Annotated in this window: 53 protein-coding genes and 1 riboswitch (1 of these 54 running past the window's edge); of the genes, 22 read left to right on the forward strand and 31 right to left on the reverse strand. The window is 69.7% G+C overall.

The window, feature by feature from the left end:
• Positions 1–4: 4 nt before the first annotated feature.
• Complete coding sequence (locus ACSMFO_RS33110) at positions 5–3673, forward strand: SDR family NAD(P)-dependent oxidoreductase (RefSeq protein ID WP_436461798.1); 3669 nt, start codon at positions 5–7, stop codon at positions 3671–3673.
• A gap of 167 nt (positions 3674–3840) precedes the next feature.
• Here the strand turns inward: ACSMFO_RS33110 and ACSMFO_RS33115 are convergent, their stop codons facing one another.
• The 6 genes from ACSMFO_RS33115 to ACSMFO_RS33140 all read right to left on the reverse strand — a co-directional run bounded on the left by ACSMFO_RS33115 (position 3841) and on the right by ACSMFO_RS33140 (position 8765).
• Complete coding sequence (locus tag ACSMFO_RS33115) at positions 3841–4764, reverse strand: ACP S-malonyltransferase (RefSeq protein ID WP_436461716.1); 924 nt, start codon at positions 4762–4764, stop codon at positions 3841–3843.
• 5 nt (positions 4765–4769) lie between these two features.
• The gene (locus ACSMFO_RS33120; protein ID WP_436461717.1) at positions 4770–6200 is read right to left on the reverse strand and encodes a class I adenylate-forming enzyme family protein; all 1431 of its coding nucleotides are present in this window, start codon (positions 6198–6200) and stop codon (positions 4770–4772) included.
• A 16-nt stretch (positions 6201–6216) separates the two neighbouring features.
• Positions 6217–6426, reverse strand: a complete 210-nt coding sequence (locus ACSMFO_RS33125; RefSeq protein ID WP_037345129.1) for a DUF5988 family protein — start codon at positions 6424–6426, stop codon at positions 6217–6219.
• Between the two features lie 13 nt (positions 6427–6439).
• Complete coding sequence (locus tag ACSMFO_RS33130; RefSeq protein ID WP_378417067.1) at positions 6440–7204, reverse strand: thioesterase II family protein; 765 nt, start codon at positions 7202–7204, stop codon at positions 6440–6442.
• A gap of 128 nt (positions 7205–7332) precedes the next feature.
• The gene (locus ACSMFO_RS33135; RefSeq protein ID WP_436461718.1) at positions 7333–7929 is read right to left on the reverse strand and encodes an NADPH-dependent F420 reductase; all 597 of its coding nucleotides are present in this window, start codon (positions 7927–7929) and stop codon (positions 7333–7335) included.
• A 26-nt stretch (positions 7930–7955) separates the two neighbouring features.
• On the reverse strand, positions 7956–8765 hold the full coding sequence (locus ACSMFO_RS33140; RefSeq protein ID WP_436461719.1) for an inositol monophosphatase family protein: 810 nt from the start codon (positions 8763–8765) through the stop codon (positions 7956–7958).
• Positions 8766–8871: 106 nt separating this feature from the next.
• On the opposite strand from ACSMFO_RS33140, the gene ACSMFO_RS33145 reads away from it, so the two are divergent.
• On the forward strand, positions 8872–9777 hold the full coding sequence (locus ACSMFO_RS33145; protein WP_436461720.1) for a LysR family transcriptional regulator: 906 nt from the start codon (positions 8872–8874) through the stop codon (positions 9775–9777).
• Positions 9778–9782: 5 nt separating this feature from the next.
• Here ACSMFO_RS33145 and ACSMFO_RS33150 read toward each other — a convergent pair whose 3' ends face one another.
• The 4 genes from ACSMFO_RS33150 to ACSMFO_RS33165 all read right to left on the reverse strand — a co-directional run bounded on the left by ACSMFO_RS33150 (position 9783) and on the right by ACSMFO_RS33165 (position 12813).
• Entirely contained in the window at positions 9783–10364 is a 582-nt protein-coding gene (locus tag ACSMFO_RS33150) for a dihydrofolate reductase family protein (RefSeq protein WP_436461721.1), read from the reverse strand.
• Positions 10365–10428: 64 nt separating this feature from the next.
• On the reverse strand, positions 10429–11250 hold the full coding sequence (locus ACSMFO_RS33155) for a helix-turn-helix domain-containing protein (protein WP_436461722.1): 822 nt from the start codon (positions 11248–11250) through the stop codon (positions 10429–10431).
• A gap of 58 nt (positions 11251–11308) precedes the next feature.
• Entirely contained in the window at positions 11309–12127 is an 819-nt protein-coding gene (locus tag ACSMFO_RS33160; protein ID WP_436461723.1) for a hydrolase, read from the reverse strand.
• Positions 12128–12174: 47 nt separating this feature from the next.
• On the reverse strand, positions 12175–12813 hold the full coding sequence (locus tag ACSMFO_RS33165; protein ID WP_436461724.1) for a LysE family translocator: 639 nt from the start codon (positions 12811–12813) through the stop codon (positions 12175–12177).
• A 116-nt stretch (positions 12814–12929) separates the two neighbouring features.
• Here ACSMFO_RS33165 and ACSMFO_RS33170 point away from each other — a divergent pair, with 116 nt between their 5' ends.
• Positions 12930–13331 (forward strand): hypothetical protein, encoded by a 402-nt coding sequence (locus ACSMFO_RS33170; protein ID WP_436461725.1) that lies wholly within the window; start codon positions 12930–12932, stop codon positions 13329–13331.
• 21 nt (positions 13332–13352) lie between these two features.
• Here ACSMFO_RS33170 and ACSMFO_RS33175 read toward each other — a convergent pair whose 3' ends face one another.
• Entirely contained in the window at positions 13353–14168 is an 816-nt protein-coding gene (locus ACSMFO_RS33175) for a class I SAM-dependent methyltransferase (RefSeq protein ID WP_436461726.1), read from the reverse strand.
• A gap of 1121 nt (positions 14169–15289) precedes the next feature.
• Here ACSMFO_RS33175 and ACSMFO_RS33180 point away from each other — a divergent pair.
• Positions 15290–15946, forward strand: coding sequence for a hypothetical protein (locus ACSMFO_RS33180; protein ID WP_436461727.1), 657 nt, complete (start codon positions 15290–15292; stop codon positions 15944–15946).
• Positions 15947–15987: 41 nt separating this feature from the next.
• On the opposite strand, the gene ACSMFO_RS33185 is transcribed toward ACSMFO_RS33180, so the two are convergent.
• On the reverse strand, positions 15988–16959 hold the full coding sequence (locus tag ACSMFO_RS33185) for a nuclear transport factor 2 family protein (protein ID WP_436461728.1): 972 nt from the start codon (positions 16957–16959) through the stop codon (positions 15988–15990).
• A gap of 74 nt (positions 16960–17033) precedes the next feature.
• Between ACSMFO_RS33185 and ACSMFO_RS33190 the strand changes: the two genes are divergently transcribed.
• A complete protein-coding gene (locus ACSMFO_RS33190) occupies positions 17034–18026 on the forward strand; it encodes a GlxA family transcriptional regulator (protein WP_436461729.1) in 993 nt (330 codons plus the stop codon).
• An 18-nt stretch (positions 18027–18044) separates the two neighbouring features.
• Entirely contained in the window at positions 18045–18788 is a 744-nt protein-coding gene (locus ACSMFO_RS33195; RefSeq protein ID WP_436461730.1) for a DJ-1/PfpI family protein, read from the forward strand.
• On the opposite strand, the gene ACSMFO_RS33200 is transcribed toward ACSMFO_RS33195, so the two are convergent.
• Positions 18785–19990, reverse strand: a complete 1206-nt coding sequence (locus ACSMFO_RS33200; protein WP_436461731.1) for an FAD-dependent monooxygenase — start codon at positions 19988–19990, stop codon at positions 18785–18787. The two genes, ACSMFO_RS33195 and ACSMFO_RS33200, sit on opposite strands and share 4 nt — an antisense overlap.
• A 31-nt stretch (positions 19991–20021) precedes the next feature.
• Positions 20022–23009: an ATP-binding protein gene (locus ACSMFO_RS33205; RefSeq protein WP_436461732.1), complete on the reverse strand. Its 2988-nt coding sequence runs from the start codon at positions 23007–23009 to the stop codon at positions 20022–20024.
• 618 nt (positions 23010–23627) lie between these two features.
• Here ACSMFO_RS33205 and ACSMFO_RS33210 point away from each other — a divergent pair.
• Complete coding sequence (locus tag ACSMFO_RS33210) at positions 23628–25259, forward strand: purine-cytosine permease family protein (RefSeq protein WP_436461733.1); 1632 nt, start codon at positions 23628–23630, stop codon at positions 25257–25259.
• Between the two features lie 8 nt (positions 25260–25267).
• Here ACSMFO_RS33210 and ACSMFO_RS33215 read toward each other — a convergent pair whose 3' ends face one another.
• The 4 genes from ACSMFO_RS33215 to ACSMFO_RS33230 are packed head-to-tail and all read right to left on the reverse strand — an operon-like array spanning position 25268 to position 29835.
• Positions 25268–26608: an ABC transporter ATP-binding protein gene (locus ACSMFO_RS33215; protein ID WP_436461734.1), complete on the reverse strand. Its 1341-nt coding sequence runs from the start codon at positions 26606–26608 to the stop codon at positions 25268–25270.
• Positions 26605–27390 (reverse strand): ABC transporter permease, encoded by a 786-nt coding sequence (locus ACSMFO_RS33220; RefSeq protein WP_436461735.1) that lies wholly within the window; start codon positions 27388–27390, stop codon positions 26605–26607. Before ACSMFO_RS33220 ends, ACSMFO_RS33215 begins: the two co-directional genes overlap by 4 nt.
• Positions 27384–28325, reverse strand: coding sequence for an ABC transporter permease (locus ACSMFO_RS33225; RefSeq protein WP_436461736.1), 942 nt, complete (start codon positions 28323–28325; stop codon positions 27384–27386). Before ACSMFO_RS33225 ends, ACSMFO_RS33220 begins: the two co-directional genes overlap by 7 nt.
• Before the next feature lies 1 nt (position 28326).
• Positions 28327–29835, reverse strand: coding sequence for an ABC transporter substrate-binding protein (locus ACSMFO_RS33230; RefSeq protein WP_436461737.1), 1509 nt, complete (start codon positions 29833–29835; stop codon positions 28327–28329).
• Positions 29836–29915: 80 nt separating this feature from the next.
• Positions 29916–30070, reverse strand: a riboswitch (cobalamin riboswitch).
• 23 nt (positions 30071–30093) lie between these two features.
• Here ACSMFO_RS33230 and ACSMFO_RS33235 point away from each other — a divergent pair.
• The gene (locus tag ACSMFO_RS33235; RefSeq protein ID WP_436461738.1) at positions 30094–30837 is read left to right on the forward strand and encodes a class I SAM-dependent methyltransferase; all 744 of its coding nucleotides are present in this window, start codon (positions 30094–30096) and stop codon (positions 30835–30837) included.
• Between the two features lie 349 nt (positions 30838–31186).
• Positions 31187–32920 carry a cation:proton antiporter gene (locus ACSMFO_RS33240; RefSeq protein WP_436461739.1) on the forward strand — a complete coding sequence of 578 codons (1734 nt, stop codon included), beginning with the start codon at positions 31187–31189 and terminating at the stop codon, positions 32918–32920.
• A gap of 212 nt (positions 32921–33132) precedes the next feature.
• On the opposite strand, the gene ACSMFO_RS33245 is transcribed toward ACSMFO_RS33240, so the two are convergent.
• Both ACSMFO_RS33245 and ACSMFO_RS33250 read right to left on the reverse strand, forming a co-directional pair.
• Positions 33133–33339 (reverse strand): Prokaryotic metallothionein, encoded by a 207-nt coding sequence (locus ACSMFO_RS33245; RefSeq protein WP_436461799.1) that lies wholly within the window; start codon positions 33337–33339, stop codon positions 33133–33135.
• Positions 33340–33465: 126 nt separating this feature from the next.
• Positions 33466–34461, reverse strand: coding sequence for a DMT family transporter (locus ACSMFO_RS33250; protein ID WP_436461740.1), 996 nt, complete (start codon positions 34459–34461; stop codon positions 33466–33468).
• A gap of 73 nt (positions 34462–34534) precedes the next feature.
• Between ACSMFO_RS33250 and ACSMFO_RS33255 the strand changes: the two genes are divergently transcribed.
• Both ACSMFO_RS33255 and ACSMFO_RS33260 read left to right on the forward strand, forming a co-directional pair.
• Positions 34535–35458, forward strand: a complete 924-nt coding sequence (locus ACSMFO_RS33255; RefSeq protein WP_436461741.1) for a LysR substrate-binding domain-containing protein — start codon at positions 34535–34537, stop codon at positions 35456–35458.
• Between the two features lie 15 nt (positions 35459–35473).
• Entirely contained in the window at positions 35474–35836 is a 363-nt protein-coding gene (locus ACSMFO_RS33260) for a DUF5313 family protein (RefSeq protein ID WP_436461742.1), read from the forward strand.
• On the opposite strand, the gene ACSMFO_RS33265 is transcribed toward ACSMFO_RS33260, so the two are convergent.
• Together ACSMFO_RS33265 and ACSMFO_RS33270 are read right to left on the reverse strand one after the other, a co-directional pair.
• Positions 35819–36496: a response regulator gene (locus ACSMFO_RS33265; RefSeq protein ID WP_436461743.1), complete on the reverse strand. Its 678-nt coding sequence runs from the start codon at positions 36494–36496 to the stop codon at positions 35819–35821. The genes ACSMFO_RS33260 and ACSMFO_RS33265 overlap by 18 nt on opposite strands.
• The gene (locus ACSMFO_RS33270; RefSeq protein ID WP_436461744.1) at positions 36493–37590 is read right to left on the reverse strand and encodes a sensor histidine kinase; all 1098 of its coding nucleotides are present in this window, start codon (positions 37588–37590) and stop codon (positions 36493–36495) included. The genes ACSMFO_RS33265 and ACSMFO_RS33270 overlap by 4 nt, the downstream gene beginning before the upstream one ends.
• Before the next feature lie 193 nt (positions 37591–37783).
• Between ACSMFO_RS33270 and ACSMFO_RS33275 the strand changes: the two genes are divergently transcribed.
• A complete protein-coding gene (locus tag ACSMFO_RS33275; protein ID WP_436461745.1) occupies positions 37784–38128 on the forward strand; it encodes a DUF6223 family protein in 345 nt (114 codons plus the stop codon).
• Positions 38129–38222: 94 nt separating this feature from the next.
• On the opposite strand, the gene ACSMFO_RS33280 is transcribed toward ACSMFO_RS33275, so the two are convergent.
• Complete coding sequence (locus tag ACSMFO_RS33280; protein ID WP_038510875.1) at positions 38223–38444, reverse strand: three-helix bundle dimerization domain-containing protein; 222 nt, start codon at positions 38442–38444, stop codon at positions 38223–38225.
• A gap of 99 nt (positions 38445–38543) precedes the next feature.
• Here ACSMFO_RS33280 and ACSMFO_RS33285 point away from each other — a divergent pair, with 99 nt between their 5' ends.
• Genes ACSMFO_RS33285 through chrA form a run of 3 tightly spaced genes read left to right on the forward strand, consistent with a single transcriptional unit; the run spans position 38544 to position 40848 of the window.
• Positions 38544–39305: an ArsR family transcriptional regulator gene (locus ACSMFO_RS33285; protein WP_436461746.1), complete on the forward strand. Its 762-nt coding sequence runs from the start codon at positions 38544–38546 to the stop codon at positions 39303–39305.
• Positions 39302–39685: a VOC family protein gene (locus tag ACSMFO_RS33290; protein WP_436461747.1), complete on the forward strand. Its 384-nt coding sequence runs from the start codon at positions 39302–39304 to the stop codon at positions 39683–39685. The genes ACSMFO_RS33285 and ACSMFO_RS33290 overlap by 4 nt, the downstream gene beginning before the upstream one ends.
• Positions 39682–40848 (forward strand): chromate efflux transporter, encoded by a 1167-nt coding sequence (chrA, locus tag ACSMFO_RS33295; protein WP_436461748.1) that lies wholly within the window; start codon positions 39682–39684, stop codon positions 40846–40848. Before ACSMFO_RS33290 ends, chrA begins: the two co-directional genes overlap by 4 nt.
• Positions 40849–40851: 3 nt before the next feature.
• On the opposite strand, the gene ACSMFO_RS33300 is transcribed toward chrA, so the two are convergent.
• Together ACSMFO_RS33300 and ACSMFO_RS33305 are read right to left on the reverse strand one after the other, a co-directional pair.
• Positions 40852–41466, reverse strand: coding sequence for a carbonic anhydrase (locus ACSMFO_RS33300; protein WP_360133033.1), 615 nt, complete (start codon positions 41464–41466; stop codon positions 40852–40854).
• Positions 41467–41512: 46 nt separating this feature from the next.
• Positions 41513–41962: a MarR family winged helix-turn-helix transcriptional regulator gene (locus ACSMFO_RS33305; RefSeq protein WP_350574675.1), complete on the reverse strand. Its 450-nt coding sequence runs from the start codon at positions 41960–41962 to the stop codon at positions 41513–41515.
• Between the two features lie 79 nt (positions 41963–42041).
• Between ACSMFO_RS33305 and ACSMFO_RS33310 the strand changes: the two genes are divergently transcribed.
• Positions 42042–42518, forward strand: a complete 477-nt coding sequence (locus tag ACSMFO_RS33310) for a cupin domain-containing protein (protein WP_436461749.1) — start codon at positions 42042–42044, stop codon at positions 42516–42518.
• Here the strand turns inward: ACSMFO_RS33310 and ACSMFO_RS33315 are convergent.
• On the reverse strand, positions 42503–42883 hold the full coding sequence (locus ACSMFO_RS33315; RefSeq protein WP_436461750.1) for a hypothetical protein: 381 nt from the start codon (positions 42881–42883) through the stop codon (positions 42503–42505). The two genes, ACSMFO_RS33310 and ACSMFO_RS33315, sit on opposite strands and share 16 nt — an antisense overlap.
• Positions 42884–42982: 99 nt before the next feature.
• Here ACSMFO_RS33315 and ACSMFO_RS33320 point away from each other — a divergent pair, with 99 nt between their 5' ends.
• Positions 42983–45259 carry an ATP-binding protein gene (locus ACSMFO_RS33320; protein ID WP_436461751.1) on the forward strand — a complete coding sequence of 759 codons (2277 nt, stop codon included), beginning with the start codon at positions 42983–42985 and terminating at the stop codon, positions 45257–45259.
• A 34-nt stretch (positions 45260–45293) separates the two neighbouring features.
• Here the strand turns inward: ACSMFO_RS33320 and ACSMFO_RS33325 are convergent, their stop codons facing one another.
• From ACSMFO_RS33325 to ACSMFO_RS33335, 3 genes are all read right to left on the reverse strand, one after another.
• Positions 45294–46154 carry a poly(ethylene terephthalate) hydrolase family protein gene (locus ACSMFO_RS33325; RefSeq protein ID WP_038510894.1) on the reverse strand — a complete coding sequence of 287 codons (861 nt, stop codon included), beginning with the start codon at positions 46152–46154 and terminating at the stop codon, positions 45294–45296.
• A 702-nt stretch (positions 46155–46856) separates the two neighbouring features.
• Positions 46857–48047, reverse strand: coding sequence for an oxygenase MpaB family protein (locus ACSMFO_RS33330; protein WP_436461752.1), 1191 nt, complete (start codon positions 48045–48047; stop codon positions 46857–46859).
• A gap of 39 nt (positions 48048–48086) precedes the next feature.
• Positions 48087–49646, reverse strand: a complete 1560-nt coding sequence (locus tag ACSMFO_RS33335) for a long-chain-fatty-acid--CoA ligase (protein ID WP_436461753.1) — start codon at positions 49644–49646, stop codon at positions 48087–48089.
• Between the two features lie 159 nt (positions 49647–49805).
• On the opposite strand from ACSMFO_RS33335, the gene ACSMFO_RS33340 reads away from it, so the two are divergent.
• Together ACSMFO_RS33340 and ACSMFO_RS33345 are read left to right on the forward strand one after the other, a co-directional pair.
• On the forward strand, positions 49806–50969 hold the full coding sequence (locus tag ACSMFO_RS33340; RefSeq protein ID WP_038510900.1) for a TetR/AcrR family transcriptional regulator: 1164 nt from the start codon (positions 49806–49808) through the stop codon (positions 50967–50969).
• A gap of 66 nt (positions 50970–51035) precedes the next feature.
• The gene (locus ACSMFO_RS33345) at positions 51036–52139 is read left to right on the forward strand and encodes an acyl-CoA dehydrogenase family protein (protein ID WP_038510902.1); all 1104 of its coding nucleotides are present in this window, start codon (positions 51036–51038) and stop codon (positions 52137–52139) included.
• An 11-nt stretch (positions 52140–52150) separates the two neighbouring features.
• Here ACSMFO_RS33345 and ACSMFO_RS33350 read toward each other — a convergent pair whose 3' ends face one another.
• Positions 52151–53371: an oxygenase MpaB family protein gene (locus ACSMFO_RS33350; RefSeq protein ID WP_436461754.1), complete on the reverse strand. Its 1221-nt coding sequence runs from the start codon at positions 53369–53371 to the stop codon at positions 52151–52153.
• A 157-nt stretch (positions 53372–53528) separates the two neighbouring features.
• Here ACSMFO_RS33350 and ACSMFO_RS33355 point away from each other — a divergent pair, with 157 nt between their 5' ends.
• Positions 53529–54173 (forward strand): TetR/AcrR family transcriptional regulator, encoded by a 645-nt coding sequence (locus ACSMFO_RS33355; RefSeq protein WP_038510906.1) that lies wholly within the window; start codon positions 53529–53531, stop codon positions 54171–54173.
• Positions 54174–54175: 2 nt separating this feature from the next.
• On the opposite strand, the gene ACSMFO_RS33360 is transcribed toward ACSMFO_RS33355, so the two are convergent.
• A complete protein-coding gene (locus ACSMFO_RS33360) occupies positions 54176–54937 on the reverse strand; it encodes an IclR family transcriptional regulator (protein WP_378414587.1) in 762 nt (253 codons plus the stop codon).
• A gap of 55 nt (positions 54938–54992) precedes the next feature.
• Between ACSMFO_RS33360 and ACSMFO_RS33365 the strand changes: the two genes are divergently transcribed.
• Both ACSMFO_RS33365 and ACSMFO_RS33370 read left to right on the forward strand, forming a co-directional pair.
• Positions 54993–55973: a 2-dehydro-3-deoxygalactonokinase gene (locus tag ACSMFO_RS33365; protein WP_436461755.1), complete on the forward strand. Its 981-nt coding sequence runs from the start codon at positions 54993–54995 to the stop codon at positions 55971–55973.
• Positions 55970–56303 carry the 5' portion of a 2-dehydro-3-deoxy-6-phosphogalactonate aldolase gene (locus tag ACSMFO_RS33370; RefSeq protein WP_436461756.1) on the forward strand. 263 nt of this gene lie beyond the right edge of the window, so only the first 334 of its 597 coding nucleotides appear in the window; the start codon lies at positions 55970–55972; its stop codon lies beyond the right edge, outside the window. The genes ACSMFO_RS33365 and ACSMFO_RS33370 overlap by 4 nt, the downstream gene beginning before the upstream one ends.

The raw sequence follows: 56303 nt of genomic DNA on the forward strand, positions 1-56303 counted from the left end.
GGCGGTGAACGGCCCAGCGTCGGTGGTGGTGTCTGGTGACGTCGCGGGGTTGGATGCGTTGGTCAAGCGGTGTGAGCTGCTGGATGTGCGGGCGAAGCGGATCCCGGTGGACTATGCGTCGCATTCGGCGCATGTGGATGTGATCGAGCAGGACGTGGTGTCTGCGTTGGCGGGTATCTCGCCGCAGGAGCCGGTGATTCCGTTTTATTCGACGGTGACCGATGAGCCTCTGGAATTGGATGCTGGGTATTGGTTCCGGAATCTGCGGGGGACGGTGCGGTTCGCTGCGACGGTGGATCGGTTGCTGGAGGACGGGTTCCGGTTCTTCGTGGAGACGAGTCCGCATCCGGTGCTGGTTCCGGGAATCAGCGAAGACGCTGTCGCGTTGGGGAGTTTGCGGCGGGGCGAGGGTGGTGCGGAGCGGTTCGTCGCGTCGCTCGCCGAAGCCCACGTGCACGGCTTGAGCCCGGAGTGGTCTTCGATCCTGCCGACGGCGGACTGGGTCGATTTGCCGACGTATCCGTTCCAGCGCAAGCGGTTCTGGCTGGAAGCCGGGACCGTCGCCGGGGACGCGTCGGCGTTCGGGCAGACGGTCGTGGACCACCCGCTGCTCGGCGCCGTCGTCGCCGTCCCCGGGACCGGCGGGCTGCTGTACACCGGCCGGATCTCGCTGGAAACGCATCCCTGGCTCGCCGATCACGCCGTGTCCGGAACCGTGCTCGTGCCCGGCACGGTGTTCGTGGAGCTCACGCTGGCCGCCGGCAGCCAGGTGGACTGCACGATGCTCGACGAACTGACCCTCGAAGCCCCGCTCGTGCTCGAAGAAGGCACCGACGTCCGGCTCTCGGTCGAACTCGGCGACGAGGACGTCGACGGCCGTCGCGAGGTCGGCGTGTACTCCCGCCGCGGCGACGAACCCTGGACCCGGCACGCCAACGGCGTCCTGCTGCCGGAAACGGACGGCGTGCCTACCTCGCTCGCGGAGTGGCCGCCTGCCGGGGCGGAACGCGTCGGCGTCGAGGCGCTGTACGACGAACTCGCGGACGCGGGCCTCGAATACGGTCCGGCGTTCCAAGGACTTCGCGCCGCTTGGCGTCGCGAGAACGAGGTCTTCGCCGAAATCGACCTGCCCGAAGCCCAGACCGGCGATGCTCCGGCCTTCGGCCTGCATCCCGCGTTGCTGGACGGCGCGCTCCACGGGATCGCGCTGGGTGTGCTTCCCGACGATGCCGAGGGGCTTCGGCTCCCGTTCGCGTTCTCCGGGGTCCGGCTGTGGTCGCGGGGCGCGACGGCACTGCGGGTGCGGCTGCGGCCGGCGGCGGACGGGGTCGCGCTGACCGTCGCCGACGCTGAAGGCCTGCCGGTCGCCGACGTGGACGGCCTGCTGCTGCGGCCGGTGTCGGTGTCCGGCCTCGGTGGATATCGAGAGTCCCTGTTCGGCCTGGACTGGGTGCCCGCGGGCGCGACCGAACCGCACGACGCGACGGTGTGGCACGGCGAATCCGGGGATCTCCGCACCGTGCTGGGTGCGGCACTCGAACGCGTCCGGACGTGGCTCGACGAACCGGGGGACGGCCCGCTCGTGGTGGCCACGCGAGGCGGGATCGCGACCGAACGCCCGGATCCGGTGGCGGCCGCGGTGTGGGGGCTCGTGCGCTCGGCGCAGTCGGAGCACCCCGGGCGGTTCGTGCTCGTGGACGGCGACGTCCCGGCCGCGCTGCCCGCCGGGGAATCTCAGGTCGTGGTCCGTGACGGGGTCAGCTTCGTCCCGAGGCTCGTCCGGGTCCCCGAGCCCGGACCGGCGCGGCCGTGGAGCGACGGCGACGTCGTGCTGATCACCGGCGGCACCGGCCTCCTCGGCGCGGCCGTCGCGAAACATCTGGTGGTGACGCACGGCGTCCGTTCGCTGGTGCTGCTGAGCCGTTCCGGCGCGTCCGCGCCCGGTGCGGCGGCACTGGCGGACGAACTCACCGGGCTGGGTGCCGAGGTCCGGATCCTGGCGTGCGACGCGGCCGACCGGGAGGCGTTGCGCCAGGTGCTCGCCGCGCATCCGGTGACCGGTGTCGTGCACGCCGCCGGCGTCCTCGACGACGGGCTGATCACCGCGCAGACCCCCGAACGGCTCGACCGGGTGCTCGCGCCGAAGGTGGACGCCGCGGTGAACCTGCACGAACTCTTGCCCGACGCCGCACCGTTCGTGATGTTCTCCTCGGCGGCCGGTGTCTTCGGCAATCCCGGGCAGTCCGGTTACGCCGCGGCCAACGCGTTCGTGGACGCGCTGGTGGAACGCCGCCGGGCGGAAGGCGCCGCAGCGACGTCACTGGCGTGGGGCCTGTGGGCGACCACCAGTGCCATGACCGATTCCGCCGACGTCGAGCGGATGGCGAGGGCCGGGCTCGGCGGACTGTCCACAGAGGAGGGTCTGGAGCTGTTCGACGCCGCGCTCGCCACCGGGCGGACGCTGACCGTCCCGATGCGGCTCGACCTCACCGCGCTCCGCGCCGAGGAGAGCCCGCCGTTGCTGAGCGGACTCGTCCGCACCCGTGCCCGGCGGGCGCCCGACGGCGGCGGCGCGTTCCGCGCGCGGCTCGCCGGACTCGACGCGGACGGCCGCGACGCGGCGATCCTGGAACTGGTGCGCGGCCAGGTCGCGGCCGTCCTCGGGCACGACGGGGCCGGCGCCATCGACGCCGACGTCGCCTTCCTCGAACTCGGCTTCGACTCGCTCACCGCCGTCGACCTGCGCAACCGGCTGGCGGCGTCGACCGGTCTGCGGCTCCCGCCGTCGCTGGTCTTCGACCACCCGACGCCGCTCGCCGTCGCGGAACGGATCTCCGGTGACTTCTCGGCCTCCGACAAGCAGCCCGAGACACCGCCCGCGGCCGCGAGCTTCTTCGGCGCGATGTTCGCGCGCGCGGTCGAACTCGGCGAGGTCGCGCAGTTCGTCGCGCTGGCCGCGCAGGCGTCGCGCTACCGGCCGTCGTTCACCGCCGAAACCGCGCGGGAACAGAACCTGCAACCGGTCCGCCTCGCGAAAGGCCCGTCCGGCCCCGAACTCGTCTGCGTCCCCTCCCTCCTGGTCGGCTCGGGCGCCCACGAATACGCGCGGTTCGCGGCGTCGTTCCGGGACGTGCAGGACGTTTCCGTCGTTCCGGTGCCCGGTTTCGGGCACGGGCAGCCGTTGCCGGACTCGATCGAGGCGGTCCTCCACGCACAGGCGGATGCCATCCTCCGCGAAGGTGGCGACCCGGTGGTCCTGGTGGCCCACTCGTCGGGTGGCCCGCTCGCGCACGCGCTGGCGAGGCATCTGGAGGAAGCGGGCGCCGCGCCCCGCGCGCTCGTGCTGATCGACGTCTACCCGCAGGACGAACACGCGCTGGACGGCATCCGCGACCGGCTCGCCGACGGCCTCGGGGACGACACGCGGCTCACCGCGATGGGTGCCTACCTGCGCCTGTTCGCCGACCACGTGCCCGCGGCGACCGGTGTGCCGACCTTGCTGGTGCGGGCCTCGGAGCCGCTGGAAGCGTGGCGCGACCGGGCCGGATGGCAGTCCGGCTGGGCCTTGCCGCATGACACGGTGGACGTCGAGGGGGATCACTTCACGATGCTGGAGCGGCATGCGGGGACGACCGCCGAGGCCGTCCGGGAGTGGCTGGGGCGGCTGGCGTAGCGACTGCGCGTGAAGGCCCCTTTCCCTCGGCTCAGCCGAGGGAAAGGGGCCTTCACGCGCTTGTGTCGCTCACCCGCACCTGAGGTACATGATGGCCCCCTTCCTTGCGCCAGGCGCAAGGAAGGGGGCCATCATGTACTGAGGACCTGCCGCGCCCATGCCCGCCCTTAAGCGCGGCTCCGCGGCTTCAAAGCCATCGCCGGCGTCACTGTCCGCACCTCGAAGTTCGCCACCGTGCTGTCCACCCGGTGGAAGAGATTGTCCGGACCGGAGAAGCACAACGACGTCACGCCCTGCTCCCGCAAGGTCGCGACCATCGACGGCCAGTCGATCGGCCGGTCGAAGGTGTCGAGCAGCATCCGGCGCACCCCCGCCGCCGAGTCCAGGAGCGCGCCGTCCTGGTCCGCGACGACCGGCAGTTCGGGGTCGCGGAGAGTGAAGCCGGACAGCACCTCCTCTTCGGCACGACGGCGCAAACCGCCGAAGTAGGTGGAGTGCACGGGCGGGCGCATGGTGTGCATCGAGTAGCCGCCGATCGCTCGGACGCGCGCCTTCACCCGCTCCAAGTCCTTCTCCCGTACCGAAAGCAGGTAGAAGCCCTTGTCGATGACGCCCGAAACGTCGTGGAACTCGTCCTTCAGCTCGGCCAGGACCTCGGCGAAACCTTCTTCCGGAGTCCGGACGAAACAGTGGGTCACGACGTCCGAGTAGTCGTTTTCGAAGTAGGACACCTCGCACCGCGAAAGCTCCGCGGTGAGCCGGACGGTCTCCTCGAACGACAGCACACCCGTGTACGAGGTCAGTGCCTTCTGGCCGAAACTGGGACCGGCGCAGATCTCGGGTTTCACGCCGAGGACGTCTTCGGCCCACTCCGCGAGGGAAAGACACGTCAGCATGAAGACGACCTGCGCGGCCTCGTCGTACACATCGCCGTCTTCGCGGGCGGGGCCGAGCAGGCGGCGGCCGAGGACGTCCTCGGCCGTGGCGAGCCGTTCCCGCGCCTTCCGGTTGATCATCAGGAACCGGCTCACGTCCCCGGTTTTCGTCGGGGCCATTCCCGGGAAGATCAGGGCGGTGCGTTCGTCGGTCACGTCGCTCAGCCGGCCTTCGGTGAACTGGCCGATTCGGCGAGCGCCAGCTCCGTCATCCGCTTCTTGTCGGGTTTTCCGTTGCGGTTCAGCGGAAACCGGTCGACGACCCGGATGCGGTCCGGTCGCTCGAACTCCGGCAGTACTTCGGCGATACGCGTACGCCAGTGCCTGCCGTCGTGGCCGAGCGGGTCTTCGACGAAGAACGCCAGCTGACAGCCGCGTCGTTCGTCCGGCAGCGCGATGATCTTGACCGGGCACAGCGCTTCGGTGACCTTGTGCTCGATGATCTCCGGATAGAGTGTGTGTCCCTTGCGGTGCACGGCGAACTTGCGGCCCACCACGAACAGATTGTCGTTCTCGTCCAGGTAACCGAAGTCGCCGGTGTGCCGCCAACCCTGCTCCGCCGGCTCCAGCGAGCCGTCCGCGGCGAGGTAGCCCGCCATCATGTCGGGGCAGTGCATCACGATCTCGCCGGTCTGCCCGGCGGGCAGCGAGTTGCCTTCGTCGTCGAGGATCCGCAATTCGTGCCCGGGGAGCGCGCGGCCGCAGCCGACCGGGTTCTCCGGCGTCGCGAACGCGAGGTTGCCCAGTTCGGTGCTGCCGTAGCTGTCCAGCAATGGCAGGCCGAACCAGGCGACGTAGTCTTCGCTGAGCGTCGAGCCCAGGGGAGCGGCGCCGCTGCAGAACATCCGCACGCCCGCAAGATCGAGGCCATAGCGGGGATTGCGCTTCACGATGTTGAGAATGCTCTGGTACGTCGACGGCGTGCCGTCGGTCACGGTCACCCCGCACTGGCCCGCCATCCGCAGCGCACGGTCGATCCGCCGGTACGGCGCCACCACGAGCGAGCAGCGCACCAGCCACGCGATCAGCACCATCGACAGGCCGTACTGGTGGGAAAAGGGCAGCATCGGCATCAGCACGTCACCCGAGTGGTGGCCGACCTGGTCGGCGTTGCGCTGGAGGTTCTTCAGGAACCGTCCGCCGTTCTTGACCACGCCCTTGGGCACTCCGGTCGACCCGGAGGAGTACATGATCAGCCCGTCCGGCAGCTCGCACCACGGGTCCACCCGCAGCTCCGGATCGCGGGTGGCCTGCGAAGCCCCGGCGACGAGCAATTCGTAGAGCAGGGTGTGCGGGCCGTCGGTGACCAACGGCGCGTCCTCGTCGACCAGGCTGATCTTGACCCCGGCCTGGTTGCAGACCCGCTGGGTTTCGGCGGCGTTCTCCTGCTGGTCGACGAGCACGATGCTCGCGCCGACATGCATCAGGGCCAGCAGGGTCGTCACGTAGGCGGCCGAATTGCCGGCCTTCAGCATCACCCTGGTCGCGGGTGTCACGCCACGCTCCCGGAGGGACTCCGCCACCCCCAGCGCGCTGTGTTCGAGCTCGTCGAACGTCTGCAAGGAATCGAGGGCGAAGAGTCTCGCGGACATGGGATTCCCCTTTCTCTCACTCGGCGATCTTGGTGCGGCCAGACCACCGGAAGACGGCGACGACCTCATGACCGTCCTTTTGGAATTCCCCGTCATGGGAAAAGTGCTCGTAGCCTCCGTCGACGCAGATCTTCAAGTCCTGGTCCAGGTCCTCGACCTTCTGGTAGGACTCCAAATCCGCCGAACGCGCGCGGGATCCGGTGGGATCGATTCTGATGTGCACCACGGAAGGGCTCCTTTCACTGGGTGACGCGGAGATCGGAAGGGCGCAAGGCGTCCGAGATGGCCCCGATCACGGCCGGGGCGTGGGTGTTCAGATAGAAATGCCCGCCGGGATACGTGGTCAGGGTGAACCGCCCGGACGTGTGGGTTGCCCAGTCGCGGACTTCGTCGACGGTCGCCTTCGGGTCGTTTTCACCGACGTGGGCGTGAATCGGGGTCCGCAGTAGGGGCCCCGGCGTGTATCGGTAGGTCTCGGCGGCGGTGTAGTCCGTACGGATCGAGGGCAGCACCATTTCCAGGATCGCTTCGTCCTCGAAGATCTGGGCGTCGGTACCGCCGAGTTCCTTCACAGCCGCGATGAGGCCCGCGTCGTCGCGCCGGTGAACCGTCTCGTCGCGAGCGCGGCTGGGCGCCACGCGGCCGGAGACGAACAACGCGTGCGGCCGCACGTCACCGGCTTCGAGCCTGCGGGCGACCTCGAAGCCGAGTGAAGCGCCCATGCTGTGACCGAAAAGGACGGTCGGCCGGTCCAGCCACGGCAGGAGCGCCTCGGTGACACCGTCGGCCAGTTCGGCGATGGTGGCTAGCCCCGGTTCGCGACGCCGGTCCTGGCGTCCGGGGTACTGGATCGCGAGTACGTCGGCGGCGGGGCTCAACGCCCTTGAGACCGGGAAGAAATAGCTCGCGGAACCTCCCGCGTGCGGGAAACAGACGAGACGGAAGGGCGCGTCGTCCGCGGGATGGAACCTGCGTACCCAGAGTCCTTCGTCGTTGCCTGCCACCCGGCCACCTCCTGCGTCGGCGACGGGCGGATCGCCCGTCCCATCGAGCGTGCGGGCGGCCGGTCCGGCCGGACAACCCCTACCGACCCGGCGTGGCCCCTATCGCGCCTCCTGAACGAACAGGCCGATCAACGGGCGATGGAGACGGCGAAGGGGGTGAAACCGTTGCGGCGCAGGACATGGGGGACGATGAGGACCATGGCTTCGGTCGCGCGGGCGGTGCTGATGTCACCGAGGTCCTCGATCCAGCCGGGATCCCAGCCCAGGTCGCCGAGGAGTCCCGCGACGGTTTTCTTGGCCTGTTCGTCGTTTCCGGACAGATAGGCGGTGGGCGGCGTGGTCAGCGTGCCGGGGTCGGTCATGACCGTGAACAGCATGGTGTTGAGGGTCTTGACGACCTGGGTGCCGGGCAGGGCCGCCTGGAGCTGCTCGGCGAGACTGCCGCCGGGGTAGCACAGATCGCCGGGCAGGCCGTCGGCCGCGTCGTGGGTGGCGTTGGTGACGTCGACGAGGATCTTGCCCGCGAGTTCGGCTCGCAGCGCGGTGAGCCGCTCCAGTGTGGTGTCGCCGGGGGTCGCGTTGATGACGATGTCCGCGCCACTGGCGACGGTGGCGTGATCGCCGTTCCCGCGGCGGCCGAGAGTGACCTGGTGGCCCGACGCGGCCAGCGCGCGGGCGAGGTTGGTGCCGACGCGGCCGGCGCCCAGGATGCCGATGGTGGTCATGGCGTGGTGCTCCCTTGTGGGACCGGTCAGAGCGGGGAAAGGACGTCGAGCGCGGCGGCGTGGACGCGGGGAGCGGCGGCGAGGAAGTCGCGGCCGCTCGCGGTCCACGGCTTGCCGTCCAGGTCGGTGACGGTGCCTCCGGCTTCGGCGACCAGGAGGGCGCCGGCGACGAGACCGGAACGGACGTCGGAGAACTGCCAGAAGGCGTCCATGCGTCCGGCGGCGACGTGGATGAGTTGCAGGGTCGCCGGAACGGACACGCGCACGACGAGGCCGGCGGTGAGCATGGCGGTCACAGATTCGCCGATCCGGCGGAAGGTGTCTGTGCTCTCGCCGGGCCGGGCCTGTCCGGTGCCGATCAGCGCGGCATCCAGGTCGGTTTTGGCGGAGACGGCCAGGGGGCGGCCGTCGAGATGGGCGCCGCCACCGGCGGTGGCCGTGTACGTGTCGCCACTCAGCGGAAGGTGCACGACGGTGAGGATGGGCTGGTTGTCACGCACCAGGGTGGCGGTGACGGCCCAGTCCGGCATGCCGTGGACGTGATTGATGTTGCCCTCGGCCGGATCGACGACCCACCACTCACCGGGCGGGAGCGCACCGCCCGCGAGTTCGTCCTCCACCCACTGGGAACCGGGCCTCGCCGCCAGCAGCGGTTCACGCATGACGGCGAGGACCGCTTCGTCATTCGAGTAGATCTCGCCGACGACCTCCGTCAGGGTCACGCCCCGGGCGTGGGTCGTGTAGCGCTCCCGCAAGGTCTTTCCCGCGTCCTTCACGATGGCGGTCACCGCGGGCAGCAAGGTCGTCCGGAGGTCGGTGGGCATGGCTGTACTCATGGCGCACTCCTTGGGATTCGGGCTTTTTTCCGGCCCCGTGATTCCCAAGGTAGAGAGCGCGACCATTAACGACAAGTGCATGTTCCGCACTTATATAGTTACCGCCATGCAACTGGATTTGAATCTGCTCACCGCGCTCGACGCCCTGCTGGAAGAGGGGAGCGTGGCCGGGGCCGCGGCTCGGCTTCACGTCACCGCACCGGCGATGAGCCGTTCCCTGGGCCGCATCCGCAAAGCGACCGGCGACGAGATCCTGGTCCGCACCGGACGCCACATGACCCCCACCATCCGCGCGGTGGCCATGCGCACCGAGGTCCACGCCCTGGTGCGGCAGGCGCATCAGTTGCTGTCGGCTCAGGCGGAACTCGACCTGGCGACGCTGGAGCGGGTGTTCACCGTCCGCTGGCACGACGCCCTCACCGCCGCCTGCGGAACCGCCCTGATCGCCGCGGTGCACCGCCAGGCCCCCGGCGTCCGGCTGCGTCTCACCGCCGAACCCGGCGACGACACCCCGGAGTTGCGTCGCGGCGAGGTCGACCTCGCCTCCGGCACCGGCCCGCCGTCCCTGTCCGACATCCGCCACCACCTCATCGGCCACGACCGGCTCGCCGTCGCCGTCCGGCCGGGTCACCCGCTCGCCGGACGATCCGTGACCGCCGAGGCCTACGCGGCGGCCGAACACCTCACCGTCTCCCGGCGTGGTCGCCTGCGCGACCGGATCGACGACGTCCTCGCCACCCTCGGCCACGAGCGCCGTGTGATCGCCTCCGCCCCCACCACGGCCACCGCGCTGCAGCTCGCCCGCGACACCGACCTCGTGGTCACCCTGCCCGACGCGGTCACCCGGGCCGCCCGTGAGCAACTCGGCTTGGTCACCCTGCCGCTACCGCTGCGAATGCCCGACGTGCCTCTGCACCTGCTCTGGCATCAGCGGCACCACAACGACCCCGCCCACGTCTGGCTACGCGAAACGGCCACTGAGACCCTTCAAGACCTGCTTGCGCCGGGCTGATTCCGTCAGCGGCGCACCCGGTAGCGCAGGTGAAGCACTCGGTTGCCCTGAAGCACCACCTCGGGATCCTCCAGCAGGTGCTGCGCGTGGACCGATCCGAAGAAGCGCCTCCCGGACCCGAACACGACGGGTACGACGTCCATGCGCACCTCGTCGACCAGACCCGCGGCGAGCGCCTGGCCGCCGACGTCGCCGGCCGCGACCTCGACGACGCGGTCACCCGCGAGCTCCTGCGCCTTGGCAACGGCTGCCTCGACGCCGTCGACGAAATGGAACGGCGCGCCGGGATCCCAGCCCTCGGGCGCGGGCCGATGCGTCACGACGACCACGTGGTCGATCCCGCTCGGCGGCTTCCCGTCCCAGCCGTCGGTCAGGTCGAAGACGCGGCGGCCGGCGATCGTCACCCCGATCTCGTCCCAGTACCGCCGGGTGTAGTCGTAGGACGCTCGCGACACCTTGAGCACGCCGCTCTCGTCCAACGGGACGTCACCGCCGGTCAACCAGTCGAACAGCGGTCCGGGCTGGTCGTTCTCGTCCGCGACGAAACCGTCCACCGACACCGAGCCGTACATGACCACCTTGCCCACGGGCTCTCCTTTGCTTCGAGGGCCCCGAAACTAGCGTGCCGTGAGCCGCCGCGCTTGTAAGAAATCAATCGGCGGGCAGAGGCCAGCTGTCGAGCACGTGGCCGGGATGTTCGCGGAGGAACCGTCGCCGGACATCGAGGTACCGGGTCGGCGTGAGCCCGGTGAACGCCCGGAACTCGTGGCCGAAGTGGGCCTGGTCGAAGTAGCCGGCGCCATGGGCGAGTTCGCCCCAGTCGATCGGTTCGGCGACGTCGATCCCGAACACGGTGGCGGTGAAACGGTAGGTGCGGGCGAGCCGCTTCGGCGTGACCCCGATGAGTTCCTTGAACCGCTGTGCCAGATGAGTGCCGCTGACCCCGGCCGCCGTGCTCAAGTCGCCGATCGCCACCGCCCCGCCGGTCGCCGCGATGGCACCGCTCATCCGGCGGACCAGCTCCAGGCCGGAGGGCTCGCGCAGCCGTCGCATCAGCTCCTCTTCGAGCAGCGTCAGCATCTCGTGCGGTCCGGGCGCCGAGGCCAGCCGGTCCCGCAGCTCGGCGACGGGGGACCGTCCCCAAACCTGCTCCAGCGTCACCGGCCGGTCGCACAGTTCGGCCGCGGGCATCGGGAGGAACGACGCCGGTCCCCACGGCTTGAAGTGCACGCCGACGGACCGGCTGCGGCGTGGGTAGCCGAACTCGTACGCGCGGGTGGGCATGGTGATCACGCAGCCGTCGGCGTACCCGGCCGTCTCGATGTCGGCGCCGGCGCGGATGCGGAACGGCGCCCCGAGGTTGACGATGAGCAACGCCGAGGGCGACGGCGGCAACGTCAGCCGGGCGTAGGGCGGCGTGCCCTCCAGGTAGTAGAGGTCGTCGATCAGCCCGTCCAGGGGCGGACGCGGCACTCTGGACACGTACTCCACGCGTCAAGCATCGCCGACGTCCGCCGGTATCGCCTTCGTTTCAGCCGAGATGGTCGTTCGCGCCACTGACCCAAGCGACGTAACGCTCGGCCGAGCGCCGCACCGCGGCTTTTGCGTCAGCTTGCAGAGTGGCGCCCGTCAGCGCGTAGAGCCGGTCGAACTCGTAGGGCTCCAGCCGGTCCAGGAGCCGCTCGACCAGACCGGCCGAGAGCGGGATCTGGTTGGGATAGCTGCGCATGAAGGTCACCCAGCCCGCCGCGGCCACCGGCACGATGGTGTCGCCCACCAGCAACGAGCCGCTGTTCGCGGCGACGTGGGCGACCGCGGCGCCGGGGAAGTGGCCGCCCGCTTCGACGAGCGTGACGCCGGGCAGGATCTCTTCGGTACCACGCCATTCGCGGATCACCGGATCTTCCCGCCGCACCCACCGCCGGTCGGCGGCGTGCACGAGGACCGGCACGTTCCCGAGGTGATGGCTCAGGCTCACCTGCGAGCCGTACATATGCGGATGGCTCGCCACGATCGCGGCCGCCCCGCCGAGTTCGGCGATCTTGTCGAGCAGTGGCTCGTCGAGAGCGTTCGGCGGATCCCACAGCAGGTTGCCCTGATCGGTCTGGACGACGTAAGTCCATTGGCCGATCGAGAACTCCGGCTCGCGGTGCAGGCGATGGATGCCCGGCTCCGGCTGCTCGTGGATCAGCTTGTGCGGATCCGCGGCGAGCTCGTCCGCGGTGGTCCAGGATTGGCCGGAAGCGCGGACGTACTGGCGTTCGTCCGCGCAGATCCGGCAGATCCCGGCCGGAGGCGCGGCGGTGTCGGGGTGCTCGACGCCGCAGGTCGCACAGATCCAGATCGTCATGAGTCCAGCATGGAATCTCCAGTTCGCTGGAGGTCAAGACGTCCGGTCTACTCCTTGCGGCCGCTGACGGCCAAGCCGACGCCGAGCCCGACCATCGTGAGCCCGGCCGCGCCGCCGACCAGGTCCAGGCGTCGCGCCGAGCGGGCGAACCAGGACCGGACCGCTCCCGCCGCCACACCCCAGACGGAATCCATCGCCAGGGCGATCGTGGCGAACACCGCGCCGAGGACCACCATCTGAAGGCCGGCCTGTCCGGCGGAGGGGTCGACGAACTGGGGCAGGATCGCCGCGAAGAACACCACGGTCTTGGGATTGGTGACGCCGACGATGAATCCCTGCAGCAGCGTGCGTCCGCCGCTGATCGGGGCCGCTTGCGCCTCGAAGGCCTCCCGCAGCGCCCGGCGGTGCCGGATCGGCTGGACGCCGAGGTAGATCAGGTACGCGGCACCGGCGAATTTGATCACGGTGTAGATCACGGCGGAGGCCTGGATGATGGCGCCTACCCCGATGGCGACGGCCGTGGCGGCGACGAAGCTGCCGAGCGCCCCGCCGACCACGGTCATCAGCGCGGTCCGACGGCCGTACGCCAGGGCGCGGCTGATCGCGAACAGCACGGCGGGGCCGGGGATGAGGATCAGGACGAACGACGCGAGCGCGAAAGCGGCGAGGCGATCAGGCGACGGCATAGGGCCACGCTAGCCGATTCGGTCACGATCTCTGGCAAGCTCGGATTCACGGGTGGGCTTCGGTAACCGCACTCAGACCCCTGAAGTGCTGGCCGCTGGGCGGCTACGCTCGACTGGTGACGGCGGAGAAGATCGACTGGGGCGGACAGCGCGAAGGTGAGGCGACGAAGGCGGAACACGCCTTCGCGATGTCGTTGGACACGCTGGTTCCCGGCTTGGATTACTGGCTGCATGCCGACGACGACGGCACCCCTTGGCTCCTGGTTTCCCAGGACATCGTCGAAGGCGATGCTGTGCGCGACACTTTACGGTTGGACTTCGACGCGCGTGGGATCCGCGGCGGCTGGAGCCCCGCCTGTCTCAATTGGGACGATGGGGTGCGGGCCGAGGAAGCCTTGATCGACCTGTCGGGGCCCGACGGTTTGCTCTACCTTGCGGACGGGGCGCCGGTCGAGGACCTAGCTCGCCGTGCCGCGGCGTGGTTCACCGCGCCGAAGAGGGGGCGTTGGGCCGACTGACGCCACCGCCGCGGTGTCACTTCAGGTCGGCGTCCGGTTGATCGCGATCAAATGACTGCTCAGCCCGAGCAATGAGGGTTCGTTCTCGACGGCTTTGGTGAAGTGGAGGACAACGTCTCGGTTCGCCGACTCCTCCCAACGGCCGGTGAGCTGTGGCAGCCAGCCCGCGAATCCTTCGACACCCACCACGTCGAGCAGGCCGAGGCCCGCATCGAGGCATTCTTGACGCAATTCGTCGGGGTGATGGAAGTAGCCGGTGGTGAACCAATGGGGATGGTCGCTGTCGTTGCGGTGCTGACCGGAAGCCAGGTCGGCGCTCACTATCCGCTGGAATTCCGGATCGAAAAGGAAGCCACGGGCCAGGCCGTCGAACAGCGATGCGAAGCGTGAGATCGCCGCCACGAATACCCATCCGCCAGGGCGGACCACGCGACCGGCTTCGCGCAATGCCGCAAGACGGTCGTCGCGATCGGTCAAGTGATAGAGGGGGCCGAGCAGGAGTGCGGCGTCGAAGGTCCCGTCCGGCACCGGCAACCGCCGGGCGTCGGCCACTGCCACTGTCATTCCCGATGTCCTGTCGGCAAGTTGCCGAGCAGCGGCGACATGCTCCGGGACGATGTCGAGCAACGTCACCTGATGGCCGTCCGCGGCGAGCCAGGCGGCGTGTATTCCGGTGGCTCCGCCGATATCGAGTACGCGCAGGGCGCCGGCCGGCAGATGCCGTCGTACGATCTCCTGGGTCCGTACGAACTCGAGACGGCCGGACGGCTCGGTGAGTCGTGCTCCCTCGTCGGTCGATCGGTAATGTTGGACGATCTCGTGCGGTAGTTCCGTCACCGCGAGAATTCTACGGCCGGTTCTCCGGTGGCGCACCGGAATATCCGGCCGCGACAATGGCCGCATGGCGGATTTTCGGTGGGGTGCGGCAAGAGCTTCTTCGACCCTGATCTGATGGGTGCGCTTCCCGATGTGTTCGTCCCAGGCGCCTCCGCGGAGGCTGGCAGAGGCTGTTCGATCTGGTCGAGGCGCGCGGTTGGCAGCGGGAGTTCCGGCGAGGCGACATGCATCTGCCTTTGTCCTCGGCGGCCGAAGTGCTCCTTCGCGAGCCCGATGCTGGTGGAGCTGCGGGTCTGTCCGGTTCCACGGGTGCTCGCGATCTTTCCGTCTCATGGCGGCCGAGGGATCGAGCGGAAGAACTCGGGGGTTCTTGAGCAGGCTTGCTTGCCCGGTCTGTTGTCGGGCAGTGGTGACGTGGCTCGGGTTTCGCGAGGTGCTTTCCGGCCGGTTGCCGGAAAGCGGCGACGGGGTCAGTCGTGCGGCAAAGTTGTCGGGCGGCGCGTGACGTGTTGCCGGGAAGTGGCGACCGTTCGGGCGGCGGTGGTTGTGTGTGGTCGGTTCTGTGTTTCGGTCTGGCCGGTCCGTTGTCGGAAAATGGCGACGTGGCTCGGTGTCGCGAGGTGATTTCCCGGCCGGTTGCCGGGAAGTGGCGACGGGATCAGGCAGCCGGTTGGGTTGTTGGGGCGGATCGCGACGTGGCTGGCTGTGCGTTGCCGGGAAACGGCAACGGGATCAGGCAAGCGGCAAAGCTATCGGGCGGTCCGCGCGGCGTGTTGCCGGGAAGTGGCGGCGGTGGTTGTGCGTGGTCAGCTCAGCGGTTCGGTCCGGCCGGCCGGTTGCCGAAAAACGGCGACGCGATCAGGCTGCCGGTTGTGCTCCCGAGGCGGTTCGCAACGCGGCTGGCTCCGCGTTGCCGGAAAACGGCGACTTCGACCGGAGTCGACATCCCTCGTGCGTTCCCCACCGAAATCGGCCGAGAGCTAGGAAAGCCGGTGCTCATGACGCCGGAAGGCGGAACCCAGGCCCATCCGGTCCTCGGGTTCGATCCGGAGCACGACCGGGTCGCGCTGTAAGCGGGCAACAGGCGTCTTCCCGAGACACTGATCGGCTATCTTGCGGGCGTGGATATTCAGGTGCACGAGGGTGCGTTGGTCGAGGTACCGACGGACACCGCGACGGGGATGGACCGGCGTGCGTTCGGTGAGTTCGTCGGGCCGCGGGGCGAGTTGGCCTCGTACGCGTTCGGCTGGACCACCGGCGCGGATCCGCACGCCGCTCGCCTGTCGATCGGGATCGGCGCGGGCGACCCCGGCGGCGGAACCTTCCACGCCGTCATCTTCCAGCACGAGGACGGACACGCGTTCTCGTTGACCAGTGACCCGTTCGAACGGGTACCGCAGGGCGGGCCGGACCTGACCGCGGACGAGGCACGTGCCCATGAGGACCTGCCGTTCGTCTGGGCGGTCGCCGACGAGGTCATGCGGCGCGATCGGCGGGCTTGGTGGATGCGGCACTGGCTTCTGGGCACCCTGTGCGTCCAGACCCTTGAGGTGTTCGAGCGCCGCGAGCCGATTCTGCTTGTGCGGCACGACGCCGACGACGGGATGTGGCAACTCGTCGGTGCTTCCGACGCGGATGGCGGCACCGGCAAGGTCGGGCACCTGCACCACGCCATCGACGAAGACCCGACCCTGATCGACATCCTCGACCTGCAGCCGGGCGGCAGCGCGACACGAACGGGCGCCGGAAGTGCTTGGACGGCCGAGCCGACGCGGTGAAGTCCTCATGCATGGACCGCGCCGGCCGACCACTCTGACGGCTAGCCGAAGATCCGGGCCCGCAGTTCTTTCACCGTCTGGACCGAAGCGATCAGGTCCAAAGTGTCGAAATGCAGCGACCAGGCCGTGCCGGTCGCGGTCTTCACCGTCCGTTCGACCAGGCTGAAGGAGATCGGGCGCGGGTCGGCGCCGCCCAGCGCCACCGCGGTGCCGACCCACTCCCGGTATTCGGTGCCGTCCGCGGACACGGTGGCGCGCGGCTCGAGCGCGACGTCACGGACCGCGCCGAACAACCGGTCCAGGTATGCGGTCATGGCCCGGCGCCCGGAGATCGGCTCGGTCAGGCCGGGGCCCAGCAAGGTCGCCGTGCCGTCCACGCCGGCGACCAGGATCCCCGCCGCTTCCCGGTTCCACGCCAGCTGCCGGATCCGCGGCGGCAAGGGGATCGCCGGGGCCGGATCGGTCGCCGACGCGGTGATTCCCTCGAAGAGGTTCCGCAGCGGGTTCGCCGGATCTTCGACCGGGCGGAACATGGTGACCTGGTCCCAGAACCGCCTGCCGTCCTGCACCCTGGCCGGATCCTTGCCCGCGGCGGGATCGCCGAGGACGAGCCGGTGCATCGTCTTGAACGAGACCGGTTTCCCCTTGACGGTGCCGGTGTTCAGCGCCTCGATGAAGACGACCCTGCCGTCGGGGTCGGAAGTGACGGTCTCCGGAACGAAGACGTAGTCCGGGGCCAGCTTCAGCACCCCCTCGATCTGGCTTCTGATGCCCGCCCAGTCCCGGGGTGTCTCGAGCCCGCTGTCCCACAAGCGCGCCGTCCCGTCTTGGACGAACAGGTTCATGTACGCGTCGACATTCCGAGCGTTTCGGCCCCAGGCACGGTAGGCGTCCATGAACCGCTCCACGTTCGCCGGTCGTCCGGCAAGGGATTCGGCGTTCGCCGGGGGCGCGAGAACGACAACGGACAGAACGGCCGCCGCGAGGGCGGGCAAGAGTCGTGAAACCTTCATGGCCGAAGGATCATCGAGACGGGAGCCCCTGTCGATTACGTCCGAGGTAAGCGGGCCGCGGGTAGATTCTCCGTGTGGGGCTTGAAAAGGAAACGGTGCGCAGGGTGCTGATCGTCGCGTTCGACGACGCTCAGATCCTCGATGTGGCCTGTCCCAGCGGGGCGCTGGAGATCGCGAACTCGCACGGCGCGGCGCCACCGTATGTCGTCGAGCTGGCGACGGTTCAGGGGCGGACGACACGGAGTTCGTCGGGGATCATGCTCGCGGGTGCCCGGCGGCTCGCCGAGGTGTCCGGGCGGGTGGACACGGTGATCGTGGTCGGTGGCGCGGGAACGAGCGCGGCCGCGGCGGACGATCGTCTGCTGACGCAGGTGCGGCGGCTGGCCGGACGGAGCAGGCGGATCGCCTCGGTGTGCACGGGTGCCTTCGTGCTGGCGGCCGCCGGGCTGCTCGACGACCGGCGGGTCACGACGCATTGGGGATACGGCGAGCTGCTCGCCGCCACCTTCCCGGCGGTGAACGTGGATCCCGCCCCGCTCTACATCCGCGACGGCAACGTGTTCACCTCGGCCGGGGTCATCAGCGCGCTGGATCTCACGCTCGCGCTGATCGAGGACGACTGCGGTCCGACGCTGGCCCGCGAGGTCGCCCGCGAACTGGTGACCTATCTGCACCGCCCGGGCGACCAGGCCCAGATCAGCACGTTCCTGGCCGTCCCGCCGCCGGGCAACCGGGTCGTGCGCGACCTCTTGGGATACATCGCCGCGCATCTCGCCGAAGACCTGAGCCCGCCGGCGCTGGCGGCCCGCGCCGGGGTCACCACGCGGCACCTCACCCGGCTGTTCACCGCACAGCTGGGCAGCACCCCGGCCCGTACCGTGCGGACGGCGCGGACCGAAGCCGCCGCCCAGCTGGTGCGGTCCACCGCGTTGCCGCTGGCCGCGGTCGCGCGGCGATGCGGATTCGCCTCGGCGGAGACCCTGCGGACGGCTTTCCGCCAGTACTACGGGATCACCGGGGACACACTTCGCAGGATGACGGACATGCCCCGCCCGATCGGCGCCTGAGCTCCCCAGAATCGCGGCATGGACAGTGCGAAGACCACCCGCAGGACCGTTCTGGCCGGAGTCGCGGCAGCCGCGGCGTTCGGCCTCGGCACCGGCACGGCCCAGGCGGAGACCAAGGGACCGAAGATCGGCATCCTGCTCTACGACGGGTTCAGCCTGCTGGATCCGACCGGACCGGCCGAGGTGTTGTCCCGGCTGCCCGGCGCCACGGTGACGATGATCGCCGAGGAACGCGGCCCGGTGCGCACGGACACCCGTGACGTCGCGGTGCTGGCGGAACGTTCGGTGGCCGAGGTGCACCGCCTGGACGTGGTGCTGGTCCCGGGCGCGGGCAACCGCGGGACGGTCGCCGCGATGGAGAACCAAGTCCTGCTCGACTGGATCCGCCGTATCCATCGGCACACGACGTGGACGACGTCGGTGTGCACGGGATCCTTGATCCTCGGCGCGGCCGGGCTGCTCCGCGAGCGGGCCACGACGTACTGGGCCTCCGCGGACTATCTGGAGAAGACCTTCGGCGTGCGTTATGTGCCCGAGCGCTACGTTCAGGTCGGCAAGGTCGTCACCGCGGCGGGGGTGTCCGCCGGGATCGACCTCGCCTTCCATCTCGCGTCCCTTTTGGCCGGTGAAGAGATCGCGCGCGGTATCCAGCTCTCTGTCGAATACGATCCGCAGCCGCCTTTCGACTCGGGCAACGCCGCGAAGGCGAGCCCGGAACTCAAGGCGCTTGCGCTGAAACTGCTCGCCGAGTCGCAGGTCTAGCGGGGGCCGTAATCCTTCAGCACCAAGGCGTTCGCCGCTTCCCGGATCGGGCGGGCCATCTGTTCCAGGACCCGGTTGCGGCCGGGGAGGTAGGGCATCAGCTTGATCATCCGGGTGTTGAACCACGCGAACGCCCGCGACTGCGGGATGATCCCGCGTAGCGCCATCTTGGCCAGAGCCTGGTTCTTCTCGACGTACGGACGCATTTCCCTTTCGTAGCGGGAAAACGCGGTCGTGAAGTCGTCCGAAGCCGCCAGCTCGCCCGCGAGGACGTACGCGCCGACGAGGGCCAGGCTCGTGCCCTGCCCTGAGGCGGGCGACGGGCAATAGCCCGCGTCACCGAGGAGGGTGACGCGCCCGGCCGAAAACCGGTCCATGAGGATCTGGCACACCGGGTCGAAGTAGAAGTCACCCGCCTCGCGCATGGCGTCGAGCAACGCCGGGATCTCCCAGCCCAGTTCGGCGAACTGGCGGGCGACGAGGTTCTTCTGGCTCTCGACGTCCCGCCGGTCGTAGGGCAACGGCGGGGCGCTGAACCAGAACGCGGCCTTGGCGTCGTCGGCACGCGCGGTGCTGTAGACGTTGACCATCTTGCCGGGCGCGGCCGAGTGCAGCAGCTCCCAGCGGTCGAGTTCGAAGGTGTTGGGCACGGTGGAGATCGAGATGTAGGCGTCGAACCGGTGCAGGAAGTCCTCCTCCGGCCCGAAAGCGAGCGCGCGGACGCCTGAGTGCAGACCGTCGGCGCCGACGACCAGGTCGAACCGGCGCGGGGCACCGTGGGCGAACGTCACGCCGACGCCGTCGGAACGCTGTGCCAGCCCGGTGATCCAGTCGCCGAAGACGTACTCGGTGCTCTCCCGGGTGGCGTCGTACAGGATCTTCGCCAGGTCGCCGCGGAGGATCTCGGTGTCGTCGCCGTGGCGGAAGCCGAAAGTGTCGGCATCGAGCGTGGCGAGCTGCTTGCCTCGTTTGTTCACGAACGCGGCGCCTCGCATGTCGGTGCTCGCCGCGTGCACCTCGTCGAGCAGGCCCATCCGGCGGACGACGTCGACGGCGACGCCGCGGATGTCGACCTTGTAGCCGCCTTCACGTGGGCTCGGGGCCCGCTCGACGACGGTGGCGCTGAAGCCGTGGCGGTGCAGCCACCAGGCGAGGGCGGGCCCGGCGACACCGGCGCCGGAGATCAGGATGTTCTTCGTCATGTCCGCCAGCGTGGACGTGCCCGCTCACCGGTCACGAACCGAGCGCGAACCGCCGCTGACCGAGTTCGTGGATCGCCTGGTCAGGAGGCATTTCCCGGCCACGGGCGAACGCGCCGGAGTAGGCGTCGGGGCCGATGCGGGCCTGGACGCGGTGCACCACTCCGTCGACGTCGGCGTCCCCGGCGACGGGCGCGCCGCGCAGCCCGACCGCCACGCCGAGCAGGAACGCCGCCCGCTCGTCCTCGTCACGCGCGGCGAGGACCCCGGCCAGCCCCTCGATCGCCTGGGCCGCGCCGGGCAGATTCGCGTATTCCAGCGCGGTCGCGAGCGCTTCCTGGTGCAGTTCGGTCGCCGCGTCGAGGTCGCCGACGGCGGCCATCGTCCAGCCGAAGCCGGTGTGGAGCCGGATCCGTGTCTCGCCGCCGGTCACTGGGCCGGTCTCCAGGGCGAGTGCGGCGGTGTACCAGCGCCGGGCCGTCGCCAGGTCGCCCTCGCGACGGGCGATCTCGCCCAGCCCGCCTCGGGCCCGCGCGAGCGTCAGCGGGTTGCCGCGCGCTTGGCTGGCGGCTTCGTAGTCGGCTTTCGCGGCCTCGATGTCACCCGCGCGCAGGATGCCGTCGGCGCGGCGGCAGAGCAGATCGGCGGCGTCTTCGAAGGAACCGAGTTCCGCGGCCAGACGCACGGATTCGTCCATCAGTTCGCGGAACCGGACGTGATCGCCGCGCCAGTCCGCGAACTCGGCGAGCTTCTCCAGCGTGCTCGCCGCACCCCAGCGGTCACCCAGTTCGCGGAATCCGGCCAGTGACGCGGAGAAGTGCTTCTCGGCGTCGGCGATCCGGCCGTTGTACTGCGCGCCGAGGCCGTCGCTGATCCGCGCGAACGCCCGCGACCACCGATCGTCGCCGATGAGCGCGGCGAGCCGTTCCCCCTCCTTCGCCTTGGGGTGCGGGGAAAACGCCCACAGCAGGAACAGGTACGGGTAGCGCAGCGGGCCGTCGAGCCGCCGCAGGATCGGTTCGATCCCGACATCGGCGGCCGACGCGTGGACGAGACCGAGGACGTATTCCTCGGTCAGCCCCGGCGGCGGTCCGGGGCCGATGGCGGCGAGCGCGGCGTCCGCGAACTGTGTCGCTTCGCCGCGCAGCCCACGCAACCACCAGTACCAGGTCAGGGCCGCGATGAGCCGCAAGGCGAGGTCCGGGGCGGCGGTCACGCTCCAGCGCAGGGCGGCGTGCAGTTCGGCGTGCTCGGCGCTCAGGGCTTCCAGCGTCACGAGCTGGTCCGCGCCGCGCAGCTTCGGTTCGGACGTGAGGGCGAGATCGAGGAAGTACTGGGCGTGTTCGGCACGCCGGTCCTCGCCGTGCCCGGCGCAGAACGCGCGGATGGTCTCCAGCATCCGGTACCGGCCGCCGCCGAACTCGACGAAGGACTTCTCGACCAGTCCGGCCAGCACGCCTTCCGCGTCGGGCACGGCGCAGACGCGTTCGACGGCGTCGAGCCTCGCGCCACCGGCGAACACCGAGAACCGGCCGGCCAGCCGCTGTTCCCGCGGGTCGAGGAGGTCCCAGCTCCACTCGACGACACCGCGCAGCGTCCGGTGCCGCGGTTCGGCGGTCCGCTCGCCGCGGGACAGCAGCCCGAACCGGTCGCCGAGCCGGGCGGCGACATCGGCGGCGGACAGGGTCCGCAACCGCGCGGCGGCGAGCTCGATCGCCAGCGGAAGACCGTCGAGCTCGGCGCAGATCCGGGTCACGGCGGCCGGGTCCGGCGTTCGCCCGGGAGCGACCGCCGCGGCCCGCTCGGTGAACAACCGGGCGGCGGCGCCCGCGGGCAGGGGACCGACCGGTACCAGCGTTTCGCCGGTCAGGCCCAGCGCTTCGCGGCTCGTGACGAGCACCCGCAGGCCAGGGCACTCCGACAGCAGGCGCCGCACCAGCCGCGCGGCTTCTTCGACGACGTGTTCGCAGTTGTCGAGGACGAGCAGCGGCGACCGGTCGGCGAGCCCGGCGACCAGGCGGTCGGCGGGCTCCGAAACCGCCCCCGGCGTCAGGACGCCTTGTTCGCGCAGGCCCAGCGCGGCGAGGACGGCGGGCGCGACCTCGGTCGCCGCGGCGAGTTCGACGAAGCAGACTTCGCCGTCCTGCAAGGAAGTCGCTTCGACGGCGAGCCGCGTCTTGCCCGCTCCGCCGGGCCCCGTGAGCGTGACGAGCCGCGTCGTCCCGAGCGCGGCGACGAGCCGGCCGAGTTCGTCGCGGCCGACGAAGTCCGTGAGCGGCACGGGAATCCGGCGGGCCGGTGACCCTCGCAAGACGGCGGCGTGCGCGTCGGCGAGATCCGCGGACGGGTCGGCGCCCAGTTCGTCGGCGAGGCGGCCGCGGGCCTCGGCGAACACGGCGAGCGCCTCGGCGGACCGGCCGCTGCCGTGCAGGGCGCGGACGAGCTGGGCGGTGAGCCGTTCCCGCAGCGGATGTTCCCGCGCGAGCTCACGGAGTTCGGCGACGAGCTTTTCGTGCTGTGCCAAGGCAAGCCCGGCCTCGACGCGGTCCTCGATCGCGGCCAGCCGCAGTTCGGCGAGCCGGGCCGCGCGCGGTGGGTCGGCGAGCCCGTCGAGAGCAGGCCCGCGCCACAGCGCCAGGGCTTCGGTGAAGAGCGCGAGCTTCGTGTCCGCCTCGGCGGTCTCCCGCGCCTGGGCGGTGAGGCGTTCGAAACGGTGGAGGTCGACGTCCTGCGGATCCACGGCCAGGCGGTATCCGGCCGGGGTGAACTCGACGAGCCCGTCGGGTGCGCCGCCGTCCTTCAACCGCCGCCGGAGCCGGGAGACCTGGGACTGCAGGGCCTCGGCGGCGCCCTCGGGCGGATGGTCGCCGTGCAGGCCGTCGATCAGCCGGTCGGCGCCGACGATCCGCCCGGCGTCGAGCGCGAGGAGGGCGAGCAGACCCCGCAGCTGCGGCCCGCCGAGCGCGACGGGCGTCCCGTCGGGGCGGCGGGCTTCGACCGGCCCGAGGATGGCGAACTGCACGCCGTCGATTCTGGCCCACTCTGGTTCGTCGTGAGCGGCGACTCGGGCGCTTCGGGCGGCGTCGTGAGTGGCGACGACACGCGTGATCAGACGGACGACACGCGTGTCCAGGCGGACGACTCGTGAAGGGACCCGGCCGCGCTGATGTCGCGAAAGCCACTTTCGGGACATCAGACGTCCCGAAAGTGGCTTTCGCGACACGCCACCTTTGCCTTACCCCTCAATAACCGCCTTTATCACTCGCGACCCCTCTGAAATCTCTCATACAGGCATGAACTGGACACCTGGCCGGCGCGGAATGTCCCTTGTGGACACTTCCTGAAGGTCGCCATGACTGGGAAACCGTGCAGCTGGGTGTCAATCAGACATTTCGCCCTCTAAGGTTGTCGCTCTAGGGCGGCCGTGGCCGCTGACGTTGCGAAAGCCACTTTCCCAACCTCCAACGTTGCGAAAGTGGCTTTCGCAACACGCCGCCTTCGCCCTACCCGCCTTGTTAACGGCCGCGCCGACATCCGGCAACACACGGAAACCCGCCCGTCACAACCGGGCGGACGGGCGGAAACGAGGCGTTCGTACCTTCTGGCTCCCGTCCCCGGTGCCCTGGAGGAGACCTCGGTCATGACCATCGAAGAATCGGAGACCCGCGCCGCGCCCGCCGGCCTCGGCGCGACCAAGGAAACCCTCGAGGACTACACCCTCCGATTCGCGCCGAGGACGTACCGTCGCTGGACACCGGCGGTGGTCGGCGCTTCCGCGTTGGGCGGGATCGCCTACATGGCGGACTTCTCGATCGGCGCCGGTATCGGCCTGACCCACGGCACGGGCAACGCGCTGCTGGCGATCGCCCTGGCGGCGGTGATCATCTTCGTGACCGGGTTCCCGCTGGCCTACTACGCCGCCCGGTACAACATCGACCTCGACCTGATCACCCGCGGTTCCGGTTTCGGCTACTACGGTTCGGTGCTCACCAGCGTCATCTTCGCCAGCTTCACCTTCATCTTCTTCGCGCTCGAAGGCTCGATCATGGCGCAGGGCCTCAAGTACGCGATATCGCTGCCGTTGTGGCTCGGCTACCTCGTGTCCACCCTGGTCATCATCCCGCTGGTCGTCTACGGCATGAAGGTACTGGCGAAACTGCAGAGCTGGACGAATCCGCTGTGGCTGCTGCTGATGGTGGCCCCGCTGGTGTTCCTCGTCGTGAAGGATCCCGGCTCGGTCCAGCGGTGGCTGTCCTACGAAGGCGAGGGCGGCGCCGGGCTGAGCACGGCCGCGATCATGCTCGGTGCCGGAGTGTGCCTTTCGCTCATGGGGCAGATCGGGGAGCAGGTCGACTACCTGCGGTTCATGCCGCCGCGTACGGCGGAGAACCGGCGCGCCTGGTGGACCTCGATGGTGCTGGCCGGGCCGGGATGGGTGTTCTTCGGCGCGATCAAGCAGGCGATCGGTGTGTTCATGGCGGTCTACATCCTCGACGCGGTGGGCAAGGCGGCCGCCGTCGAGCCGATCGAGCAGTTCACCGGCGTGTTCACCGAAGTCCTGCCGTCTTGGCTGGTGGTACCGCTGGCACTGGTCCTGGTGGTGCTCAGCCAGGTCAAGATCAACGTCACCAACGCCTATTCCGGATCGCTGGCCTGGACGAACTCCTTCACCCGGATCACGAAACGCTATCCGGGCAGGCTGGTGTTCGTGCTGGTGAACCTGGCCATCGCGCTGATCCTGATGGAGGCGGACATGTTCAGCTTCCTCAACGGCATCTTGAGCTTCTACTCGAACTGCGCGATGGCGTGGGTGGTCACCGTCGCCACCGACATCGCGATCAACAAGTTCGTGCTCGGGCTCTCGCCGAAACAGCCGGAATTCCGGCGCGGCATGCTGTTCGCGGTCAACCCGGTCGGTGTCGTCGCGTTCCTGGGTTCCTCGCTCCTGTCCATCTCCGTCTACTTCGGACTCTTCGGGGCCGGCCTCCGGCCGTACTCGCCGTTGGTCGCGGTGGTGGTCGCGATCGTGCTGACCCCGTTGATGGCGGTGCTCACCCGAGGACGTTTCTACCTGCGCCGCACCGATGACGGCATTATCGAGCCACTACTGGACGAAGACGGCAATCCGAGCGGCACCCACTACGACTGCGAGGTCTGCGGAGAGGCCTATGAGCGCTCCGACATGACGGCGTCCGCGACCGGCGGGACGATCTGCTCGTTGTGCCTGAGCACGGACCGCGAAGGACGCCACATCCTTCCCGCCCGGCCGTGATCGAAGGCTCAGGCAAGACGTCCACCGGCCATGGTGAACGTGCCGTCGACGAACGGGGCGGCCGCGGTGTCGTGGCTGATCACGAGCAGCGCGATGCCGTGCCGGAGCGCCGTCGCGGTCACGAAATCCCAGAGCCGGGCGCGGTTGGCCGCGTCGAGGGCGGAGGTCGGCTCGTCGCAGACGAGGACCTTGGGACGGGCAAGGAGCGCGCGGGCCACGGCACAGCGCTGGAGCTGGCCGCCGGAGAGCAGACCGGGGCGGCGGTCGGCCGGGTCGACGCCGAGGGCATCCAGGATCTCCGTCGCTTCGAGCCGGGCTTCTTCGCGACCGAGACCGCGAAGAAGGCGTGCGGTGTCGGCCACTTGGTCGAGCACCCCGCGGAACTCGTCGAAGGACGCGCGGCTGTCCTGGTGGACGTATTGGACGGCTCGCAGTTGCGCGCGGTCGCGACGACGGGCGAGGCGGGGAAGCCGGACGCCGTCGACTTCGATCGTGCCCGCGGTCGGCGGGGTCAATCCGGCGAGTGCGCGGCCGAGTGTCGTCTTGCCCGCTCCCGAGACGCCGGTGAGCATGGTGCGGCTGCTCGCCGCCACCTCCAGATCGACGTCCTCGATGAGCGGCGTCCGCCCGGCACGCACCGTGAGTCCGCGAACGACGAGCACCGGCGACGTCGGCGACGGGGGCGCGGGCTCGTCGAGGCGCGCGTATTCGGGGACGCCCTCGCACGGCAGGAGACGGTGGTCGCGGAGTTCGGCGACGTCGCCGTCCAGGGCACGCGCCAGCGTGAGGTCGTGGGTCAGGACCAGCAACGCCGTACCGGAGCGGGAAAGCTCCGCGAGCCTGGCGGTGAGCACGGCCCTGTTCGCCTCGTCGAGACCACTGGTCGGCTCGTCGAGCACGAGCACGCGAGGCCGGGTCACGAGGGTGGTGGCCAGCGCCATGCGTTGCTGCTGCCCGCCGGACAGCTGATGCGGGAACCGGCGCCACAGCTCCGGCTCCAGTCCCGCCTCCGCCAGGGCGGTGCGGGCCGCCGCCAACCGTGCGGCGCGGCCACGGTGGTGAAGCCCGGCGAGTTCGGCCAGCACCGGTCCGCAGCGGCGGACCGGGTCCAGCACCGCCGACGGTTGCTGCGGCAGATGGCCGACGGCCCCGGCCGTCCGGACCGAACCGGACAGCGTGATCCCCGGGCGTGCCCGTCCGGTCGCGGCGAGGCCCAGGGTGGTCTTCCCCGCGCCGGACGCGCCGAGCACGACGAGGACGCGGCCCGGTTCGAGGGTCAGTGAGACGTCGTCGAGCAGAACGGTTTCCCCGGCGCGGGCGGACAGGCCGGTGATCTCCAGGACGGTCACGCGATCACCCGCCGGGCGGCGAGCAGCCGATCGGTGACGAGGTTCGTGCCGACGCACAGCGCCATCAGCAGTGCGGCGGGCACGAGGACCACCGCGGGTGCGGTGTAGAGGGCCTCGCTGTTGCGTTCGATGACCACGGCCCAGTCCGGGGAGTCGGCGGGCAGGCCCAAGCCGAGGAAGTTCGCCGACGCCAGCAGGTAGAGCACCACGCCGAGCCTGGTGCCGGCGTCGGTCGCGACCGGGCCGGTGACGTGCCGGGCGACGTAGCCGAGCTGGATGCGCCACCAAGGTTTTCCTTGCAGGGTCAGGGCTTCCACGGCAGTACGGCAGCCGGGCGCCAGTGCGGCCGCCCGCACCACGCGGGTGATCGCCGGTACCTGGAGGACGGCCACGGCCGGGATGAGCACACCGGGCCCGCGGTGCCCGGTCGCGGCGAGCACCATGAGCACCAGCAGCGACGGGAAGGCCAGCACGAGGTCGAGGGAGCGCATCACGGTTTCGTCGGCCCGCCGTCCGTGCCCCGCGGCGAAGAGACCGAGCGGCAGCGCGGCCAGATAGGCGAGCAGGAGCGCGGCGACCGTCATCCCGATCACGGGAAGCCCGCCCGCGAGGATCACCGTGAGCGCGTCGCGGCCGAGAACGTCGGTGCCCAGCGGATGCGCGGCGTCCGGCGCCTGCCAGGGCGCGCCGACCGACACCACGGGGCCCGCGAGCACCGGCCCGGCCACCGCGAGCAGGAGCGGTATCGCGAGCAGCGACCACCCGAGTGCCCGGCTCACCACGTGACCAGCTCCCGGCGCGGGGTCAGCCGGTGGGCGACCAGATCGGCGGCGAGGTTCCCGAGCACGACCACGCCGGCGAACACCAGCACGTAACCCTGCACCTGCGGGATGTCCCGGTTCTGCACGGCTTCGACGAAACCCGTGCCGAGCCCGGTGATCGCGAACAGGGATTCGACGATCACCGTGCCGGTCAGCAGTCCTTCGACGGCGCGGGCGAGCTGCTGCACGGCGGGAGCCGCGGCCGCGGGCAGGAGATGGCGCAGCACCACGGTGCGTTCGGGCAGCCCGAGCAGGCGCAGATGCTCGGCCACCGGACCCCGGGTCTGCTCGGCGATCCCGATCCGCAGCTGCCGGGCGACGTCGCACAGCTGCCGGGCGACCAGCACGATCACCGGCAGCACCAGCACTTCGGGCCGCGCGGCCGGATCCGTTCCGGCCGCGGTGGCCGGAAGGAGTCCGGTGTGCACGGCGAAACCCGCGACCAGCAGCAGCCCGAGGACGAACTCGGGGATCGAATGCAGGAACAGCGTGACCGCGGTGAGCACGCGGTCGATCCGCGATCCTTCGCGCAGCCCGCAGACCACCCCGACGACCAGCGCGAGCGGAACGAGCACGAGCAGCGTCACCCCGGCGAGCGCCGCGGTGGCGGCGAAACGGCGGACGATCTCGTCGGCCACCGGGGCGCCGGTCACGAGCGACCGGCCGAGATCGCCGGTGACCAGCCCCGAAAGCCAGTTCCCGAACCGGTCGAGCAGCGGCTGGTCGAGCCCGAGCTGATGGCGGACGGTCGCCACCTGCTCGTCGGTGGCCTGTTCGCCGAGCACGACCGAGGCCGCGTCGCCCGGCAGCAACGCGGTCACGGCGAACGTCGCGACCAGCACGAACATCGCCTGCACCATGGCGAAACCCAGCCGTCGTACGACGTGACCCCGCACGTCAGGACAGCCGGGCGCGGTCGAACCGAGCCCAATCGAAGGTGTTCGGCGGCGCGGTCACCACCCCGGAAACCCGTTTCGACACGGCGATCGTCCAGGTGCTGAACCCCCAGGCGAGCAGACCGCCGGTTTCGTGGACGATCCGTTGCGCGTCGCCGAACAGCGCCAGCCTGGCGCGTTCGTCCGCGGTGGCCGTGGCGCGATCCAGCAGCGCGTCGAACTCCGGCGAGCCGAAGCCGTTCACGTTGTTCGAGCCGCGCGTGCGGAAGCGCTGGTTGAGGAACGTCGGGACGGGCAGGGTGGCCGTGCGGGTGAGCGCGGCGACGCCCTTGGTCTTGACCTCGCTGAAATAGGTGCTCGACGCGCGGGTGTTCAGGGTGGCGGCGAGCCCGATCTCCTTGAGCTGCTGGGAAATCAGCGTGGCCGCGGTGGCGAAACCCGGGTCGACGTCGCTGGTCTCGACAGCGAAGGCCAGCCCTTCCGCGCCCGCCTCGCGGACGAGCGACCGGGCCAGGTCCACATCGCGGCGGCGTTGGGGGATGTCCGCGGCATACCCGCGAAGTCCCTTGCCGAACAGGTCGTTGCCGATCTCCCCGCGTCCGGCCAGCGCGACGCGGTTCAACGCCTCTCTGTCCACTCCGGACAGTACGGCGTGCACCAGCCTCGGGTCGGAGAACGGGGGTTGCGTCAGGCGCAGCATCATGCCCTGCATCGTCGTTCCCTTGGCTTCGAGCAGTGACACGCGTCCGTCGCCCGCCAGCCGCGCCGCGGTTCCGGCCGCGAGGTCGTGGGCGTAGTCGACCTGCCCGGACAGCAACGCGTTGACGCGCGCGGTTTCTTCGTTGACCGGCACGAATTCCAGCTCGTCGATACTCGGCGCGCCGTCCCAATGCGACTCGTTCTTGCGGAACACCGCCGCGTCGCCGGGGGTGAACGAGACGAAACGGAACGGCCCCGAGCCGACCGGCGCGGTGAAGTCCGTCGTCCCGGCGGGCACGATCTCCGCGCCGGGAGCGCCCCAGCCCGACGGGAATTCGAAGTCGGGCGCGGTCAGCGTCAGCTCGATTTCGGTGGGGGACACCGCTTTGCTGCGGGCGAAGTCCACCTTCGCGAAGTATTGCCGCGACGAGGAAGCCAGCGCGGGGTCGGCGATCCGCCGGAAGCTGTAGAGCACGTCGTCCGCGGTGACCGGACGACCGTCGTGGAAGGCCGCCTGCCGCAGCCGGATCCGCCAGCGCGTGCCGGCGACGTCGCTTTCCCAGGACTCGGCCAGCCGCGGTCGCAAGGAGGTGTCGGCGTTGTAGGCGACCAGCGTGTCGAAGAGCGCCTTGGCCCGCGCCTGGTCGACGAAGAGCGAAACCTGGGACGGGTCGAGGGTTTCCTTCGACCCGCCCGCGGCGAACGCCACTCGCAACCGGCCCGTGTCCGCCGGCGCGGTCCCGCAGGCGGCCAACGGCGTGAGCGCGGCCAGCGCGAGCAGTCTCCGACGGGTGAGCGGATGACGCGTCATAGGGACCTCCGGGACGTCGAGCACTGTCCCGGGCGCGCGACCGCACGTGAACGGGACCCCGCTCCGCACTCCACGACAGTTGGGGTTGGCGGTGTCCGGCGGGCAGTCCGGCTCACGGCTCGGCGGCCGATCACGGTTGCGGGTCAGCGCCGGATTCACACCGGCTTCCCCCGACGGGCACCTTCTTACGTTGTGGCGCACACGGTAACCCATGACCGGCGTGTGCTACACAGGATCAAGATCACGAAGGGGAGGCCGGTGGACGAGAAGCTCGCGGCGGACTGGGTCCGCCGGTGGGACGTGCAGCAGGAACGCTATGTCGCCGACCGTGAAGAACGTTTCACCGTGGTGATCGACGTCGTCGAACACGTCTGCCGCGACGTCGCCGAGCCGCTGGTGCTGGACCTAGGCTGCGGCCCCGGCTCGCTGACCACCAGGCTCGCCCGGCGGTTACCGCACGCACGGATCGTCGGCCTCGACGACGACCCGTTCCTGCTCGCCCTCGCCCGCGCGACCCGGCCGGAGCGGAGCGACATCGAGTACGTCCGGGCCGATCTCGCCGAGAGCGGCCGGCTGAAGTGGCGGCCGGTCGACGCGGCGGTCTCGACGACCGCGTTGCACTGGCTGCGCCCCGAGCGGCTCGCCGAGGTCTACCGTGACCTCGCCGTCGCGCTGAGGGCGGGCGGAGCGCTCGTGAACGGCGACCACCTCTACGACGAGCAACCGGCCATCCGCGAGCTCGCCGAAGTCGTCAAGGAGCGCCGCGCGGCCCGTGCCGGGGTCCACGCCAACGAGGACTGGAAGACCTGGTGGGCGGCGGTGGCCGCGGATCCCGCGCTGAGGGAGCGCTTCACGGCCGAAGAGTTGCGCGGCATCTCGACCGGCTACGGCAACCGGCTCAGCCCGCAGGAGCACACCAGGCTGCTCCGGGCGGCGGGCTTCGCGGAGGTGGCCCCGGTGTGGCAGTCCGGCGACGACTACGTCCTGGCGGCGCTGCGCTGAAGGGCTCCGGATGTTGTGAAAGTGGCTTTCGCAACCTTCAACGTTGCGAAAGTGGCTTTCGCAACACCTGCTCGGACTCTGCCACCCATGAGGACCGCAGGCCGGGGTGAAGGGGACTTTCCGCTCGTGCGATGAGGGGAAGGTCCCCTTCACCCTGTCGGTCGCCACCGAAACGCTCTTTGCCACTCACGACGCGTTCGGCGGCCTCGGTACCTGGGCGGCTTCGCGCACCGCAGGCGAGGTGGCTTTCGCGACACACCGCACTGACCGGCTCCGACTTGCGGGTCCGCTGACCTCGTGTCCAATGGACACGGCAAGCCACTGACCGGCGAGAGGACACGTGAACCCGGTGAACCTGACCCTCGTCGTCGTCCTCGGTGTCGTCAGCATCGTCCTGGTGGCCGCGTTCTCCGAACGGCTCAACGTGGCCGCTCCGCTGAGCCTCGTGGTGGCCGGTATCGGCCTGAGCTTCCTGCCCGGCGTCCCGCATCCCGAGGTCGAACCGGAGCTGATCCTCGCCGGAGTACTCCCGCCGCTGCTGTATTCGGCGGCGGTGAACATGCCGGTGGTCGATTTCCGGCGGAACATCCGGCCGATCACCGGTCTCGCGGTGCTGCTCGTGGTGGGGACGACCCTGGGCGCGGGCTGGCTGTTCCACGAGCTGATCCCGGACATCGGCTGGCCCGCCGCGTTCGCGCTCGGCGCGGTCATCAGCCCCACCGACGCCGTCGCCGCGACCTCCGTGGGACGGCGGCTCGGCCTCCCGCCCCGGCTGCTGACCGTGCTCGAAGGCGAAGGACTGGTCAACGACGCCTCCGCGCTCGTCCTGCTGCGGTCGGCCGTCGCCGCGGTCGCCGGGTCGGTGTCCGTCTGGGGCATCGTGGGAGAGTTCGTCTTCGCGGTCGTCGTGGCGGTCGGGATCGGATTGCTCGTCGGGATCGTCAACGTCCGGGTGCGCGCGTTGCTGGGCAACGCCGTGCTCAACACCGCGATCTCCTTCGTGGTCCCCTTCATCGCGTTCCTGCCCGCCGAAGAGGCCGGAGCCTCTGGCGTGCTCGCGGTCGTCGTCGCCGGCCTCGTGACCGGTCACCTCGCCCCGCGGCATCTGCGCGCGACGGATCGGCTCGCCGAGGCCGTCAACTGGCGCACCGCGGCCTTCCTGCTGGAAAGCGCGATGTTCCTGCTCATGGGACTCAGCGTCAAAACCCTCATCGACGAGGTGCACGACGACGGTTCGAGCGTGTGGCGCGCGCTCGGCATCGGGCTGGCCGCGTCGGCGCTCGTCATCGTCGCGCGCATCGTCTTCGTCGGGCCCTTGGTCGGCGGCCTGTACCGCGAGCAGCGGAAGGCCGCTCGGTTCAAGCCCCGGCTGGAAACGACGCAGGCGGTGCTGCGGGGCGACGAGTCGAATCCCGCCGTCACCGAACGGCTGGACAAGGCGTCACCGAGGCGGGTGGCGCATTTCCGGAAACGGCTCGACCGGGCCGCCGCCGACGTCGAGTTCCGGCTCACCGAGACCTTGGGCTGGCGCGGTGGGGTGGTGCTCGGCTGGGCGGGGATGCGCGGCGCGATCACCCTCGCGGCGGCGCAGACCCTTCCGCAGGACACGCCGGACCGCGCCCTGCTGGTCCTGATCGCCTACGTGGTGGCGACCACGACGCTGCTGGTCCAGGGAATGACGTTGCCCGCGGTCATCCGCGCGGCGCGCGTGCCGCCGGAGGACCCGGGCCGGTTGCGGCGCGAGTACGTCCGGCTCACGACCGAACTGGCCGACGCGGCGACGTCCCTTTTGGACGATCCCGGCCTGGAGGATCCCGGCAACGGGCCCTTCGGTGACCGGGTCGTGGACCGGGTGCGCTCGGACGTACGCGTCCCGCCCGCGTCACCGGGCGACCGCCCGGCCCCGGAACAGATCGAGCAGTACCTGCGGTTGCGCCTGCGGGTCCTGACCGAACAGTCCGAACGTCTCCAGCACGCCCGGTCGAGCGGCGCGTACAGCTCCGAGGCGCTGAGCCGGGCCCAGACCGCCCTCGACGTCGAGATGGCCAGGCTCGAACAGCTGGCGGACCGGCCGATCTCCTGACCGGATCACGCGTGCTCAAGGACGGATCTCGCGTGCTTGAACACCGAACTCGGAGATCCGTCTCCAATCACGCGAGTCCGGTTTCCGAGCACGCGAGTCACGCCTAGGGCGGCGGACGGGGTCGCGCGGACGAGGCGCTTCCGGTGGCCGTGCTGGCCGAAGGCGCGGACATCGTCCCGTCAGGCGCGGTTCTTCGGTTCGCGGTCTGACGATCAGGACGTCGCGACGGCGTCGCGTGCCTTGTCTCCTCCGGCGACCGAGCTCTCCCTGGCGCAGTGCGCGCAGCAGAAGAAGCGATCCTCGACCTGGATGCCGTGTCCGACCACGCGGCAGCCGCAGTGCTCGCAGATCGGCGCCAGTTGGTGGATCGCGCATTCGAAGGAGTCGAAGGTGTGCTTCGCTCCGTCGACGGTGTGGATCTCGAACGTCTTTTAGTAGTCGTTTCCGCAGACTTCGCAGTTCGTCATGGTGGAGGGCTACCCGGCGTATGGCGCCGGCAACCGTAGGGGAGCGGGCTGCGGCTGATCCGCAGGTCATTTGTGTATCTACGTCGAACCTTGATCGTGCCGGTCACGCCCCGGGCGGACGACCGAGTGGGGAAGATCCTGGACGTTGGACGGCCGGAATCTTCCCCGCTCGCCCAAAGACACACGTTCCCGCCGCGGAGTCCGGCTCACCGCCCAAACACTGACGACGACCAGCAGACATCCGGCCAGCTGCGTGATGGTCGGCCGCTCGTGCAGGGCGATGACACCGAACACGACGGCCAGAACCGGGTGCAGCAACAGAAGTGAGGCACTCACCTGAGGCGCCAGCTGGGAAAGCGCTCCCGCGATGAGGAGCCAGGCGAGCACCTGCCCGACCAATGCGAGCGCGATCAGCCACAGCCACGCGGCCAGGTCGAGGTCCAGGTCGATCCCCGTCCACACACTGCCGACCACGACCGCCGCGGCACACGCCGCCGTCGTGGAAGCGCACACCGGGAACACGACATGGCCTTGCCCGCCGCCCTGTCGCATGAAGAACAGATACCCCGCGTAGGCGATGCCCGCGATGGTGCCGAACACGATGCCGCCGACCGGGTCCGTCCCCGGCTCGGCCTGGCCGATCACGCCGGCCGCCATGGTCACGCCGATCAGCATGACCGGTATGAGCGCGAGGAACCGCCTGGACGGGGCCGATCCGTGGAACAACCAGGTGAGCAGCGGGAACACCACCACCTGAATGGTGAGCAGCACCGTGGAGATGGACGCGCCGACGTCCTCGATGCTGGCCACCCAGAACACGTAGTCGATGCCGAGCAGCATCCCCGCCGCCAGGTCGAACCGCATCAGCCGCCACGGCCGCGGCCCGATCCGCCGCCATTCCCGGATCGACAGCGGGACCAGCACCGTCAGCGCGATGGCGCAGCGCAGGAACGCGGTGGTCCCCGGACTCGCACCGGACAGTTTGGCGAACCCGGCCGACACCGAAGTGCACGCCGCGCCCCCGGTGATGCGCAGCGCGGCCGTGCGGTGCCGATCGGGTGCCCGAACACTCATGGCGATCACTATGCCGAGTCCGGTCGCATAGCAAAAGTGAATGTTCCTACGGTGAAATCGGTAGCATTGCTTCATGAATCTGGGTCGGCTGCAAGCGCTCGCGTCGGTCGCGAAGTACGGGTCCGTCGCCCGCGCCGCGGAAGTCCTGCACGTCACGCCGTCCGGGGTGTCGCAGCAGCTGAACAAACTGGAGAAGGAGACCGGACACCCGCTGCTCGAACCCGCGGGGCGCGGCATCCGGCTCACTCGCGCGGGCCAGGTGCTGGGCGAGCACGCGGTGCGAGTGCTCGCCCAGGTCGCCGCGGCCGAAGCCGATCTCGCCGCGCTGGATCGGGAGGTGGCCGGCCCCCTCCGGATCGGGGCCGTCGGCAGCGCGATCCGGGAGCTGCTGCCGGACGTGCTGGCCGAACTGGTCGCCGACCGGCCACGGCTCACGGTGTCCCTGCGCGACGGTGAGGTGGTGGATCTGCTTCCCCGGCTGCTCACCGACGAGCTCACCGTGCTGCTGATGGAGAGCTGGGAGGCCCGGCCGCCGCTCCTGCCCGCGGGGGTCGCCGTACGCACGCTCGTCCGGGAACCGGCCGAGGTCGCCCTCGCCGCGGATCATCCGCTCGCCGGCCGGTCCGTCGTCGACCTGGCCGACCTCGCCGGACAGACCTGGACCTGCTGCCCGGCGGGCACGGAAGCCCACGTGGCGCTCACGCAGACCATGCGCGGACTCGGCGCCGAGCCGGACATCCGGTTCGCCGTCGCCGAGTACCCCACACAGCTCGCGCTGGTCGCCGCGGGCCTCACCGTCGCGCTCGTTCCCAAGATGGCCCAGCGGCCGACCCCGGACGGCATCCGGTTCGTCCGCACTCGCCCGGTGCTGCACCGGGAAATCCGCGTCGCCTGGCGGACCGACGACCAGGGCCCGCCGATCCGCGCCCTGCTGGCCGCGCTGGTCTCGCGTCAAGAAGCGGTGAACGCGACAGCAAATGGGTACCCCTCCCAGTAGCGGAGGTGATTCGCGATGGACAGGCCAGGTCCGATCCAATGGGTGCAGTACGTCTACGGGCGCAGGCTGCCGGAGCGATATCGCGAGTGGGTGCTGTACGACGCGACCTCGCGCACGTGGCTGCTGCGGTTCGCGCTCCGGATCTGTTTCGAGGCGTTGCCGTGGCTCGCGATCGCGTTCGTGCTCCTGGTGACGCTCACGCCGATACCCGTTCCCGCGGTGCTGGGCGCGTTGATGCTGAGCCTGTTCCTGGGGCTGTTCTTCACGATGACCAGCGCCGACGAGCTGGCCGAGGTCCGCCTCGGCAAACACGGTTTCCCGCGTGGCACCGGAAAAGCGGTCAGATCCGCCCGAGGTGGCTCAGGCAGCTGGCCCTGATCGCTCGCCCGGTGTGACCAGGCCTGATTCGTAAGCGAGGACCACGAGTTGCGCGCGGTCGCGGGCGTGGAGTTTCGTCATGGCGCGATTGATGTGCGTCTTCGCGGTGAGCGGGCTGATCACCATGTGGTCGGCGATCTCGTCGTTGGACAGCCCCCGCGCGACCAGGACCACCGCTTCGCGTTCGCGGTTGGTCAGTTCCTTCAGCCCGGAACCGCTGCCGCCGCCGAGCGGGACGGTGACGTACCGGTCGATCAGCTTGCGCGTGATCGAAGGCGCGAGCAGGGCGTCACCGCGCGCGGCGACGCGGACGGCGTGCAGGAGGTCTTCGGGCTCGATGTCCTTGACGAGGAAACCCGCCGCGCCCGCGCGCAGCGCGTTGAAGACGTACTCGTCCAAGCCGTAGTTGGTCAGGATGACGACGTGCACGGTTGCCAAGGCCGGGTCGGCGGCGATGCGCAGGGTCGCCTCGATGCCGTCCATGCCGGGCATCTGGATGTCGACGAGCGCGATGTCGGGCAAGTGTTTTCTGGCGAGTGCCACGCCTTCGCCCCCGTCGGAGGCTTCGGCGACGACCTCGATGTCGTCCTCGACGTCGAGCAGCGCGCGGAATCCGCTGCGGAGAAGGGGCTGGTCGTCGACCAGCAGGACGCGAATCACGAGCGCTCCACGGGAAGTACGGCCCGGACGGAGAAACCGCCCGTGTCTTTTGGTCCGGCGTCGAGACGGCCGCCGAGCGCGGTGACGCGTTCACGCATCCCCAGCAGCCCGACACCGGGGATCGGTGCGGCGCCCGGAGTGGCCTTGCCGTCGTCCTCGACCTGGATCGTCAGCGCGTCGGGATGATGGTCGATGCGCACCGACGCGGTCTTCGCCGCGGCGTGCCGGGCGATGTTGGTCAAGGATTCCTGAACGATCCGGTATGCGGTGCGGTCCACGGCCGCGGGCAGATCGTGTCGCCGCCCTTCGACGGTGAGCGTCGCGTCCAGACCGGCCGCCTGGGCCCGTTCCACCAGGTCGGGGATCCGATCGAGTCCGTGCGGCGGATTCGTGTCGTCGTCGCGCAGGGCCTCCAGGGTCGCGCGCAACTCCCTGGTCGCCTCACGGCCGGCTTCACGGATCGCCAGCAACGATTCCGGCACCGCCTCGCCCCGTTTGGTGGCCAGGTGGACGGCGACCTCGGCCTGCACCTTGATGACGGAGATCTGGTGGGTGAGCGAATCGTGCAGTTCCCGCGCGATGTGCAGCCGTTCCTCGTCGGCCCGGCGCCGCGCGGTCTCCTCACGGCTGCGCTCGGCCTCGTCGGCCCGCCGTTCGGCCTGTCGCAGCGCTTCGCCCGCCGCGCCGGCGGCGATCAGCCAGGCCAGCTGGAGCGCGTCACGGCTCTGGGCGAAGGCCTCGCTGACGGAAGAGGCGTTGGCGGAGGCCAAAAGCACGAGCGGGAGCGCGACGATCATGAGCACCGACCCGGCGACGGCGACGATCCGGTGTCCGGCGCGGACTGTGGCGTAGACCGCGACCAGGTAGGCGACGGCGGGCACGGTGAAACCCATGGCCTGGTACCCCAGCGCGCACGCCGCGGTCACGGCCAGGACCGTGAGGGGCGCCCGACGATGTGCGGCGAGCGCCAGGCCGCCGGCGACCAGCACCACGTAACCGAGGGGGTTCATGGTGGTGTCCTGATCGGACAGTGCCGTGACCAGCAGGACCACCGTCACCCCGACGGCGATCGCCCAGTCCCAGACCCTGTTCATGCGAGAACCCTAACCAGCCGCCCCCGCGCGCGACTCCTCCGCACGGACGCTCCCCCGACTACCACACACGCGGTAGTCCCGGGATTTCCACGACCACGGCGGCAGTCCGGAATGCCTGCGTTCACCGGACGACGCGGGGCGGGTCCGGCGGACACGATCTGCGGACATCAGTCACCGAGCGAAGGAGCACCCCATGACCGTCCACTTGCTGTCCGCCGCCTACCTGACTCCCGGGCGCCTGTGGTCCTTGATCGCCGTGCTGGTGGGGGTGATCGGGGTGGTCGTCGGCGGATTGGCCGTCGCTCGAAGCCGGTCCGGTGACACGCGGCGAGGAGCCGTCGTGGCACTGGCGGCGGGGCTGCTCGGCATGGCGGGCGGCGTTTACGTGGTGACCGCGGCGAAGGGCGGTCCTGGCACGGGCTACGGAATCGTCGGTGGGTTTCTCGCCTTGATGGTCGGGCTGATCGCCGCGGCTCTGGGCGGGCTGGCTCTTTCGCGTTCCCGTCGTGCCGGGAAGGTGTCCGGCGAAGTCGCGTGACGTCCGCGATCGTGTTGCGAAAGCCACTTTGGCAACCTTCAACGTTGCGAAAGTGGCTTTCGCAACCCGGTGCGGCGCTGGCCCGTCGTGCTTCCTACCGCGCCGGGTAACGAGCACGAAGTTCGTCCGCGGCCTTTCCTTCGGTCAACTGGAGCAGGTAGGCGTCCACCGGGGCATGGGAGCCGAGTTCGGTGAAGTTCCGGTGGACGATCGCTGCGACCTCTTGGCGGCCGGCGGGGAAGCGCTCGGTCAGCGTATCGACCAATTTCTCGAGGTTTTCGTCGCTGGGCGGCAGGTGCGGCGGGTCTGCGGTCATGACAACTCCACGTTCTCGGGAGACGGCACCTCGCGACGATAACGGTCTCCGGGCTCCGAGGTCTAGATATATCAACCTGCATTGATGTATCTTCGGCCAGTGGCGACCTTCGAGACGGCAGATCCGCCGCCGTTCGTACGGCTGGCGAGCGATCCGCTGCGCTGGCGGCTGCTGCGCGAGTTGTCGCACGGCGACCGCCGGGTGCGGGAGCTGGTCGACCTGGTCGGGCAGCCGCAGAACCTGGTGTCCTATCACCTGCGCAAGCTGCGGGCCGCGGAGCTGGTCACGGCGCGGAGGAGCAGTTTCGACGGTCGCGACACCTACTACCACCTCGATCTGGGGCGGTGCGCGGACGCGCTCGCCGAGGCGGGAAGCTCGCTGCATCCCGCCCTGTCGCCGATCGGGGTGGACGTGAAGCGGGCCGAGTCCCGGATCAAGGTGCTGTTCGTGTGCACCGGGAACAGCGGGCGCTCGCCGATGGCCGAGGCGCTGCTGCGGCACCGCGCCGGTTCGAGGGTCGAGGTGTCCAGCGCGGGCAGCCATCCGAAACCGTTGCATCCCGACGCCGTGCGCGTTCTCGCCGAGCGCGGCATCACGCTGACCCACGAACCGTCCCATGTGGACGATCTCCGGCGCAGGCGATTCCATTGGGTGATCAGTCTTTGCGACCGGGTCCGCGAGGTCTGCCCGGAGTTCCCCGGGCATCCGCGCGTCGTCCACTGGAGCCTGCCGGATCCGGCCAAGGAACCCGAGAGCCATCCGGCGTTCCGTCGGCTCGCCGACGAACTGGACCGCCGGATCGGGTTCCTGACCGCCCGGTTCGGCGTGAAATATCGCGATGATGAGGTGAACAGGACATGACTTCGGATTTGGTGAGTGTGCGCTACCTGGTCGACGACGTCGCTGCCGCCGTCGAGTTCTACACGAGGCACCTGGGTTTCGCCGTGCGTTCGAGCGTGTTGCCCGCGTTCGCCGACGTGGTGCGCGGGAATCTCCGGCTGCTGCTCAGCGGTCCGGCGAGTTCGGCGGGGCGGGCGATGCCGGACGGTACGAAACCGGCGCCGGGCGGGTGGAACCGCATCCATCTCATCGTCGACGACATCGACGCCGAAGTCGCGAGGTTGCGCGCGGACGGCGTCCTGTTCCGCAGTGACGTCGTGACCGGGCCGGGTGGCCGCCAGATCGTGTTCGACGACCCGGCGGGCAATCCGGTCGAACTGTTCCAGCCCGCGGCCCGTTGACGCCGCACCACGAGCCGAGCCTGGGCACCGTCCTGCGGGAATGGGGCCGGATCGGCTGCATCGGGTTCGGCGGGCCGCCCACCCATATCGCCCTGCTCCGCAAATTGTGCGTGCAGCGCCGGGAGTGGTTGTCGGATCAGGAATTCGAGGACGCGATCGCCGCCTGCAACCTGCTGCCCGGCCCGGCGTCGACACAGCTCGCGATCTTCACCGCGTGGCGGGTCCGCGGCCGGGCGGGGGCGCTGGTCGGCGGCGCGGCGTTCATCGTGCCAGGCCTCATCGTGATCCTGGCGCTGGCCGCGCTGTTCCTCACCGGGTCCCCGCCCGCCTGGGTACGCGGGGCCGGTGCGGGTGCGGGCGCGGCGGTCGCCGCCGTCGCGGTGCACGCGGGGGTCGGCCTGATCCCGGCGGGCTGGCGGCGCGCGGCCTCCACCGGCCGCGTGCGCTGGGCCCTGTACGTCCTGGCGGGTGTCGTGTCGGCCGCCTTGCTCGGTCCGTGGCTGGTGCTCGTCCTGCTGGGCTGCGGCGCGGTCGAACTGACCGTGAACCGCGCGCGCCGCGGTGAGTCCAGTACCGCGTTGTTCGCCGTTCCCGCCCAATCCTGGGCCGCCGCGGTCGCGGGTGCCGGCGTGTTCGCGTCCGTCGCGTGGGTGGCGCTCAAGGTCGGGATGCTGTCCTACGGCGGCGGCTTCGTGATCATCCCGCTCATGCAGGACGACGCGGTGAACACCTACCACTGGATGAGCGCGGGGGAGTTCCTGAACGCGGTCGCGCTCGGCCAGGTCACCCCCGGTCCGGTGGTGCAGACCGTCGCCGTCGTCGGTTACGCCGCGGCCGGGCTCACCGGCGGAATCCTGGCGTCGCTGGTCGCCTTCGCCCCGTCGTTCGTGTTCATCCTGTTCGGTGCCAAGCATTTCAACCGGCTGCGCGGCAACCCGAACGTCCGGGCGTTCCTCGACGGCGCCGGCCCGGCCGCGGTCGGCGCCATCCTCGGCTCGGCGATCCCGCTCGCGCTCAGCCTGACCCAGGGATGGCAGTACGCCGTACTCGCCGGTGCCGGGGTCCTGCTGTTCGTGCTGCGGCGCGGAGTGGTGACCACGATCCTGGCCGCGGCGGCCGCCGGAACCGTGCTCGCGCTCGCCGGAGTGCTCCTGCCGAGCTGAGGTTCAGCCCAGTCCCCGGGTGGTGACGACGCGCGCGTTGCCGTCGGACAGGTGGTAGGACAGCCCGACCACGGCGGTCTTCCCGGCGTCGATCTGCTCGGAGAGCAGCCGGGAACGGTCGACCAGGAGGTCGACGGTGTGGCGGATGTGCTCGTCGATGATGTCGTCGTTGCTGGTGAGCCCGGCGGCGCGGGCGGCGAGGACGCTCGGGGTGACGCGCTCGATGACGTCGCGGACGAAGCCGTTGGTGCCGAGCCCGTCCTTCAGCGCTTCGCGGGTCGCGGCGACGGCGCCGCAGGAGTCGTGGCCGAGGACGACGACCAGCGGGCAATCGAGGATGCTGATGCCGTACTCGATGCTGCCCAGCACCTCCGAACCGGCGACGTGGCCCGCGGTGCGGACGACGAACAGGTCGCCGAGCCCGCGGTCGAAGATGATCTCGGCGGCCAGCCGCGAGTCGGAACAGCCGAAGAGGACCGCGAAGGGGCTCTGTTCGGGGGCGGTCGCCGTGCGGCGGACGGCGTCCTGGTTCGGGTGTTCCGGGGTACCGGCCACGAAGCGCCGGTTGCCGGCGAGCAAAAGGTCGAAAGCCTCGGAAGGGGTCGGCACGTCGCTCATGGGCCGGACATTACCGGGCGCAGGTGGTTCGGGCAGGTGGGCCGCGTCACTGATCGAGTCGTCCGGAGACGGCACGCATGGCGCGGCCGACGGCCCGGAGGTCGTCCGGCGCGATCACGTCCACGAAGTGTTCGCGGACGGTGCGGAGATTGTCCGGCGCCGCGCGGCGCAACGTCTCGTATCCCTGGTCGGTGAGCCGGGCCCGCACGCCGCGGCCGTCGTCGGCGGTCGATTCCCGCTGGACCAGGCCGCGCGTTTCCAGCCCGTTGACGCGGTGCGAAAGGCGGCTGCGCGAGTAGTACGCGGATTTCGCGAGGTCCGCCATGCGCATCGACCGGCCGGTGGCTTCGGAAAGCCGCACCAGGAGTTCGAACTCGGCCAGGGAAAGCCCGTGCTCCTCGCGGAGCCGCCGGTCGAGCAGGTCCACGAAACGCACGGATCCTTCGATGAACGCCCGCCAGTCGCGCTGCTGTTCCGGGTCGAGCCAGTCGGTCACGGCGCACACAGTAACAGTTGACGCCTTCAACCACTTCGGGCTAGCTTTGGTTGAAGCCTTCAACTAGATGGGGAACGCGATGACGAACGAAGCCTGGGTGATGCAGGAGAAGGACGCGGAGATCATCGAGCGGCCCGCGTTGCGGCTACTGGCCGACGGCGAGCACACGGGCGGGCTGCTCGGCGCGAACCGCTTGTCGCTACGACCTGGGGAACCCGGGACGAAACCGCACTATCACCGGAAATCCGCGGAAGCGTTCTACGTACTCGACGGGGCGCTGCGGATGCTGGTGGGTGCCGAAACGATCACGGTCGAGCGCGGGGGTTACGTGGTGGTCCCGCCGGGTGTCCGGCACGCGTTCGCCGCACCGCCGGAGGTCGCCGCGGACGTCCTCATCACGCTGGCGCCCGGCGTCGACCGGTTCGGCTATTTCCGGGTCCTGCCTGAGATCCTGCGCGGAAACGTCGCACCCGAAGAGGTCGAGCGCCTTCACGAGCGGTACGACGTGCACTTCGTCGACGCGCCCGAATGGGACACGGCTCAGCCGACGCCGTAGCGCTCGCGCACCTGGCCGACGTTCGGCACGCCGTTGAAGCCGAGGTCGTTCGCCCCGACGACGATCGTCCCGTCGTTGTTCGTGTACTTCTGCGGGGTCGCCCAACCGTCCTCGAGAGCGGGAGAAGCGGCGAAGGCGCGCAGGACCTCTTTCATCACCGCGATCGCCTTGCCCTTGTCGCCCGCCGCGATCCGCACGTCGCCTCGCTGCCACCCACCGCCGAAGCCGTTGTCGCAGTCCCAGGTCGCGGAGATCACGCCGGGGACCGCCGTCGCCGCCGCGGCGAAGGCCTCTTCGCATTTCTCCGCGCTGGACGCGCACGCCGAGACGGGCAGGGTCAGCGCCATGACCACGGTGACCGCCACAACCCGCGCACATCGCCTCATTCGGGCATTATGCGGGGATGCCCGGGCTGTGGTGTGAACAGCCCACTCCGTCCGGCGAGCATGTTTCGATGGGGAATCATGACGAACGACAGCGAGGTCCGGTCGCGGCCCCTGACGAGCTACGTCAGCCGTACGGACGACGAGGACGAGGTGCGGCGGCTGCTCGGCGTGGGCCGTCTGGTCACCTTGACCGGCGCCGGCGGCGTGGGCAAGACACGGCTGGCCGCCCGGGTGGCCAGTTCGCTCACCCGGGCCTTCCCCGGCGGTGTGGCGGTCGCCGGACTGGGTGAACTGCGGGACGAACGGCTGGTCGCGCGCACGGTCGCCGACGCCTTGGGCCTGCACGACACGGCGGGACGCACCGACCTGGAGGCCGTCGTCTCGTATCTGCGGCCGCGGCGGTCGTTGCTGCTGCTGGACAACTGCGAACACCTCCTCGGCGGCAGCGCGGACCTGGTGACGGCGTTGCTGCGTGACTGCCCGGACCTCGTCGTCCTGGCCACCAGCCGCTGCTCGCTGGGGCTGACCGGCGAGCACGTCCTGGCGATCCCGCCCCTGGCCGTGCCCGACGAAGAGGTCGGGACACCGGAAGAGGCGCTCACGTTCGGCGCGGTGCGGCTTTTCGCGGAGCGTGCCACCAGCGTCCTGCCCGCGTTCGAGGTCACCGAGAGCAACGCCGCGGACGTCGTCCGCCTTTGCCGTCGGCTCGACGGCCTGCCGCTGGCGATCGAACTCGCCGCGGCCAGGATCCGGGTCCTGTCGCCGTCGCAGATCGCGGACCGCGTCGAGAAGAACTCGGGAGTGCTGGCCACCGGTCTGCGGATGCCGGTCGAGCGGCATCGGACGCTGCGCGCCACCATCGAGTGGAGTCATTCCCTGTGCACGGACACCGAGCGGATCGTCTGGGCGCGCTGTTCGGCGTTCGCCGGGCAGTTCGACCTGTCCGCCGCGGAGGACGTCTGCGCCGGAGCCGGGCTGGACTCGCTCGCCGTGCTCGACGCGGTGGACGGTTTGGTGGACAAGTCGGTGCTGGCGCGCATCGACGGCACGGACCGGGTCCACTACCGGATGCTTCGGCTGCTCCGCGAATTCGGCGGGCACCGGCTCGCGGAGTCCGGTGACGAGCTCGCCGTGGCGAGGAAGCATCGTGACCACTACGCCTGGCTGATCGACCAGGCCGCCGCCACGTGGTTCGGGCCGGGGCAGGACGAGGCCTACGAGCGCCTGACCGCGGCGCACGCCGACATCCGCGAGGCGCTGTCGTGGTCGCTCCGCACTCCCGGTGAAGGAGCGGTGGCGTTGGAGATGGCCACCGGCATGATCGAATACTGGGTGGCGCGCGGCGCGGCCTGGGAACTGCGGGACTGGATCGATCGCGCGCTCGAGGCGATGCCGCCGGAGAGCCGGGGGCGGGCCCGCGGCCTGGCGATCGCGGCCCTGTGCGCCGCGCTGCACGCGGATCTGCCGCGAGCCCGGCAGAGGCTGGCCGCCGCCGAGGCGATCGAAGACGACGAGGCCGCTCCCTACATCGCCCACGCTCGGGCCTTCGTGAAGATGCTGGCCACCGAGCCGAATTCGATGACGGACGCGGCGGAGGCCGTGCGGCTCTTCGGCGAACGCGGGGACGTACGGCGCCAGATGCATCCGATGTTCCTGCAGGGTGTCGCGCTGGCTTACCGAGGAGACCTGCCGGGAGCGCGGGAGCTGCTGGGCTCGATGCGGCGTCTGTGCGAGGAGGCGGGGGAGGAGAGGTATCGCTCCATGGCCCTGTTCGGGCTGGGAGTCGCCGAAGTCTGCTTCGGCGGCGATCTCGACGACGGCGAGCGATTCATCCGCTCCGCGCTGGAGATCGACCTCCGCGCCTCCGACGTGCTGTCCGCGGCCTACCGGGTGGACGGTCTGGCGTGGGTGTCGGCGCGGCGCGAGGAGTGGGTCCGGGCGGCGGAACTGTTCGGGACCGCCGCCACGCTCTGGGACCGCTGCAACGCAGAGCCCGACGTGGCCGTCACCACGACCCACCGGATGTTCCACGACGCCACCCGGAACGCCTTGGGAGCAGCGAGGTTCGACTTGGCTTTCGCCGAGGGGCGGCGGCTGAATCCGCACGACGCCCTGGCCGGTCCCGAGGCTTCGTCCGCCGGAGAGCCGGCCGACCTCCCGCCGCTGACGCCGCGCGAGTCGGAGATCGCGCGGCTGGTCGCGGCCGGGCTGAGCAACCGGGACATCGCGGCGAGACTGGTCATCGCCCGGCGCACGGTCGAGACGCATCTGCAGCACATCTCGCACAAGCTCGACTTCGCCAACCGGACCCAGCTGGCCGTCTGGGTCGAGCAGCGGGACCGCGGACCGCTGTGACCCGCCGAGGTCACGGCGGCCCGCGCCCCTTGAGTCAGCCGAGCGGGCAACTTCCCCGATATACGGCGATCTTCGGGTCGTTCGCCGGGAGCGGGCACAGGAACTGGTCGTACCTGGTGTCTTCGTCGACGAAGCGTTTCAGCCACGAAAGGCTGTACTTCGCGATGGTCACGTTCGGCTTCGTCGGCGCCATGTGACCGGCGCCGGCCAGCAGCATGTACGCCTTGTCCAACGACTCGGGAAGGCTCTGGTAGAACGGCCGGGAATGCGAGCCGTCCGGGGCGATGAAATCGTTCTGGGCACTGACGACGAACGTGGGGACCTTCAAGTCGGAGAACGTCGTGTTCGGGTTCCAGCCCGTCAGCGGGATGGCGGCCTTCAGCGTGGGCGCCTTCTGCGCGGCGATCAACGACCCGCCGCCGCCCATCGAATGGCCCATGACGGCGAGCCTGCCCGGGTCGACGCGGTCCTTGGCCTGGCTCTTGTCCGTCACGTAGCGCAGAGCCGCGAGCAGCTGATCGGACCGGACGTCCGGGGTGTCCCAGGTGCTCTTGGTGGAGAACGTGATGACGACGAATCCCTGGGAGGCCAAACGCGGGCCGTACCAGGCGATCGCGCTCTCCGTTTCCAGGAAGCCGGGCGCGATCGCGATCGCGCCGAAGGTGCCCTGGCCGGTTTCGGTCGGGTAATGGATCGTCCCGCCACCGAAACCTTGTCCGGCGGGGACCTTCTCGGTCGCGGTCTGGAACGATCCCCGGTCCGCCTCGATACTGGCGTTCGTCGGAGCGGGGCCGCGGGCATAGGGATTCTCTTCGGCGTCAGCCGGTACCGCCGCCACGAGCAGTGCGGTCACCGCACTGAGCACCGCGGCGCCCCATCGTGATCCACGCTTCATCGCGCATGTCCTCTCGGAAGAACCGTTCCGGAGCCGGAACGGTTTCCCAGATATAGCGGGGACCCGGCCGGGCGCGCGTCGTGGAAACTACTGAGAAACGAAAAACTGTCACGTCGAGAAGGTTTTCGGCCTCGTGAGTGGTAAGGACGGTTAGAAGGCCTCCTTGAGGGACTCTTCTTTGTTCACCCACCAGTCTTCGACGGATGAGTGTCCCCAATGCGGCATTGGGGACACTGAGCGTCTCCGATGCCACATTGGGCGCACCGGATGGAGCCGCGACTCGGGGCAGACTGGTAGTAGGTAGTCCGTGAAGGCCTCCTTGTGGGAACCCCGTATTTGCTGACCCGCTGGTGTGGCCGGGGCCGAGCCCGTTGGCGAGGGAGACGGGGCAGTGAAGCTGATGCCGGCTGTCGTCTTGGGCGAGCGGGGAAGATTCCGGCCGTCCAACGTCCAGGATCTTCCCCGCTCGGTCGTCGCTCCCACGCAGGTCGGACGTAGGTACACAAATGCTGGTTCGCCTTGAGGGACTCTGGGTCCCTCAAGGAGGCCTTCACGGACTGGGCGCATAAGGCGCGGCGTGAGCGAAGGCGGGATTCGCGTGATCAGGGACGTGACTCGCGTGATTGGAGGCGCACTCGGGGTGTTCCGCCTCTAAGCACGCGAGTTCCGGCTTCGATCACGCGAGTGCGGCGACGGGGGCGGTCAGGTGCCGGCCCGGTTCCCGGTGGGGATGGTGATCAGGGTCGTCGTCGGTGAAGTGCCCTTGTTGAGGAACAACATCGCCAGCGCCCGCACCATCTGGTCGAACATGAAGAACCCGGCGGGCATGATCGGGATCAGCCCCTCGCGGAACGCGATGTAGGCCGGCCACGCGGTGCGGATGAGGGCCGCGGACGCGTAATCGCGGCGCAGCCCGAGCCAGTCGCCGATCGCGTCGCTCAGCACGTAGCGCACGAATTCGTTCAGGAATCCCCGGGTGACGCCAAGATCGACCTGCGCGGTCAGCCCCAGCAGATCTTCCGCGAGCTCTTTTCCTTCGTGCGAAGGGGAAAGGATCGGGGTGAGCACCTGCGCCGACTGCGCTTCCGCGGCCGCCCACGTCTTCGGGATGAACTCCTCCCGCACGCCGAGCAGGTGGATGGCGACCTGCCACATGTGGAGGAAGGCGTCCTCGTCGGCGGCCGACATCGGGACCTTCCATTCGCGCAGCTTCCGGTGCACGTAGGTGCCGAGGCTGTGGAAGGTCACCAGGATGTCGCCGTTGCTGATCGGGATCCGCTCGTCCGCGACGGCCTTCCAGTACGGCGACTGCGGCAGCAGATGCCGCACCGCGGCGTGCACCAGCCGCGTCTTGTTGGCGGTGACCACGAACTGGCCGTCGGGCTCGAAGGCGTTCAGGTCGCTCAGGTCGTATCCGAAGGTGAACGTCTTGGCCGCGCGGTCCTGCATGTCGGCCCCGCCCGCGGACCAGTAGACCGATTTGGCCTCACGCGGGATGACCGTGCTCATGATGCCGCTGCCGAGCCCGTACAACATGAACAGATAGGTGTCCTTGCGCCGGTTGAAATCGGCCGCGCGGCGCAGTTTCGCGGGGTCGGCCCAGGACGGCAACCGGTTGACGCGCTGGAGGTGGCCCGCCAGATCGGCGGGCAGTCCGCCGGGGAGCGGATCGTTGTTGTCCACCCAGGACCGCATCGCGGTGTTGACCGCGGGCACCTGGCCCGCTTCGAGAACCCCCGCCATGATGCGGTCGATCTCGTCGTCCCAGACCCACCAGGGGTCGGCCGCGGAACCGGTCTGCGTCGCGCCCCAGGCGGGGGCGACGCTCGCCGCGCCCACCAGGCCCAGTGCGACGCCTAGGGACAGGACATTCCTCCTGCTGAGATCGCTCATTTACTTACCTAACTTCCTTGGTAGGTTCCGATGAGTGATTCACCATCGTTTTTCGTCCAGGTCGCGAAGCGAACCCTTGACCACTTTCCCGCCCGCGTTGCGCGGGAGTTCGGGGACCACCACGAGATCCTTGGGCATTTTGAACGAAGCGAGCCTGCCGTCGAGGAATTCGACCAGTTCGGCCAAGGATGGTTCGGGCTCTGTCGCGGTGATGAAAGCGACGGGCACCTGGCCCCAGCGCTCGTCGGGCCGTCCGATCACGGCGACCTCCCGTACCGACGGATGCGCGGAGATCGCGTTTTCCACTTCGGCGCAATAGATGTTCTCGCCGCCGCTGATGATCATGTCCTTCTTGCGGTCGACCATCCAGATGAAACCGTCTTCGTCCTGCGAAACCAGATCGCCGGAATGGAACCAGCCGCCGGCGAAGGCTTCCGCCGTCTCCTGGGGTTTCTTCCAATAGCCCTTCGTCACCGAGGGCCCGCGGTAGACGATCTCGCCCACTTCGCCCGGCGCGACGTCGTTCATGTCGTCGTCCACGACGCGGTATTGGAGCGTCGGGATCGGTTTGCCGACGGAGCCGAGTTTGCGCGTCGAGTCCTCGCCGCTGAGCACGCACGTGATCGGGGAGGTCTCGGTCTGGCCGAACACGGCGACGTTGAGGGCGCCGGGGAACTTCTCGGCCATGGCGAGCAGCGTCGCCCGCGTCGCGGGAGCCGCGCCCCAGCTGATGATCCGCAGTTTCAACTTCCGTTCGGCGATATCCGGCTGGGCGCAGAGCAGATCCCATTGCTGGGGAACGTTGAACACCACGGTGGCGCCTTCGCGTTCGTAGGCGTCGAGCACCGCGCGCGGATCGAAGGCGCCCAGCGGGTGGATCACGACCACCCCGCCGACCAGGAAATTCGCCACGATCGAACCCAGTCCGGCGATGTGGAAGAACGGTGCGGTCAGGAAGGCGACGTCGGTGTCGTCGAAGATCTTCATCGCCCGGATACAGGTGATCGCCTGCATCTGCAGGTTGCGATGGGACAGCATCACCCCTTTCGGCCTGCCGGTGGTGCCCGAGGTGTACATGATCAGCGCCGTCGATTCCTCGCTGACGTCGGGCAGTTCCAGCGGTGCGTGCGCGGTCAGGAATTCCTCGTACTCCGTGCGTCCTTCGGCGTCGTCCGGTTCGCCGATGACGAGCACGGTCTCGATCGACGCGGCGTTCGGCGCGGCGTCGAGCAGGGGGAGCAACCGCGCGTCGACGACGACGGCGGACGGCGTGCAGTCGGCCAGGATGTAGTCGAGCTCCGCCGGCGCGAGGCGGAAACTGAGCGGGACGGCCATGGCGCCCAGGCTGTTCGCCGCGAACACGGTCTCCACGAACCACGGGTGGTTCAAGGTCAGCGTCGCCACGCGATCGCCTTCGGTGACGCCTCGTGCGGCGAGGGCGGCGGCCAATTGCAACGACCGCCGTGAGAGTTCCGCCCAGGTGGTCGTCTCGCCGAGGTACCGCAGAGCGGGCTTGTCCGGTCGCATCATCGCGTGCGTTGCCGCGTGTGCCATCCAGTGGTGCCGGAAGGACGAGGCGGGAGCCGAAGCGGTCGACATGGCCATCCTCAGGTGTCGGAACGGGACCTCTCGCGTGGCCAGTATGCATGCCAAGCCGCCGGTTGAGAAGCGATAAGTTAATCGAAAATCACATCGCGACGTCGGCCGTGCCCGCCCGATCCCCTTGGTGGTGATCCGGTTCGTGGTTGACTTCCCGGCATGAGCGCCGAGTCGACCGCGGCCGTCCGGCCGCGCAACCGCAAGCAGCAGATCGTCGACGCGGCCGGGCGGATCTTCAGCGAGCACGGCTACCACGCGGCGTCGATGGAGGAGATCGCCGCCGACGTCGGCATCACCGCGGCGGCCCTGTACCGGCACTTCCCGAACAAGTACGCGTTGTTCGCCGCGTGCGCGAACGTCATGGCCGACCGGCTCGTCGCCACGCTCGACGAGGTGGCGCCCGGCGCGCCGCTGGCGGACGTGCTCGCCGCCGTCACGCAGGGGACGGTCGTCCATCGCGCGTCGAGTGGCCTGTACCGCTGGGAATCCCGGTACCTCGAACGTGCGGACCGGCAGTCGCTCGCGCTGAAGTTCGGGCAGGTCGTGGACCGGGTGGCCGAGGCGGTGCGGCGGGAGTACCCGCTCCCCGACGAGGGCTTGCGGGCCGTGGCCGCCCTCGGCGTGATCGGGTCGATCACGATGCACCGCACCTCGATCGCCCAGCGCCGCGTCGAAGAGGTGCTGGTCGAGTCCGCCCTGCGAGTGGTCGCGACCGATCCGGCGGCGGGTGCCGGGGGTGCGCACGCCGTCGAGTTGCCGTCCAATCCGGAGCCGCGCACCCGGCGTTCGGAGATCCTCGCGGCGGCCATCCCGCTGTTCGAACGGGACGGATTCGCCAACGTCACGAACGGCAGGATCGCCGAGGCCGTCGGGCTGGTGCCCTCCGCGCTCTACCGATACTTCCCTGGCAAGGCCGACATTCTCGCCGCCGCTTGCCTGCAGGCCGCGGGAATCCTGGCCCAGGCGGTGGAACAGAACCTTCGCGACGTCGAGGGCCCGAGCGACGCGCTGCTCGCGCTGGCGCGGACCTATGTGGCCTACAGCTTCGAGCACACCGCGCTCACCAGCGTCGCCAACGCCGAACTCGCGGGTCTGCCCGCGGCCCTGCAACGTCCTTTGGTCAGCGCGCAGCGCGAACACATCGCCGTCTGGGAACAACATTTGCGGTCGGCGCGGCCGGAACTCGACCAGCGTCAGGCGAGGGTGCTCGTGCACGCCGGTTTCGGGGTGGTGGTCGAAGCGGGACGGAGGTTGCGCTGGGAGGACGTCCCCGCCAACCGCGACGCCGTCAGCGCCTTGCTCGTCGGAGCCTTGGGGGTTTGACGCCGTTGATACGGTGATACGCGACTTGATGCTGCGTATCATCCACGCGGTTCGACGGGAGAAGAAATGCGACTCACCCCCGAGCAGAACGAATTCGCCGCGTCCGTGGCGGAGCTGTGCCGCCGCGAAGGTGGTGCCCGGGAAGCCCACGACGACGTGCTCTACCGCAAGATGGCCGCGCTGGGCTGGATCGGCGCCGGGCTGCCCGCCGAGTTCGGCGGGGCCGACGGCGGCATGGTCGACATCTGTGTCTTCCTGGAACAGACCGCGCGCGGGATGGCGCCGATCGGCGGCTTCACCACGTCGATCATCGTCGCCGAGGCGTACCGCAGGTTCGGTTCGCCCGAGCAGAAGAAGCTCGTCATCGGTGGCGTTGCGGAAGGCGAGGTCGCGTCGATCGCGATGTCCGAACCCGAAGCGGGATCGGACGTCGGCGCGCTGACCTGCCGGGCCGAACGCCGTGACGGCGGCTGGGTGATCAACGGCCAGAAGACCTGGTGTTCCAACGCGCATATCGCGAACACGATCCTGCTCGTGGCCAGGACGTCGTCCGAGGGCGGCAAACACGACGGCCTGACGATGTTCCACGTCCCCGCCGACAGCGCCGGGCTCACCGTCAAGGGCATCGAGACCTTGGGCGGGAGCGACGTCAACGACCTCTACTTCACCGACTGCGTGCTGCCCGCGGACGCCGTGGTCGGCAAGGTGGGGGAGGGCTGGCGGCAGCTGATGGCGGGGCTGAACCTGGAGCGGCTGATCCTCGCCGCCGGAATGCTGGGAACCGCGCAACGCGCCTTCGACGACACGCTCGCCTATGTCCGCGAGCGTCGCCAGTTCGGCAAGCCGATCGGGACCTTCCAGGCCATCCGGCACCGGCTCGCCGATCTGGCGACGGAGATCGAGTGCTGCCGCCTGCTGGTCTACCGCGTCGCGGAACTCGTCGACGAAGACCCCGAACGGCTGCTGCCCAGGGAAGCGTCGATGGCGAAGCTCAAGGTCACCGAGACGGCGAAAAAGGTGGCGCTGGAAGGTATGCAGATGATGGGCGGCTACGGCCACGCGATGGAATTCGACATGCAGCGGCATGTGCGGAGCACGCTGGTGTCCACTGTGTACGGTGGAACCAGCGAGATCCAGCGCGACATCATCGGCAAGACCTACGGCCTCTGAACGCCTTCCGGTCAGGACGGCCGATTGGCGTCGGGGATCTCGATGCTGATCGGCCGTAGTTCGGACAGGAACAGCAAAGCGGCCTTGCGAAGGAACTCGTCGAACAGCCAATAGACCTGCGGTGCCGTCGGGAAGGGCAGCAGTCCTTCCCGCACGGCGACGAAAGGCCCCCACGCGGTGCGGAGAAGCGGGTCCCAGATCGGCTCACGCGGGATCTTCAGCCAGTCCGCGATCCGGTCGCCGAGCAGGAACCGGGTGAACGCGCCGAGGATGGGTTTGCTGAGGACGCCGGCGTCGACGGCCGAGCCCAGGCCCAGAAGGATGTCGGCCAGCTTGATGCCTTCCGTTGTGGCCGCCAGGATCGGGGTCAGCACCTGCGCGGCCTGCGTGTCCGCCTCGGCCCACGACGCGGGAAGGTATTCGTCCGCGATGCCGAGCATATGCCCGCCGAGTTGCCAGGAATGCAGGAACGCCTCCGACTCGTGCGCCGGGATGGGAACCTTCCAGGCGGTCAGCTTCCGCATCACGGTCGTCGGAAGACTGTGCCAGGTCACCATCATGTCGGCCTGGCTGATCGGGATCCGTTCGTCGGCGACGGTGTCCCACTGGGGCGACTGGGGGAGGAGATGACGCACGGCCGCGTGCACCAGCCGGGTCTTCACGCACGTCACGATCATTTCGCCGTCGGGGGCGTAGGCGTTGCGGGTGCCGATGTCGTAGCCCAGTTTGGCGGTCTTGGAGATGCGGTCCTTCAGGTGCGCGCCGCCCTTCGAGTAGTAGACCGCGCGCGCCTCCTTGGGAATGACGGTGCTCATCATTCCGCTGGCGAAACCGTAGAGGACGCCGAGATACAGGCCGCGCTTCTCGTTGAACTCGTACGCGGTGGCCAGTTTGCGCTGATCGGCCCAGGACGGCAGCCGCCGTGCCCGTTCCATGAAATCGCGCAGATCCGACGGCAGTTCGTCGGGGAGCGGCTGGCCGTTCTTCTTCCACGTGCGCAAAAGCGCGTTCACCTTCGGCACGTCGCCCCGGAGGATCAGCGAGGCGACCAGGGTGTCGGCCTCCGGATCCCAGACCCAGCGCGGATCGGCCCCCGTTCCGGTGCCCGCCACCGAATCCGCGGCGGACCACGTCCATGGCGCCGCCTGTGCGGGAGCCGCGAGGCCCAACGCGCCGAGCGCGCCGAGTGCCCCTCCGGCCTTCAAAACGCCACGCCTGCCGTGTTCGTCCATGTCGCCGTTCCTCCGCGTCGAGTCGGCCGAGCTCTGATACGATGAAACACGTTGCGAATCTGCGTATCACCATGAGAGCACGACGGCCGGGACTTCACAAGGCCCGATGTGACGAGGTGCCTTGTCCGCAAGGCACAATCGGGTGCGGGAGGTGGCCATGGAACCGGCGTTGGAGTCCTTGCTGGAGCTGGCGTACTCGGACGCCGTCGAGCGGGTCGACGAGACGGACGAGACGCGGACGCGGATCCTCGACGCGGCGTACACCCAGTTCTCCAAGACGGGTATCCAACGGTCCACAATGGAGGATGTCGCCCGGCGCGCGGGGGTTTCCCGTATCACCGTCTATCGGCGGTTCCCCGGGAAGGACGTCCTGGTCGAGCAGGTGGTGCGGCGGGAGTTCCGGCGGTACTTCGACCGGTTCCTCGCCGACATCGAGCAGGCGGACACCGTCGCCGAACGCGTGGTGCTGGGCTTCGTGAGCTCGCTGCGGGCGATCCGCGGCAATCCGCTGATCGGCGGGCTGCTCGACGTCGAGCCAGACCTCCTCATGGCGTCCATGATCGGCGACGGCGGCCGCACCCTCGCCACCGTCCGCGCCTTCGTCGCGGGCCAGTTGAAGCAGGAACAGGCGGCGGGCAACGTCTCACGGAAACTGGACGTCGATCTCGCGGCCGAACTGATGGTGCGGGTCTCGACCTCGTTCCTGCTGATCCCCAGCCAGGTCGTCGACGTCGACGACGACGAGCAGCTCGCCGCCGTGGCGAGGCGGTTCCTCGTGCCCCTGCTGGAGTTGCGGGACTGACGTCAGGGCTCGCGGTGGCCGAGGCCGGCGGAGACCTGCCGGGCCGCGCGGCCGACGACGCGGTTCAGGCCGCGCATCCGGGCGGCGGGCATGTACGGCCGGGTCGCCGAAACGCTGATGGCCCCGGCGATCGCGCCGGTGGCGTCCCGGATCGGCGCCGCGACACAGCGGATCCCCGGTTCGTTGTCCTCCAGGTCCATCGCCACCCCGGACTCCGCGTACTCACGCATGCGCGCCAGGAACGCGTCGACGTCCTCCGGGCGCACCTTGCCGGGTTCCACGGGTGTCTCGGCCAGGTAGAGGTCCCGCCATTCCGGCGCGGAGTCCAGCAGCAGCGCCATGCCGACACCGGTGCGGGTCAACGGCATCCGGTGCCCGATCCGGGAACGCATCTCCGCGCCCCGTGAACCGGGCAGCTTGTCCAGGTACAGCACCGAATCCCCGTCGCGGACGGCCAGGTGCACGGTGTCGCGCAACTGCTCCGCCAGCTCCTCCAGTACCGGCCGGGCGACCACCGGCAGCGGACTGCCGTGCAGGGCCTGGAAACCCAATTCGATCAAGGTGGGCCCGAGCGCGTAGCCGTCCCGTCCGCTGCGCAGGTACCCCTCGCTGACCAGCAGCTGGACCAGCCGGTGCGCGGTGCTGCGGCCCAGCCCGGTGTCCTCGACCAGGCCGCGGAGGTCGGTCGCGCCACTGGCGACCGCGCGGATCAGCGCGAGGCCGCGGGCGAGCGTCTGGGTGCCGGGCGGTGCCGTGTCGGACATGCCGAAATCCTACATATAGGGACGGCGATCGCATTATCGGGAACGCGCCCGCACGATGTCGCTCGTGACCGACACCGGACCCGCCTTGATCGCGCTCGACTGGGGAACCTCCGGTCAGCGTGCCTGGCTGCTCGGCGCGGACGGCGGGATCCTGGCCGCCCGCAGCGCCGGGCGTGGACTGCTGACCACGACCGAGGACGTGGACCTCGACGACCCGCGAGCCAGGGCCGCCGCCTACGAGTCCGCCTTCCGGAAGACCTGCGGAGACTGGCTCACCGCGTTCCCCGGGCTACCCGCCCTCGCCGCCGGCATGGTGGGCAGCGCGCAGGGCTGGACCGACTCCGGCTACCGCACCGTTCCGGCGAGGCTCGACTTCCCGACGCTCGTCCCCGTGTCCCATCGCGACGGCGTGCTCAATCTCGTGCCCGGACTGCGGATCCCGTCCGGCGCGCACCCCGGCGACGTGATCCGCGGCGAGGAAACACAACTGGTCGGCGTGCTCGAAGCGCTCGGCTACCCCGGCGGACCGCTCACCGTGGTGCTCCCCGGCACGCACAGCAAATGGGTCCGCGTCGAGGACGGGATCGTCACCGGATTCACCACCGCGATGACCGGCGAGCTCTACGGATTGCTGATCGCGCACGGCATCCTCGCCCGCACGGCCGCCGACCCGGTCGCCGACGACGAGGCCTTCTCGCGGGGTCTCGCCGCGGGACGGCGTTCGCGCGGGCTCGCCATCGAGGCGTTCGGCGCCCGCCCGCTCGTGCTCGACGGCGTCCTGGAACCGGAGTCGCTGCCCGACTACCTCTCCGGCGTCCTGATCGCCGACGAGGTCTCGCATCTGTTGCACGACGCGGACACCCGCGTGGTGCTGTGCGGTGCGGGCGAACTCTGCCGTCGCTACGCCGCCGCCCTCGCCGGAAGGGAAGTGGAGGCCATCGTGCTGTCCGAGGAGGTCGCCGCCCGAGGGCTGTGGCGGATCGCGACGGCCGCCGGACTGCTCGAAGACCGTCTCGAAAGGACACTGAAACCGTGACCGGATTGATCGCGATCCTGCGCGGGGTGACCCCGGCCGAGGTCGTCGGCGTCGGCCGGGCGCTCGTCGACGCCGGATTCCCCGCCATCGAGGTGCCGCTGAACTCGCCGGAACCGTTCGCGAGCGTCCGTCTGCTCGCCGACGCGTTCGGGGACCGGTGCGAGATCGGCGCGGGCACCGTGCTCACCACCGAAGACGTCGGCCGGGCGAAAGCGGCCGGGGCGCGGCTGATCGTGGCGCCCAACACCGATCCCGCGGTGATCTCCGCCGCCGTGGCCGAGGGGATGACGCCGTACCCCGGCGTCGCGACGCCGACCGAGGCGTTCGCCG

The sequence above is a fragment of the Amycolatopsis sp. w19 genome, from assembly GCF_051373225.1.
In the GTDB taxonomy this organism is placed as follows: domain Bacteria; phylum Actinomycetota; class Actinomycetes; order Mycobacteriales; family Pseudonocardiaceae; genus Amycolatopsis; species Amycolatopsis japonica.

Coding starts and splice junctions, on each gene's coding strand:
- ACSMFO_RS33120 (WP_436461717.1), bottom strand. CDS start 6,200: ATGTCCGCGAGACTCTTCGCCCTCGATTCCTTGCAGACGTTCGACGAG.
- ACSMFO_RS33135 (WP_436461718.1), bottom strand. CDS start 7,929: ATGACCACCATCGGCATCCTGGGCGCCGGCCGCGTCGGCACCAACCTC.
- ACSMFO_RS33140 (WP_436461719.1), bottom strand. CDS start 8,765: ATGAGTACAGCCATGCCCACCGACCTCCGGACGACCTTGCTGCCCGCG.
- ACSMFO_RS33145 (WP_436461720.1), top strand. CDS start 8,872: ATGCAACTGGATTTGAATCTGCTCACCGCGCTCGACGCCCTGCTGGAA.
- ACSMFO_RS33160 (WP_436461723.1), bottom strand. CDS start 12,127: ATGACGATCTGGATCTGTGCGACCTGCGGCGTCGAGCACCCCGACACC.
- ACSMFO_RS33165 (WP_436461724.1), bottom strand. CDS start 12,813: ATGCCGTCGCCTGATCGCCTCGCCGCTTTCGCGCTCGCGTCGTTCGTC.
- ACSMFO_RS33185 (WP_436461728.1), bottom strand. CDS start 16,959: ATGAAGGTTTCACGACTCTTGCCCGCCCTCGCGGCGGCCGTTCTGTCC.
- ACSMFO_RS33195 (WP_436461730.1), top strand. CDS start 18,045: ATGGACAGTGCGAAGACCACCCGCAGGACCGTTCTGGCCGGAGTCGCG.
- ACSMFO_RS33200 (WP_436461731.1), bottom strand. CDS start 19,990: ATGACGAAGAACATCCTGATCTCCGGCGCCGGTGTCGCCGGGCCCGCC.
- ACSMFO_RS33210 (WP_436461733.1), top strand. CDS start 23,628: ATGACCATCGAAGAATCGGAGACCCGCGCCGCGCCCGCCGGCCTCGGC.
- ACSMFO_RS33230 (WP_436461737.1), bottom strand. CDS start 29,835: ATGACGCGTCATCCGCTCACCCGTCGGAGACTGCTCGCGCTGGCCGCG.
- ACSMFO_RS33250 (WP_436461740.1), bottom strand. CDS start 34,461: ATGAGTGTTCGGGCACCCGATCGGCACCGCACGGCCGCGCTGCGCATC.
- ACSMFO_RS33255 (WP_436461741.1), top strand. CDS start 34,535: ATGAATCTGGGTCGGCTGCAAGCGCTCGCGTCGGTCGCGAAGTACGGG.
- ACSMFO_RS33260 (WP_436461742.1), top strand. CDS start 35,474: ATGGACAGGCCAGGTCCGATCCAATGGGTGCAGTACGTCTACGGGCGC.
- ACSMFO_RS33270 (WP_436461744.1), bottom strand. CDS start 37,590: ATGAACAGGGTCTGGGACTGGGCGATCGCCGTCGGGGTGACGGTGGTC.
- ACSMFO_RS33275 (WP_436461745.1), top strand. CDS start 37,784: ATGACCGTCCACTTGCTGTCCGCCGCCTACCTGACTCCCGGGCGCCTG.
- ACSMFO_RS33280 (WP_038510875.1), bottom strand. CDS start 38,444: ATGACCGCAGACCCGCCGCACCTGCCGCCCAGCGACGAAAACCTCGAG.
- ACSMFO_RS33290 (WP_436461747.1), top strand. CDS start 39,302: ATGACTTCGGATTTGGTGAGTGTGCGCTACCTGGTCGACGACGTCGCT.
- ACSMFO_RS33300 (WP_360133033.1), bottom strand. CDS start 41,466: ATGAGCGACGTGCCGACCCCTTCCGAGGCTTTCGACCTTTTGCTCGCC.
- ACSMFO_RS33310 (WP_436461749.1), top strand. CDS start 42,042: ATGACGAACGAAGCCTGGGTGATGCAGGAGAAGGACGCGGAGATCATC.
- ACSMFO_RS33320 (WP_436461751.1), top strand. CDS start 42,983: ATGACGAACGACAGCGAGGTCCGGTCGCGGCCCCTGACGAGCTACGTC.
- ACSMFO_RS33325 (WP_038510894.1), bottom strand. CDS start 46,154: ATGAAGCGTGGATCACGATGGGGCGCCGCGGTGCTCAGTGCGGTGACC.
- ACSMFO_RS33330 (WP_436461752.1), bottom strand. CDS start 48,047: ATGAGCGATCTCAGCAGGAGGAATGTCCTGTCCCTAGGCGTCGCACTG.
- ACSMFO_RS33335 (WP_436461753.1), bottom strand. CDS start 49,646: ATGTCGACCGCTTCGGCTCCCGCCTCGTCCTTCCGGCACCACTGGATG.
- ACSMFO_RS33340 (WP_038510900.1), top strand. CDS start 49,806: ATGAGCGCCGAGTCGACCGCGGCCGTCCGGCCGCGCAACCGCAAGCAG.
- ACSMFO_RS33345 (WP_038510902.1), top strand. CDS start 51,036: ATGCGACTCACCCCCGAGCAGAACGAATTCGCCGCGTCCGTGGCGGAG.
- ACSMFO_RS33350 (WP_436461754.1), bottom strand. CDS start 53,371: ATGGACGAACACGGCAGGCGTGGCGTTTTGAAGGCCGGAGGGGCACTC.
- ACSMFO_RS33355 (WP_038510906.1), top strand. CDS start 53,529: ATGGAACCGGCGTTGGAGTCCTTGCTGGAGCTGGCGTACTCGGACGCC.
- ACSMFO_RS33360 (WP_378414587.1), bottom strand. CDS start 54,937: ATGTCCGACACGGCACCGCCCGGCACCCAGACGCTCGCCCGCGGCCTC.
- ACSMFO_RS33365 (WP_436461755.1), top strand. CDS start 54,993: ATGTCGCTCGTGACCGACACCGGACCCGCCTTGATCGCGCTCGACTGG.